Source organism: Bacillus sp. SRB_8, assembly GCF_003264205.1.
GTDB classification, from domain to species: Bacteria; Bacillota; Bacilli; order Bacillales; family Bacillaceae_G; genus Bacillus_A; species Bacillus_A mycoides.
In genome coordinates, this window is the sequence record NZ_NADT01000063.1 from 1 (window position 1) to 57,671 (window position 57,671).

Here is a 57,671-nt window from a genome sequence, read left to right on the forward strand (position 1 = left end):
TTAAAATCCATAAATTTAATAATCCTAAAGACGAAAAAAGAATGAAATAGAGGCAGTTTAAAATAATGGTAATGATTTTTTGTGCTCCGGATTTTTCGAATGCTCCTAAAATAATCCCTAAGAATAGAAAAGATTATTTCTATCATAATAATGAGAGTAGAAAAAATGGGATGATAGAAATAAGCATTCAATAATTACAGCAATTACTGCGATAGAGAAAAAAATAGGATAATAGCACAGTTATTTTTTTTCACGGTTATTCCTCCTTTGAAATTAAATCGTTATAATATAGGTTCTATCGATGTATAGAACACAAGAGAGTATACATATTGATTAAAACATACTGAAGTATTATATAAATAGTTATACGTAAAATAGATCTCTAGAAATATATATTCTAATTCCCTTTCCTTCTTGCATATAGTTGCAATTCTTCTTTTGAATATAACTAAAACACGAACGTTATCGATGACTAATAAAAAAACATTCGATTATTTATTGACATTGTTTATGAAATATTGTTAATATAGCCATAGAAACAATAATATATAAGACCTCATATAATCGCGGGGATATGGCCTGCAAGTCTCTACCTAACGACCGTTATTCGTTAGACTATGAGGGAAAGTCACTCGGTATTTTTCTATTCACAAGGGATACGTATGCCTGAGTAGAGCACTTTCTCTCATAGTAAAAGAGAAACTGTTCTATTTCAGGCTTTTTTTATTTGAATCGGGGGGATTCTAATATGAAATCACTAGTTGGAGTCATAATGGGAAGCACGTCAGACTGGGAAACAATGAAATATGCTTGTGACATTTTAGATGAATTAAATATACCGTATGAGAAAAAAGTTGTATCCGCTCATCGGACTCCGGATTATATGTTTGAATATGCAGAAACAGCTCGTGAACGTGGATTAAAAGTTATTATTGCTGGAGCCGGTGGAGCAGCGCATTTACCAGGAATGGTTGCAGCGAAGACAAATCTTCCTGTAATTGGTGTTCCAGTTCAATCAAAGGCGTTAAACGGCCTAGATTCGTTATTATCCATTGTCCAAATGCCAGGAGGGGTTCCAGTTGCAACTGTTGCAATTGGTAAGGCTGGTTCAACGAATGCTGGATTACTTGCTGCACAAATACTTGGATCATTTCATGATGATATACATGATGCATTAGAGTTGAGACGAGAAGCTATTGAGAAAACTGTGCGTGAAGGTAGTGAGCTAGTATGAGGAGAATCATTTTACCTGGAAAAACAATTGGCATTATTGGAGGCGGCCAGCTTGGAAGAATGATGGCGTTGGCAGCTAAGGAAATGGGTTATAAAATTGCTGTTTTAGATCCTACAAAGCATTCACCATGTGCACAAGTTGCTGATGTTGAAGTCGTTGCACCATATGACGATTTAAAAGCAATTCAGCATTTAGCAGAGATAAGCGACGTTGTCACATATGAATTTGAGAATATTGATTATAGATGTTTACAATGGCTTGAAAAACATGCTTACTTACCACAAGGTAGTCAGTTGTTAAATAAAACGCAAAATCGTTTTACAGAAAAGAATGCAATTGAAAAAGCTGGGTTACCAGTAGCATCGTATAGATTGGTTCAAAATCAAGATCAACTTACAGAAGCAATTAAAGAGTTATCTTTCCCTTCTGTCTTAAAAACAACGACAGGTGGATACGATGGTAAAGGGCAAGTGGTTTTAAAGAGTGAAGCTGATGTTGTGAGAGCAAAAGAACTTACTAATAAAGCAGAGTGCATTCTAGAAAAATGGGTGCCTTTTGAAAAAGAAGTATCAGTTATTGTAATTCGTAGTGTAAGTGGTGAAACTAAAGTATTTCCGGTAGCGGAAAATATTCATGTAAATAATATTTTGCATGAATCTATCGTTCCAGCCCGCATTACAGAAGAACTTTCTCAAAAAGCAATTGATTACGCAAAGGTACTTGCGGATGAACTAGAACTTGTGGGAACACTAGCGGTAGAGATGTTTGCTACAGCTGACGGTGAGATTTACATTAATGAATTAGCACCAAGACCTCACAATTCAGGACACTATACACAGGATGCATGTGAAACGAGTCAATTTGGTCAACATATTCGAGCAATCTGTAATTTACCTCTTGGAGAAACAAATTTGTTAAAACCAGTTGTCATGGTAAACATTTTAGGCGAACATATAGAAGGGGTCCTAGGACAAGTGAATAGACTAACCGGGTGCTATTTACACTTGTATGGAAAAGAAGAAGCAAAAGCGCAGCGAAAAATGGGGCATGTTAATATTTTAAATGATAATATTGAAGTCGCTCTAGAAAAAGCTAAGAGTTTGCATATTTGGGACCATCAAGAACAACTGTTGGAGGGAAAAAGATGATTAATCGTTATACACGCCCTGAAATGGGTGCGATTTGGACGGAAGAGAACAAATTTAAAGCGTGGTTAGAAGTTGAGATTTTAGCGTGTGAAGCATGGGCTGAGCTTGGCGATATTCCAAAAGAAGATGTGAAAAAAATTCGTGAACATGCAACATTTGATATTGATCGTATTTATGAAATTGAAAAAGAAACACGTCATGACGTAGTTGCTTTCACTCGTGCTGTATCAGAAACACCAACATTAGGCGAGGAACGTAAATGGGTTCATTACGGTTTAACATCTACAGACGTAGTAGATACAGCGTTATCTTATATCTTAAAACAAGCAAATGAAATCTTGTTAAAAGACTTAGAAAATTTTGTTAGCATTTTAGCTAATAAAGCGAAAGAGCATAAATACACGATTATGATGGGAAGAACACATGGTGTACATGCAGAGCCAACAACATTTGGTTTAAAACTTGGTCTTTGGTATGAAGAAATGAAACGTAACGTAGAGCGTTTCAAACAAGCTGCTGATACAGTTCGCGTTGGTAAATTATCTGGTGCGGTTGGTACATATGCAAATATTGATCCATTCGTAGAAAAGTATGTTTGTGAAAACTTAGGATTAGAAGCAGCACCAATTTCAACACAAACATTGCAACGTGATCGTCATGCACATTACATGTCAACACTTGCACTAATCGCAACATCTGTTGAAAAGATGGCAGTTGAGATTCGTGGTTTACAAAAGAGTGAAACACGTGAAGTTGAAGAGGCTTTCGCAAAAGGTCAAAAAGGTTCTTCTGCAATGCCGCATAAACGTAATCCAATTGGATCTGAAAATATGACTGGTTTAGCTCGTGTTATCCGCGGTTATATGATGACAGCTTACGAGAATGTTCCGTTATGGCATGAGCGTGATATCTCTCACTCTTCTGCAGAACGCGTAATTTTACCAGATGCTACAATCGCGTTAAATTACATGTTAAATCGCTTTGGTAATATCGTTAAAAACTTAACTGTATTCCCAGAGAATATGAAACGCAATATGACAAGAACATACGGCTTAATTTACTCTCAACGCGTAATGCTTACACTAATTGACAAAGGTCTGGTACGTGAAGAAGCTTATGATATCGTACAGCCTAAAGCAATGGAAGCTTGGGAAACACAAGTACAATTTAAAGAGCTTGTAGAATCTGACGAGCGTATTACAAGTAAGTTAACGCAAGAAGAAATTAACGAATGTTTCAATTATGAACATCATATGCAACACGTTGATACAATCTTTGAACGCCTTGGATTAAACGAAGCGTAAAATTTCATATGGCACAGAATAGAGTCATTCTGTGCCATTCTTTATAAAAATATTATTCACATTTTTCAAACTACAGGGGGCTTGCGAAATGCAAAAGCTAGAATTGCTGTATGAAGGTAAGGCAAAAAGAATTTATCGTACAGAAGCAGCAGATATGGTTTGGGTAGAGTACAAAGATAGTGCGACTGCTTTCAATGGGGAGAAAAAAGCGACAATTACAGGAAAAGGTCGTTTGAACAATGAGATTACAACTTTATTGTTCAGAAAGTTACAAGAAGTTGGAATTAAAACACACTTTGTGGAGAAGTTATCTGATACAGAACAACTTGTCAAAAAGGTGAGTATTATTCCATTAGAAGTTGTCACAAGAAACGTAATTGCAGGTAGTCTTTCAAAAAGACTAGGAATGGAAGAAGGAACTGCTCTTACAACACCAATCGTAGAATTTTACTACAAAGATGATGATTTAGGAGATCCACTTGTAACGGAAGATCATATTCGTTTGTTAAATGTTGCAACACCAGAGCAAGTAAGCGTATTACGAGATGCAGCTCTACAAATCAATCAAGTGATGATTGAGCATTTCGCAAGCTGTCGTGTAAGATTAGTAGATTTTAAATTAGAGTTTGGCGTAACAGAAGAAGGGGAAATCATATTAGCAGATGAAATTTCACCAGATACTTGCCGTTTATGGGATGAAACGAGCAATGAAAAATTTGATAAAGATGTATTCCGTCGTGATCTTGGGAATTTAACAGAAGCATATGAAGAAATTTTAAAACGTTTAGGGGGAGCTTCACATGTATAAAGTTAAGGTATATGTAACGTTAAGAGAAAGTGTATTAGATCCACAAGGAACTGCGGTAAAGGGAGCGCTTCATAGTCTTTCATTTACAGAAGTACAAGACGTTCGAATCGGAAAATATATGGAATTAACAATTGATAAATCAGTATCTGATCTGGATAGCAAGGTAAAAGAAATGTGTGAAAAATTATTAGCAAACGTTGTAATGGAAGACTTCCGTTATGAAGTTGAGGAGGTTGTCGCACAGTGAAATTTGCAGTCATAGTATTCCCAGGTTCGAACTGTGATGTCGATATGTTCCATGCAATTAAAGATGAGCTTGGTGAAGAAGTAGATTACGTTTGGCACGATAGAGAGAATTTAGATGAATATGATGCAATTTTACTACCAGGTGGATTCTCTTACGGTGACTATTTACGTTGTGGTGCTATTTCTCGCTTTGCTAACGCAATGAAAGCAGTGCAAAAAGCTGCTGAGCAAGGAAAGCCAATTTTAGGAGTGTGTAATGGATTCCAGATTCTTGTTGAATCAGGATTACTACCAGGAGCATTAATGAGAAACGAAAACTTAAAGTTTATGTGCCGTACGGTTCAGTTACGTGTTGAAAATAATGAAACTATGTTTACATCACAATATGAAAAAAATGAAGTAATCAATATTCCAATTGCACATGGTGAGGGGAATTACTATTGTGATGAAGCAACTCTTAAACAATTAGAAGAGAATAATCAAATCGCATTCCGTTACGTAGAAAATCCGAATGGAAGCGTTTCAGATATTGCAGGTATTGTAAATGAAAAAGGAAATGTTCTTGGTATGATGCCACACCCAGAGCGTGCTGTAGATGAATTACTTGGCGGTGCTGAAGGGTTAAAAGTCTTTCAATCTATCTTAAAACAGTGGAGGGAAACATATGTCGTTAATGCTTGAGCCAAATCCAACACAAATTAAAGAAGAACGTATATATGCGGAAATGGGGCTAACAGACGAAGAGTTTGCCATGGTTGAAAAGATTTTAGGCCGTTTGCCGAATTATACAGAAACGGGACTATTCTCTGTTATGTGGTCTGAACATTGTAGTTATAAAAATTCAAAGCCAGTTCTTCGTAAGTTTCCAACGACAGGTGAGCGTGTCTTACAAGGACCTGGAGAAGGCGCTGGAATTGTAGATATCGGTGATAATCAAGCGGTTGTATTTAAAATGGAAAGTCATAACCATCCTTCTGCAATTGAGCCATATCAAGGGGCAGCGACAGGTGTCGGTGGTATTATTCGCGATGTATTCTCTATGGGAGCACGTCCGGTAGCTCTATTAAACTCACTTCGCTTCGGTGAATTACAATCACCACGCGTGAAATATTTATTTGAAGAAGTAGTAGCAGGAATCGCAGGATACGGTAACTGCATTGGTATTCCTACTGTTGGTGGAGAAGTACAGTTTGATCCATGTTATGAAGGAAATCCACTTGTAAATGCAATGTGTGTAGGCCTAATTAATCATGAAGATATAAAAAAAGGGCAAGCACATGGTGCTGGTAATACAGTAATGTACGTAGGAGCATCAACTGGTCGTGATGGTATTCACGGTGCAACATTCGCATCTGAAGAGTTATCTGAAAGCTCAGAAGCGAAGCGTCCGGCAGTTCAAGTAGGGGATCCATTTATGGAGAAACTTCTTATTGAAGCATGTTTAGAACTTATTCAGTCTGATGCACTTGTTGGAATTCAAGATATGGGAGCTGCTGGTTTAACATCATCTTCTGCAGAAATGGCAAGTAAAGCAGGTATGGGTATTGAAATGTACTTAGATGATGTACCGCAGCGTGAAACTGGAATGACTCCATATGAAATGATGTTATCTGAATCACAAGAGCGTATGTTAATCGTTGTGAAAAAAGGTAGAGAGCAAGAAATAGTAGATTTATTTGAAAAGTATGGTCTTGCAGCAGTTACGATGGGGAAAGTAACTGAAGATAAAATGCTTCGCCTATTCCATAAAGACGAAATGGTAGCTGAAGTACCAGCGGATGCTCTTGCAGAAGAAGCACCAATTTATCATAAACCGTCAAAAGAAGCAGCATACTTTGCTGAGTTCCAGCAGATGAAAATGGAAACACCAAAAGTAGAAGATTATAAAGAAACGTTATTATCTTTATTACAACAACCAACGATTGCAAGTAAAGAGTGGGTATATGATCAATATGATTATCAAGTGCGCACTAGCACAATCGTTACACCAGGTTCAGATGCAGCGGTTATACGTGTACGCGGTACAGAAAAAGGATTAGCAATGACGACAGATTGTAACTCTCGCTACATTTATTTAGATCCAGAAGTGGGCGGTAAAATTGCAGTAGCAGAGGCAGCACGTAATATCGTATGTTCTGGCGGGGAGCCACTTGCAATTACAGATTGCTTAAACTTCGGTAACCCAGAAAAACCAGAGATCTTCTGGCAAATTGAGAAATCAGTAGACGGTATGAGTGAAGCTTGCCGCAAGTTACAAACGCCAGTTATCGGCGGGAATGTATCAATGTATAACGAGCGTAGTGGTGAAGCTGTATATCCAACACCAACTGTTGGGATGGTTGGACTTGTACACGATTTAAAACACGTAACAACACAAGAATTTAAACAAGCTGGCGATTTAGTTTATGTAATTGGAGAGACGAAAGCTGAGTTTGGTGGAAGTGAATTACAGAAAATGATCTACGGAAAAATTTTCGGTCAATCACCAAGCATCGATCTAGATGTAGAATTAAAACGCCAAAAGCAAGTACTAGCAGCAATTCAAGCTGGCCTTGTTCAATCTGCACATGATGTTGCAGAAGGTGGTTTAGCAGTTGCAATTACTGAAAGTGCAATTGGTGCTAACGGTTTAGGTGCTACTGTGAAATTAGACGGAGAAGCAACAGCAGTATTATTTGCAGAATCACAATCGCGTTTCGTTATAACTGTAAAACGTGAAAATAAAGAAGCATTTGAGAAAGTGGTTGAAGCAATTCAAGTTGGAGAAGTGACAAATACAAATGAAGTAACAATTCATAATGAAGAAAATGAAGTATTACTTACAGCAAATGTAGATGAAATGAGAAAGGCTTGGAAAGGGGCAATCCCATGCTTGCTGAAATAAAGGGGTTAAATGAAGAATGTGGCGTTTTTGGAATTTGGGGGCATGAAAATGCAGCACAAGTTTCGTACTACGGATTGCACAGTTTGCAGCACCGTGGGCAAGAGGGCGCAGGCATTGTAGTAAATAATGGGGAAAAAATCATCGGTCACAAGGGGTTAGGTTTAATATCAGAAGTGTTTTCAAGAGGTGAGCTAGAGGGATTAAACGGGAAATCAGCAATTGGACACGTACGATATGCAACAGCTGGTGGAAGTGAAGTTGCTAACGTTCAACCATTATTATTCCGTTTTTCCGATCATAGCATGGCTTTAGCTCATAACGGAAATTTAATTAATGCAAAAATGCTTCGTCGTGAATTAGAGGCAGAGGGAAGTATTTTTCAAACAAGTTCAGATACAGAAGTACTTTTACACCTCATTAAGCGTAGTACAAAAGATTCTTTAATTGATAGTGTAAAAGAGGCTCTAAATAAAGTGAAAGGTGCGTTTGCATATCTTTTACTAACTGGAAATGAAATGATCGTTGCGCTAGATCCAAATGGATTCCGTCCTCTTTCAATTGGAAAGATGGGGGATGCTTACGTTGTAGCATCGGAAACATGTGCTTTCGATGTAGTTGGTGCAACATACATTCGTGATGTAGAACCTGGTGAATTGCTTATTATCAATGATGAAGGAATTCACGTAGATCGTTTTACAAATGAAGTAGACCACGCGATTTGCAGTATGGAATACATTTACTTTGCACGTCCAGATTCTAATATAGCTGGTATTAATGTTCATGCAGCACGTAAAAACATGGGGAAACGTTTAGCGGCGGAAGCTCCTATTGAAGCTGATGTTGTTACTGGTGTACCAGACTCTAGTATTTCAGCAGCAATTGGTTATGCGGAGGCGACAGGAATTCCGTATGAGTTAGGGTTAATTAAAAATCGTTACGTTGGACGTACGTTTATTCAACCTTCTCAAGAACTGCGTGAGCAAGGGGTTAAGATGAAGCTTTCAGCAGTAAGAGGCGTAGTTGAAGGAAAACGAGTTGTTATGATTGACGATTCTATCGTAAGAGGAACGACAAGTAAACGAATTGTTCGTATGCTTCGCGAGGCTGGAGCGACAGAAGTCCATGTAAGAATTGCTTCACCACCTCTTAAGTATCCATGTTTCTATGGCATTGATATTCAAACGAGAAAAGAATTAATCGCAGCAAATAATTCAATAGAAGAAATCCGTCAAATCATCGGAGCAGATTCACTAACATTTTTAAGTGAAGATGGATTAGTAGATGCAATTGGACGCCCATATGAAGGGAAATACGGTGGTCTATGTATGGCTTACTTCAATGGAGACTATCCAACAGCTCTTTATGATTATGAGCAAGAGCTTTTAGAAAGTATGAAATAAGAAGAAAAAAGCTTCTACTTCTTTTGATGTAGAAGCTAGCTTCTTTCTTAAAACGGCCGCCCTGGATGGGGAGAAATTAAAAGACGAGGTGTAAATAACGATGGCGAATGCATATAAGCAAGCAGGAGTAGATATTGAAGCTGGATATGAAGCGGTATCTCGCATGAAAAAACACGTACAAACAACAATGAGAAAAGAAGTGCTAGGCGGTTTAGGCGGTTTTGGAGGTATGTTTGATCTATCAAAATTTGCATTAGAAGAACCTGTATTAGTATCTGGAACAGATGGCGTGGGAACGAAATTGATGCTCGCTTTTATGGCAGATAAACATGACACAATTGGTATTGATGCAGTAGCAATGTGTGTAAATGATATTGTTGTCCAAGGAGCAGAGCCGCTTTTCTTCCTTGATTATATTGCTTGTGGTAAAGCTGAACCTAGTAAAATTGAAAACATCGTCAAAGGTATATCAGAGGGCTGTCGCCAAGCTGGTTGTGCATTAATTGGTGGAGAAACAGCTGAAATGCCAGGAATGTATTCTACGGAAGAATACGATTTAGCTGGTTTTACAGTTGGAATTGTTGATAAAAAGAAAATTGTAACAGGTGAAAAAATTGAAGCTGGTCACGTATTAATTGGCTTAGCATCTAGCGGTATTCATAGTAACGGTTATTCTTTAGTACGAAAAGTATTACTAGAAGATGGAGAACTATCTTTAGACCGTATTTACGGCCGCCTAGAACTACCTCTTGGTGAAGAATTATTAAAACCAACGAAAATTTATGTCAAACCTATTTTAGAACTATTGAAGAAACATGAAGTATACGGTATGGCGCATATTACAGGTGGCGGGTTCATTGAAAATATTCCACGTATGTTGCCAGAAGGAATCGGTGCGGAAATTGAATTAGGATCTTGGCAAGTTCAACCGATCTTCAGTTTACTTCAAGAAGTTGGAAAACTAGAAGAGAAAGAAATGTTCAATATTTTTAACATGGGTATTGGTATGGTAGTAGCAGTAAAGGAAGAAGAGGCAAAAGATATTGTTCGTCTTCTTGAGGAACAAGGCGAGAAAGCTCATATTATTGGACACACTGTACAAGGGTCTGGTGTTACCTTTATTGAGGGAACAGAAGTATGAGTAGATTAGCAGTTTTTGCTTCTGGGAGCGGCTCTAACTTTCAATCTCTCATTAATGCGGTAGAAGACAAAATATTGGATGCAGATATTAGTTTATTAGTATGTGATAAACCAGAGGCACGCGCTATTGGACGGGCACATTATCACCATATTCCGTGTTTTTCCTTTTCAGCGAAAGCATATGAGTCAAAAGAAGCATTTGAAAAAGAGATATTAAAAAAGCTAGAAGAGTATGAAATTGATTATGTTATTTTAGCTGGATATATGCGTTTAATTGGAACGACTTTACTAGAAGCGTACGGCGGGAAAATTATTAATATTCATCCATCACTACTACCGAGTTTTCCAGGGAAAGATGCTGTTGGTCAAGCGTTAGAAGCGGGTGTGAAAGTAACCGGAGTAACGATTCACTATGTAGATGCAGGTATGGATACAGGTCCAATTATTGCGCAAGAAGCAGTAGTTGTTTCTGAAGGGGATACGAGAGAAAGCTTACAAAAGAAAATTCAACAAGTTGAACATAAATTATACGTAAATACAGTGAATCAAATTGTTCAGTCTGTGAAAAAACCAACTGTTAACTAACATACAACCAGGGGTGAAGGATAAATGAAAAAGCGTGCATTAGTAAGTGTTTCAGATAAAACAGGAGTAGTAGAATTTGTTAAAGGTTTACTTGAACAAGGGATTGAAGTTATTTCAACAGGTGGTACGAAAAAATTATTAGAAGAAAACGGCTTGCAAGTAATTGGTATTTCTGAAGTAACTGGTTTCCCAGAAATTATGGATGGTCGTGTAAAAACATTACATCCAAATATTCATGGTGGTCTATTAGCAGTTCGTGATAATGAAATGCATGTAGCGCAAATGAATGAATTAGGTATTCAACCAATTGACTTTGTTGTTGTTAACTTATACCCATTTAAAGAAACAATCGCTAAGCCTGATGTAACATTTGCTGATGCAATTGAAAATATTGATATCGGTGGCCCAACAATGATTCGCTCTGCTGCGAAAAATCATAAATTTGTATCGGTAATTGTAGATCCAGTAGATTATGATGTTGTATTAGCAGAACTGAAAGAGAACGGTGAAGTAACAGAGGAAACGAAACGTAAATTAGCAGCGAAAGTATTCCGTCATACAGCGGCATATGATGCATTAATTTCTAACTACTTAACAGAGCAAATGGGCGAAGAAAGCCCTGAAACAGTAACGGTGACATTTGAGAAAAAACAAGATTTACGCTATGGCGAAAATCCACATCAAAAAGCGACATTCTATAAAGCGCCATTCGCAGCAACGTCTTCTGTTGCATACGCAGAACAATTACATGGTAAAGAATTATCTTATAACAATATCAACGATGCGGATGCAGCACTTAGCATCGTGAAAGAATTTACAGAACCAGCAGTAGTAGCGGTAAAACATATGAATCCATGTGGTGTTGGAGTAGGAACTGATATTCACGAAGCATATACTCGTGCTTATGAAGCGGATCCAGTATCAATCTTCGGCGGTATTATTGCAGCAAATCGTGAAATTGATAAAGCTACAGCAGAAAAGTTACACGAAATTTTCTTAGAAATTGTTATCGCTCCTTCGTTCTCGCAAGAAGCTTTAGAAGTGTTGCAAAGTAAGAAGAACTTACGCTTACTAACTGTAAATATTGAAAAAGCGACAAGTGCAAGCAAAAAACTAACTTCTGTACAAGGTGGTCTTCTTGTTCAAGAAGAAGATACGTTATCATTAGATGAGGACGCAATTTCAATTCCAACGAAACGTGAACCATCAGAGCAAGAATGGAAAGATTTAAAACTAGCTTGGAAAGTTGTAAAACATGTGAAATCAAATGCAATTGTTTTAGCGAATGATAACATGACAGTTGGTGTAGGCGCGGGACAGATGAACCGTGTAGGTTCTGCAAAAATCGCAATTACACAAGCTGGCGAAAAAGCACAAGGTAGCGCACTTGCATCTGATGCTTTCTTCCCAATGCCAGATACAGTAGAAGAAGCAGCAAAAGCTGGAATTACAGCAATCATCCAACCAGGCGGATCGATTCGTGATGAAGATTCTATTAAAATGGCAGATGCGTATGGGATTACTATGGTGTTCACTGGCGTACGTCATTTCAAACACTAATAGAGGATGTTAAAAAAGTCCGGTCAAGATAACTGTCGCATGTCGTCGTTGCAATGCCAGTGCGGTACTCATGTAGGAAAGCTACACTCCGTATCCTCCTGGCAAATGCGCCTTGACCTGCTCGGTTCTCTTGATCCTCCTTTTTAAACTTTTATTGATATGAAAACAAACTAGGAGCATAGCTTCTAGTTTGTACTTATTTAATTATTGGGGGATGAAATATGAATGTTTTAGTAATCGGCCGTGGTGGACGTGAGCATGCTTTAGTTTGGAAATTTGCACAATCTGAAAAGGTAGAAAAAGTATATGTAGCGCCAGGTAATGAAGGTATGCGAGATGTTGCAACACCAGTTGATATTGATGAGAATGATTTTGATGCATTAGTCTTATTCGCAAAAGAAAACAATGTAGGCTTAACTTTCGTTGGACCAGAAATTCCACTTATGAATGGAATCGTTGATCGCTTTAAGGAAGAGGGACTTCGTGTATTTGGACCTAATAAAGCGGCTGCTGTTATTGAAGGTAGTAAAGCTTTTACAAAAGAATTGATGAAAAAGTATGATATTCCAACTGCGGCATATGAAACTTTTACAGACTATGAAGAGGCAGTAAAGTACATTCAGAAAGTTGGTGCACCGATCGTAATTAAGGCAGATGGGTTAGCTGCTGGTAAAGGTGTAACCGTAGCAATGACGCTTGAAGAGGCATTGCAAGCTGTGAAAGAAATGCTGCAAGATGTGAAATTCGGTGAAGCAAGCAAGAAGGTCGTTATTGAGGAGTTTCTAGATGGACAAGAATTTTCATTAATGGCATTCGTAAATGGAACAACCGTACATCCAATGGTAATTGCTCAAGATCATAAACGAGCTTTTGATGCTGATAAAGGTCCTAATACAGGCGGAATGGGTGCATATTCCCCAGTACCACAAATTCCGGAATCAGCGGTTCAAGAAGCGATTCAAACAGTATTACATCCAACTGCTAAAGCGATGATCCAAGAAAATCGTTCGTTTACAGGAATTTTATATGCGGGGCTTATTTTAACGAATGATGGTCCAAAGGTAATTGAGTTCAATGCACGCTTTGGCGATCCTGAAACGGAAGTTGTATTACCACGCTTAGAAAATGATTTAGTTGATGTATGTAACGCTGTATTAGATGAAAGTGAATTAACGTTACAATGGTCAAAGGAAGCAGTTATTGGTGTCGTACTTGCTTCGAAAGGATATCCAGAAGCATATAAAAAAGGTGAAATTATTAACGGATTAGATGCACTGCAAGATGTAATAGTTTTCCATGCGGGTACAGCGATGAAACATGGTGACTTTGTAACAAACGGTGGCCGTGTATTATTTGTTGCTTGTAAGGCGAATAATTTACAAGAAGCGAAAGATAAGGTCTATAAAGAAATCGGTAAAATTGAGAGTGATGGTTTATTTTACCGAAGTGATATAGGATATCGTGCAATTGGGCATGAGATGACGAGAAGCTAATATATAAAAAATCCCGCTGATTTCTCAGCGGGATTTTTTATGCATCTTTATCTTTTTTTAATTTCCCTTTTTGCTTTGCCATTTCTCGAAGTAAATACTCGATGTGTGCATTGACGCTACGAAACTCATCATTCGCCCATTTTTCGATGACTGCGTGTAATTCAGGATCAATACGTAATGGAAAGCTTTTCTTTTTGGCCATAATCACTTACAACCTTTAGTATAGGCTTCCTGTATTAATAACTGGTTGCGCACCTTTATCTGAAACGATGGCAACTAATAAATTGTTCACCATATTTGCTTTACGCTCGTCATCGAGTTCCAGTACGCCTTCTTCATCTAACATATGGATTGAATCTTTCGCCATCTTCACAGCACCTTCAACAATCTCTTTTCTAGCAGCTAATACTGCTTTTGCTTGTTGACGCTGGAGCATTGCATGGGCAATTTCTGTTGCGTAAGCTAAATGTGTTAAACGAGTTTCTAATACTTCTACGCCAGCGATTTCAAGTCGTGCTTCTAACTCACGCTTTAATTCTTCAGAGATCTCTTCAGTATTTCCTCGTAACGTGATGCAAGTTTCATCTTGGAAATTATCATAAGGATATTTTGTAGCAACGTGGCGGATTGCTGTTTCACTTTGAATTTCTACGAATCGATCGTAATGCTCAACACCAAACATTGCTTTTGCGGAATCAACAACTTTATATACGATAACGGCTGCAATTTCAATTGGATTGCCCTCAACATCGTTTACTTTTAATTTCTTACTGTTAAAGTTTTCAACACGTAAAGATACAGTTTGACGAAAAGCGAATGGAATTGTTAAAAATAAACCATTTTGACGAATTGTTCCTAAATAACTACCGAAGAACGTAATAACTTTCGCTTGATTCGGTTGAACGATACCGATACCTGTAGCTAAAACAGATGCTAATATGAGAGCTAAAATAGCTATTACAAACATTTCTTGTACAAGGCAAAATACACCGATAGCGGCTAAAACTAAAATTCCAATAACGCCGAGAAATCCATTAACATAAAATACTTGTTTTTCTTTCATATGATCGCCTCCTTGATATAAAAATGATATCACTTTTATATCATTACATGCAAGAGGGTTACACCTAATTTTCTGAATTTTATTGTTTGATATCTTTTATGTACGTTTTAAGGGCAAAAACAAGAATGTACGTTCTGTTTCGTGGTAAAATAAAGAAGACTTAGCTGCCCACTGCAGCAGCTAAGTCCCTTTGAGAGCATCTTGCATCGTGACAAATGATTCAAAGCGGTTTTGCCAGGATTAATTCTTCAATCGCTGACTCAATCTCTTTGTCAGAAGTGTCATAACTTCCATCTGACTTTGCCTTTGGCTTGTCATGACTGGAAGCTGAATTAACTTCTTCTTTATTATGTCCTTTTTCAGTGAAATTCATGCTAGGCATTTTAAATGCGCTCATATTCATATATTTTCCAAACTTACAGGCTTCAACAATAGGGCAGAAACGAACGATCCCCTCCGCAATTTTCATGGCACCAATCCATAGCAAAACTTTAGACCAAGTGCACCAAGGTTTACGTACGAGTTTAGCTGTACTACAACCGAAGAGGATGAGTCCGAGTGTAATTCGAATTAGAGCACTAATTGTGCCGATGTTTTGCTTCATTAGAAAAACACTCCTTTTTAATTAACTTCGAAATAGAAAATACTATTTCATTTGTTAGTATTCCGTATAAGTTTTTTGATATGTAATCCAACATTTGACGTTGAAAAAGATGTTGGATTGGGCGTGTGTGTAGGTAGCTTTTTTTGTTATAATGAAAGAATGCGTAAAAGGAAGTTCAAAAAGTCCGGTAAAGATAGCTGTCGCATTTCATCGTTGCATACGCCAGTCTGGTAAAGATATAGCAAGGAATGTAAAAAATCTTGATAAAAATTAACTGTTATTTTGAACAGAAATTATATAACTAGAGAAAAGAAAGGGTGTTTTCATGTACGATATTCCCAAATGGAAACATGTATTTAAGCTTGATCCAAATAAGGAGTTAAGTGACGAACATTTAGAAATGATTTGTGAATCTGGAACGGATGCTGTTATTGTAGGCGGAAGTGATGGAGTGACAATTGATAACGTATTACACATGCTAGTTAGCATTCGTAGATATGCAGTGCCTTGTGTGTTAGAGGTTTCTGATGTGGAGGCAATTACACCAGGATTTGATTTTTATTACATCCCAAGTGTTTTAAATAGCCGAAAAGTAGAATGGGTAACAGGTGTTCATCATGAGGCATTGAAAGAATTTGGGGATATTATGGACTGGGACGAAATTTACATGGAAGGGTATTGTGTTTTAAACCCAGAAGCGAAAGTAGCCCAGCTTACAGATGCAAAATGTGATTTAACAGAAGATGATGTTATTGCATATGCGCGTTTAGCAGACAAGCTATTACATTTACCGATATTCTATTTAGAATATAGCGGGACGTATGGAGACATTGAGCTTGTTAAAAATGTAAAAGCAGAATTGAAACAAGCTAAGCTATATTATGGCGGTGGTATTTCTAATGCAGAACAAGCGAAAGAAATGGCACAGTATGCTGATACAGTAGTTGTTGGAAATATTATTTATGATGATATAAAATCGGCATTAAAAACAGTTAAAGCAGTAAAAGGAGAGTAGGTGCAGGCACATATGAGTACGACAGATAAGTTATTAAATGGTTTAAATCCGCAGCAACAAAAAGCAGTACAAACAACAAATGGAGCACTTCTATTAATGGCAGGCGCAGGTAGTGGGAAAACACGTGTGTTAACACACCGTATTGCATATTTACTTGGTGAAAAAGGTGTGGCGCCATGGAATGTACTAGCAATTACCTTTACAAATAAAGCTGCTCGTGAAATGCGTGAGCGTATTGATAAACTTGTTGGACCAGAAGCAGAAGATATTTGGATTTCTACGTTCCACTCTATGTGCGTACGTATTTTACGACGTGATATTGACCGCATTGGTATTAATCGTAACTTTACAATCTTAGATTCAGGTGATCAGTTAACTGTAGTAAAAAAAATTATGAAGGAGCGCAATATTGACCCGAAGAAGTTTGAGCCGCGCTCTATTTTAGCGGGTATTAGCAATGCGAAAAATGAACTGTTATCTGCAGATAAATATGCAAAAAAAATTACAACCGCTGATCCATATGAAAAATTAACGAGCGATGTATATACAGAATATCAAAAACGTCTTTTGAAAAATAACTCATTAGACTTTGATGATTTAATTATGACGACGATTCAGCTATTTGAACGTGTTCCAGAAGTACTAGAGTTTTATCAGCGTAAATTCCAATATATTCACGTTGATGAGTATCAAGATACGAACAAAGCTCAGTACCTTCTTGTTAAACATTTGGCATCACGTTTTAAAAACCTTTGTGTTGTTGGTGATTCGGATCAGTCTATTTACCGCTGGCGCGGGGCTGACATTTCTAACATTTTGTCATTCGAAAAAGACTATGAGAATGCACAAGTTATTCTGTTAGAACAAAACTATCGTTCATCACAAAATATTTTAAATGCAGCTAATGCTGTAATTGAAAAAAATTCAAACCGTAAACCGAAGAAATTATGGACAGAAAATCAAATTGGAAGCAAAATCTCGTATTATCGTGCTGCAACCGAAAAGGACGAAGCGTATTTTGTTGCGAAAAAAATTCGTGATGATATTCAAATGGGGAACCGAAAATATACTGATTTTGCAGTGTTATATCGTACAAATGCCCAGTCTCGTATGATTGAGGAGATTTTCCTAAAATCTAATATCCCTTACAAAATTGTCGGAGGTACTAAGTTCTACGACCGTAAAGAGATTAAAGACATTTTGGCGTACTTACGTTTAATTGGGAATCCAGATGATGAGATTAGTTTTGGACGTATTATAAACATGCCAAAGCGCGGGATTGGTGCGACTTCTATCGATAAAATTATTAATTATGGTGTGCAAAACGGAATCTCATTAACTGCTGTATTTGATGAGATTGAGCATGTTGGTGTAAGTGCAAAAATAACAAAAGCAGTAAAAGAATTCGCAAGTTTATTACACAACTGGGTAAATATGCAAGAGTATTTATCTGTTACAGAATTAGTAGAAGAAGTTATTGAGAAGACAGGCTATCGTGATATGTTGAAAAATGAGCGTTCTTTAGAAGCAGAAGGTCGTTTAGAAAACTTAGACGAGTTTTTATCTGTTACACAAACATTTGAATCCCAAAGCGAAGATAAGAGCCTTGTTGCATTCTTAACAGACTTAGCTCTTGTTGCGGATATTGATCGTGTAGATGAAGATCCAACTGCTGGTGAAGAAGTTATTTTAATGACGATGCACTCAGCAAAAGGATTAGAGTTCCCAGTTGTCTTTATTGTTGGCTTAGAGGAAGGGATATTCCCGCATACTCGTTCTCTTATGGAAGAGGATGAAATGCAAGAAGAGCGTCGTCTTGCCTATGTAGGTATTACTCGTGCAGAAGAAGAGCTATACTTATCCAATGCTCAAATGCGTACTTTATTTGGTAGAACAAGTATGAATGCAGCATCTCGATTTATTACAGAAATTCCGGCAGAATTAGTAGAACCATTAAACGAAACAGCACCGAAGCGTGAAACTTCGTTTGGTGCAAAAGGAAGAACGACAAGCGCAACTACAACACGTTCTCGTTCAGCTTTCGCGCGTCCGGCTGTTAAGACGACAGGTGGCGAGCAAATTGGCTGGGGAATAGGCGATAAAGCTGCTCACCAGAAGTGGGGAGTCGGTACAGTTGTAAGTGTAAAGGGTGAAGGAGATTCAAAAGAATTAGATATTGCGTTCCCAAGCCCAATTGGTATTAAACGTTTATTAGCAAAATTTGCACCTGTGACGAAACAATAGGAAAGGACTGAGGATATGTCAAAAGAGATAGCCAAAAAACGTATAGAAGAACTGCGTGATTTGTTAAATACATTTAACTATCAATATCACGTATTAGACAATCCTTCTGTTTCTGATGCGGAATATGACCGTGATATGCAGGAGCTTATAAAATTAGAAGCAGAGAACCCAGAGTTTATGAGTGAAGACTCTCCCTCCATTCGCGTTGGGGGGACTGTTCTTGATATATTTGAAAAGGTAACGCATAAATCACCAATGTTAAGTTTAGGAAACGCGTTTAATGAAGGAGATTTGCGTGATTTTGATCGAAGAGTACATCAGGGAATTGATGATGCGAATGTAAGATATATATGCGAATTAAAAATTGACGGACTTGCTGTTTCACTTCATTATGAAAAAGGACGCTTCATTCAAGGAGCAACACGTGGTGATGGTATAACGGGTGAAGATATTACCCAAAACTTAAAAACGATTAAAGCTATCCCGCTGCGTTTAAATGAAGAAGTAACGTTAGAAGCACGAGGCGAGGCTTATATGCCGAAGCGTTCATTCGTTAAATTAAATGAAGAAAAAGAGCAAAATGGTGAAGATGTATTTGCGAATCCACGTAATGCGGCAGCAGGATCGATACGCCAACTTGATCCGAAAATTGCAGCGAAGCGTAACTTATCTATGTTTGTGTATGGTCTTGCTAATGTAGAAGAAAAAACAATTCCATCCCACAGTGAATCACTGGATTTCTTAGGTGAGCTTGGATTTAAGACGAATCCAAATCGTCGTACATGTGAAACAATTGAAGACGTAATAGCCTATGTAGAAGAGTGGCAAGAAAAACGCCCGCATCTTGATTATGAGATTGACGGAATCGTTATAAAAGTAGACGATGTTGCTATTCAAGAAAGCTTAGGAACTACAGCAAAGAGTCCAAGATGGGCAATAGCTTATAAATTCCCAGCTGAAGAAGTTGTGACGAGATTAACAGGGATTGAATTAAGTGTCGGCCGCACAGGAGTTGTAACACCAACTGCAGAGCTCGAGCCAGTTAGAGTGGCTGGTACTATCGTTCGTCGTGCTTCTTTACATAACGAAGATTTAATTCGTGAAAAGGATATTCGAATTGGTGACTACGTTGTTGTGAAAAAGGCTGGAGATATCATTCCTGAAGTTGTGAACGTTATTTTTGATAAGCGTACTGGTGAGGAAGAAGAATATCATATGCCAACGCATTGTCCAGCATGTGAGAGTGAACTTGTTCGTTTAGAAGAAGAAGTAGCACTTCGATGTATAAATCCGACTTGCCCAGCTCAAATTCGTGAAGGATTAATCCATTTCGTTTCAAGAAATGCAATGAATATTGATGGACTTGGAGAACGTGTAATTACACAACTCTTTGATGCGGATTATATTCGTACGTTTGCTGATTTATATTCATTGACGAAAGAGCAATTATTAGAACTAGAACGTTTCGGTGAAAAATCAGCAACAAATTTAGTCCAAGCAATTGAGAATTCTAAGGAAAACTCATTAGAGCGATTATTATTCGGTCTTGGTATTCGTCATGTCGGTGCGAAAGCGGCACGTACATTTGCTGAGCATTTCGAAACGATGGATGAGCTTGTGAAAGCGACGGAAGAAGAATTAAAAACAATTAATGAGATTGGTGAAAAAATGGCTCAATCCGTTGTAACGTATTTCGATAATGAAGACGTATTAGAGCTATTACAACAATTTAAAGAGTATGGCGTGAACATGGCATACAAAGGTATAAAAATTGCTGATTTACAAAATGTTGAATCGTACTTCGCAGGAAAAACTGTCGTCTTAACAGGGAAATTAGAAGTTATGGGCCGCAGTGAAGCGAAGAAGAAAATTGAGGCATTAGGTGGAAAAGTAACAGGAAGTGTTAGTAAAAGTACGGATTTACTTGTTGCTGGTGAAGCTGCTGGTTCGAAATTAGCGCAAGCAGAGAAGCACAATGTTGAAGTTTGGAATGAAGAGAGGTTCTTACAAGAGCTGAATAAGTAAGAGGTGCAAACTTACGATGAAAAAAATAGCGTTAGCGGTATTAAGTCTTAGCCTACTTGTAAGTGGGTGTAGTATGGGTTCTAATAAAGATGAAAAAGCAGTTGAGAAATCGGGGAAAGCGAAAGAACAAGCAGTTATCCCGAAATACTCCATTTCGGATGAATATTATAAGACAACGGTTCAATTTGATCCAGGTAAGGCACGTGGTTTAGTTGTACAAGGTTTAAATAGTCGTCTAGATGTAGATGAATTTGAAACAGGATTAATGCGCATTGCCAAAGAATCATTTAGTACGAAAGATTATTTCTTTAAAGGCGGAAAGGTTCTAGAGGCTCAAAATATACAAATGCTTGTAAAAAGGAAGCGTACAGATGCTGAACAAAAAGAGCTAGAGGATAAGTTGAAAAAAGATGCAGTTAAATTTCCGAATATCGGACTGAATCCAGCCTTAAGTGAAGGTTCGGAGTCACTAGAAGTGAAAAATAAAAAACATCCAATGTATATCTCAAATATTTTAGAGCATGATTACTACGTACAAAAAGGTGGGAACGATGCTGAACCTGATGGCATTGTAATTGGATTAGCGATGAATTCTGTTCAATATTATGAGGAAGAGCATGGGTATCCACGTGAGGCTGCAATCCCAAATGAAAAAATGTTAGCTGAAGGGAAAAAAATGGCCCAAGAAATCTTGAAATTCATGCATCAAAAAGACGCTGCGACAAAAAATATTCCGATAACATTTGCAATTTATCGTCAAAGTCCAAAGTCTTCACTTGTGCCAGGGAATTTTGTTTCTTATGCTAAGGTAGAAAAAGGTAGTGAAACGGTTGAGGATTGGAAACCAATCAATGAGAAATATTATTTGTTCCCGTCTGAACAAGCAAAAGCGGATAATAAACGTGAAGACCTTGCAAGGGTGTCAAACTTTAAAGCGAAGTTAAGTGAGTATTTCCAAGGCGATTATACAGCTGTTATCGGTACTGGAATGTATAGAGATGATGAATTAAAAGAAATGAAGCTCGATATTCCTGTCCAATTCAATGGGAAAGCTGAAGTAATTGGTTTTACACAATATGTAGCTGGACTTGTTATGGAATACTTCCCGAATTATATGAAAGTACAAGTAACAATTAAATCTGTAGAACGTCCAGAAGCAATTATTATACGTGAAGCGAAGCAAGATGAACCATTTGTGAAAATTTTAGATTAAAGATGAGAGCTGTTCCATAAAGGAACAGCTTTTTTTCTTGAAAAATTTTGTTATAATTTTAAATGTTACAAATAAAGGGGTAAGGGGCAAAGTCATGGAAGAACTAAGCTTTCAAGTCATTATTTTATTAATTGCATTCGGGTTTTTAGCTGCTTTTATTGATTCGGTTGTTGGAGGGGGAGGATTAATTTCGCTTCCTGCACTTATGTTTGTTGGTTTATCACCAGCTTCGGCAATCGCAACGAATAAATTAGCTGCAACGATGGGGACGCTTACGAGCACAATTTATTTTATTCGATCAGGTAAGGTGAATTTTCGGATTGTAGGAAAGTTAATCCCGTTAACTATTATTGGAGCAGTCGCAGGGGCTTTAGTAGTAAAGTTTATTCCGCCTGATATTTTGCGTCCACTAGTGCTCGTGATGTTGGTTTTTATTGCCATTTATATTATTGCGAAAAAAGATTGGGGAAGTGCATCTACCTATAAAAAGATGACAAAAGGGAAAACATTAATATTTTTCTTTGTTATTTTAATGATAGGGTTTTATGATGGATTTTTTGGACCAGGGACAGGATCCTTTTTAATTTTTGCATTTTTATTAATTGGTTTGGATTTTATTCAAGCGGCAGCATCTGGAAAACTTTTGAACTTCGTTAGTAATATCGTATCTTTAATTACTTTTTTATTTTTAGATGTGATTCATTTTGAATACGGTATAATTATGGGCTTATCAATGATTTTAGGTGCTTATTTTGGATCGAAGTTTGCGGTTCAAAAAGGTGTTGGATATGTAAGGACTTTATTTTTATTAGTTACTATTTTATTAATCGGGAAAAATGTTTTGGAATATACTCATATTTTGTAGATTCATACGTATGTATGAATCTCTTTTTTTTATTATATTTTAAAAATTTATTAATTTTTAAAATATAAGTCTAGGAATATTTGAATAAATCTAAATTATCGTGTAGAATAATGTTGTAAAATGTAAACGTTTTTCTAAGGGGAGGCTAAAAAGATGGTAGTAGCATACAAACATGAGCCATTTACAGATTTTTCAGTAGAGGCTAACAAATTAGCGTTTGAAGAGGGTTTAAAGAAAGTAGAATCTTATCTTGGACAAGACTATCCATTAATTATCGGGGGAGAAAAAATCACTACAGAAGACAAAATTGTTTCTGTAAACCCTGCAAATAAAGAGGAACTTGTTGGTCGTGTTTCAAAAGCAAGCCGTGAATTAGCTGAAAAAGCAATGCAAGTAGCGGATGCAACATTCCAAACTTGGAGAAAGTCAAAACCAGAAATGCGTGCAGATATTTTATTCCGTGCTGCAGCAATCGTTCGTCGTAGAAAACATGAGTTCTCTGCTATTCTTGTAAAAGAAGCAGGTAAACCATGGAATGAGGCAGATGCTGATACAGCAGAAGCAATCGACTTTATGGAATATTATGCTCGTCAAATGTTGAAATTAAAAGACGGTATTCCAGTAGAAAGTCGTCCAATTGAATATAATCGTTTCTCTTACATTCCATTAGGAGTAGGTGTTATCATTTCTCCTTGGAACTTCCCATTCGCAATTATGGCAGGTATGACAACAGCTGCTGTAGTTTCTGGTAACACAGTATTACTAAAACCAGCTAGTACAACTCCTGTAGTAGCAGCGAAATTTATGGAAGTATTAGAAGAAGCTGGTTTACCAGCTGGCGTAGTAAACTTCGTTCCAGGTAATGGCTCTGAAGTTGGTGACTACTTAGTAGATCACCCTCGTACACGTTTCGTTAGCTTTACTGGATCTCGCGATGTAGGTATTCGTATTTACGAACGTGCAGCAAAAGTAAACCCGGGACAAATTTGGTTAAAACGTGTTATCGCTGAAATGGGCGGTAAAGATACAATCGTTGTTGATAAAGAGGCAGATCTTGAATTAGCAGCTAAATCTATCGTTGCATCAGCATTCGGATTCTCAGGACAAAAATGTTCTGCATGTTCTCGTGCAGTAATCCATGAAGATGTATACGATCATGTATTAAATCGTGCTGTTGAATTAACAAAAGAATTAACAGTAGGTAACCCAGATGCAAAAGATATTAACATGGGACCTGTTAATGACCAAGCTGCATTCGATAAAGTAATGAGCTATGTTGCAATTGGTAAAGAAGAAGGTAAAATCGTATCAGGTGGCGAAGGAGACGATTCTAAAGGCTGGTTCATCCAACCAACAATCGTTGCTGACGTTGCAGAAGATGCTCGTTTAATGAAAGAAGAAATCTTTGGACCAGTAGTAGCATTCTGTAAAGCAAAAGACTTTGATCATGCACTTGCAATTGCAAATAATACAGAATACGGTTTAACAGGAGCAGTTCTTTCTAACAACCGTGACCATATTGAAAAAGCACGTGAAGACTTCCACGTTGGTAACTTATACTTCAACCGTGGATGTACTGGTGCAATCGTAGGTTACCAACCATTCGGTGGCTTTAACATGTCTGGTACAGACTCTAAAGCTGGTGGCCCTGACTACTTAGCACTTCACATGCAAGCAAAAACTACTTCTGAAACTTTATAAGAAATAGTAGAAAAGATCTTCACAGACTGTGAAGATCTTTTCTTTTTGAGAAACTCTCTATAATAGAAGCTAGTTAATTTCAATCAAGAAAAGGTTGCCAAATATTACTATTTGTTCTTTTGAATTAGTTAAACCCTATTAATATCGGGATAAACATGAAAATAGAAACAAAACAGCGAGAAAAATTGACTTATTAGTCATATTTTTTAGTATTCATTTTGAGGATTTCCTGTATAATACAATTTGAAAGAAAATCTATGGTTAGACAAGAGAACACTCCTTTCGGCTTTGCTAACTGAAAGGAGTGTTTTTTTAGGTCGCTAAAAACTCTTCTGTACTCATTATATTTGCGTATACTCCATTTAAACTCGCCAAAATTGTATTATGAATATAAACAGCTGGTATAGTAGCATTCTTAAATGAAAGATCTTTTGTAGCACAAGCATCGTGTATTACGGTACAGTGAAGGCCAAAATCAAAAGCAGCTCTTACTGTAGCATCAATACACATATGGGTCATCATCCCGCATATTACGACGTGCTCAACTCCTGAACGTTGTAATTGTTCTAGAAGATCAGTTTCTCGGAAGCTATTTGGATAATGTTTAAGGATCACGGTTTCCTCTCTAAGTGGACGGACATTTTCGTGAATATGGACACCTTCTGTATTGGGTAGGAAAAAAGTAGCGCTATCTTTTATAGCTACATGTTGGATATGAAAAATAGGTTCGTTTCTTATTCTAAAATGTTGTAGTAGCTGACTAGCATATTCACTTGCTTCTACTGGATTACGTAATTCCATCATTCCGCTTGGAAAATAATCATTTTGAATGTCGACGAGCAAAAGAGCTGTTTTCATATATCTATCTTCCTCCGATTTCATATTCAAATAATGTTATTCAATGAGTAGGGAAGATTCTCCTTTTTAAAAGTATGAGTGAGAAGGATTTTACATAACTTTAAAAATCACTATTGTATTGTTACTTCTTATTTTAAAATTCAAATAGAGAAATAATTAATATTTTTCCGAAAAATGTATTGACTCTCATTATTCTGAGTTCTATAATAAGACTTAATTAAACGACAATTAAATCGATACACTCTTATCCAGAGAGGTGGAGGGACTGGCCCTACGATACCTCAGCAACGGGTTTTTTAATACCGTGCTAACTCCAGCAAGCCTATAAAGGCTTGGAAGATGAGAAGATGTGAATGAGTACATATAAAAGTGCTCTCCTTCTTATCTTTTATTACTGATAAGAAGGAGAGCACTTTTTATTTTACCTCGAAAGCTCTACTTCAAGTTTTTACAGCATATAGGAGGGAAGAAAATGATTTCTTTTAACAATGTAAGTAAAGTATATGAATCAGGTGGGCAATCTGTTCATGCGGTTGAGGATGTAACGCTGTCAGTTGAAAAGGGCGAAATTTTTGGCATTATCGGATTTAGTGGTGCTGGAAAGAGTACGTTATTACGTTTAGTAAATATGTTAGAAAGACCAACTGCAGGAACAATTTCAATAGATGATAAAGATATTACATCATTATCGGCGAAAGAATTACGGAAACTAAGACAAAGAATTGGGATGATTTTCCAAAGTTTTAATCTATTTAATTCAAGAACGGTGTTTGGGAACATTGCTTATCCATTAAGGTTAGCGAAATTGCCGAAGAATGAGATAAAAGAAAGAGTGAATGAACTACTAAAATTTGTTGGTTTAGAAGATAAAGCGAACTATTATCCAGAACAGTTATCAGGTGGACAAAAGCAGCGTGTTGGGATTGCAAGAGCACTTGCGACATCACCGGATATTCTCATATGTGATGAGGCAACATCAGCTTTAGATCCGGAAACAACAACAGAAATCTTAAATTTATTAAAGAAAGTAAATAGAGAGTACAATTTAACGATCCTACTTATTACACATGAAATGCACGTTGTGAAAGAAATTTGTCACCGTGTAGCCGTTATGGAAAAAGGAAAAGTAATTGAGGAAGGAAAACTGTTTGACGTTTTCACACAACCAAAAACAAAGACCACTCAAAATTTTGTACGCTCTGTTATTAATGATCACTTACCAGAAAGTGTTCTAGCGAAAATTCAAAACGGAGGTCAGATTTATCGCCTGACTTTTACTGGGGAAGAGACAGGACAGCCTGTACTATCATATATTGCGAAAAACTATAACGTCGATGTAAATGTTCTTTATGGAAATATTATTGAACTCCAAAATGTGCTATTTGGAAATCTTCTTGTAGAACTACAAGGTGAACAGAAAGAAATTCAAAAAGCATTACAACATCTAAGACTGCAAGTGCAGCTGAAGGAGGTAGAAGCTCATGCGAGTTGATTGGAGTGTATTTTGGCCTCGCATATTAGATGCGACGGGGGATACCCTCTTAATGGTAATTGTAACCCTTATATTCGCTACAATTCTTGGTATACCTCTAGGTTTACTATTGTATGTAACGAGAAAAGGGAATTTTTTAGAAAATAAATGGGTCTTTTCTATTCTTAATATCATAATTAATACAATTCGTCCGGTTCCATTCATTATCTTTTTAGTAGCTTTAAGCCCACTAACAAGAAGTGTTATTGGAACGACGATTGGAACGGCTGCAGCAATCTTCCCAATGACGTTAGTTGCATCAATTGGTATTGCTAGAATGGTTGAAACCAATCTTGTTTCTGTTCCGAAAGGAGTAATTGAAGCAGCACAAGCAATGGGCGCTTCACCACTTAGAATTGTTTTTGAAATCCTCGTACCAGAAGCTTTAGCACCATTGATCCTAGGTGTCACGTTTATGACGGTCGGTTTAATTGAATTTTCTGCAGTCGCAGGACTTGTCGGTGGTGGCGGTCTTGGTGACTTAGCAATGACATATGGTTATCAACGCTTTGATACGTCAGTTATGTTTGTAACGGTCGTTTTACTTATTATTCTTGTACAGGTGGCTCAAAATTTAGGGAACTACTTTGCGAAAGTCTTTTTACGCAGATCATAAAAAGGAAGAGGGGAAAAGAAAATGAAGAAAATTTTAGCATTTGCATTATCAGCGATCGTAGGAATTACAGCATTAAGCGGCTGCTCAGGTGGAGACACAGGTGCAGGAGCGAAAGAGAAAGTAGTTCGCGTCGGTGTAACTGGAACAGATGGAGACGTTTGGGAAATTTTAAAGAAAAAAGCTGAAAAAGAAGGGATTAAAATTAAACTGGTTGAGTTCTCTGATTACACAACACCCAACAAAGCGTTAGCTGATGGAGATATTGAACTAAACTCATTCCAGCACATTGCTTTCTTAGAGCAATTTAAAAAGGAGCATAAGTTAGATATTACAGCTGTTGGTACAACGCAAATTGCACCGATGGGCTTATACTCTGAAAAATATAAGAAAGCAAATGAAATCCCAGATGGTTCGGAAATTGCTATTCCGAATGATCCAACGAACCAAGCACGTGCATTAAAACTTCTTGATGCAGCTGGCTTATTAAAGCTTAAGAAAGATTTTGGTCTATTTGGGGATCCAAGCGGTATCGCTGAAAATCCGAAGAAGCTAAAAGTTACACCGGTTATCGCACAGCAAACACCTCGTGTGTTAAAAGATGTAGCGGCTTCAGTTATTAATAACGGTGTTGCTGGTCAAGCTGGATTAGACCCAGCGAAGGATCCAATTTTCTTAGAAGATCCAAATAATGAAAATGCAAAGGCTTATATTAATATTTTCGCAGCTCGTACGAAAGATAAAAATGATCCAACACTGAAAAAAGTAATTGAGTTATACCATTCAAAAGAAGTAACAGATGCAATTAAGAAAGAAACAAATGATGGTTCAATTTCAGTAGATCTTTCACTTGATGAGCTTGAAAAAATCGTAAAATAATTATTGAGTTTAACGACTAACAGTAGGAATCCCTCCGCTGTTAGCTCGTTCAACATATAATCTACTTAACAAACAAAACCCTAATTCTGTACCTTCTAATTTTGTATAACATAGAATCCAATGTTTGTTAAGTAGAGTGATGGACCAGGAGTTTTCCTGGTCTTTTTTTAATTAAAGCAGCTGGCTAATAATAAGGAAATCCAAATTATGATTGGGTAAGAGATTAAACTAAAAATGAGTGTACTTGCTAATTTCTTTTTAGGGATTAATAGTTTCTTTGATGAAAATAAGAAAAGAGAAAATAAGAAAATAGAAAATAGAAAATAGGATAATGATAGATGCTGAGATTACTCCTGGATTATAAGAACGATAAATGAAATACAAGATAATATGCTGAACGGCGTTAAAGAAGATACAGCCCTGTATAAAAATGATCAAATAAATAGAAGATATGATGCTTAATTGATATAGAATGACTATGAGTAAGACGAAGGTTGTTAATATGGAAATTGCAATGAAAAATTGTTTGTTAGTTATAAAATGGATCGAAAATCGATTAGCGATATATTGTGGCATTTGGAAAGCTTCTTCAAGGTTATGAAAAAAGAATAGAAGGGGGATTAGCCAGATTGTATTAGTGGTGAAATGTCTTGTTGAAGATGTTTTTATCAACTTATATCAGCTCCAATAAAGGGATAGAAAGCCTATAAGAAAAGGCTTTCTACAAGGGTATAGTTATTCAATTATGATGCTTTTTAAATTACTCTCAGGTTGCGGTTGTTCTTCAGCATAGGAGGAGAGCTCCTCTTGCAAAATATTTAGTGCGTGCTTAGCTGATTGCTGAATCGGATTCGGTAGCTCTTCTAATATACGCATACCGATTTTTATTTTTGTACGAATTACCTTTCTTAGTAATTCATCATGCATGTACTACACCTCCAAACCGAATGTTTAGTACATCATCTTCAAACTTAGCTCCTTGAATAGAAAGGTGTGTTAATGTTTTTGGTAAGGTGATATTTCGCTTCATAGAGCCGGCTCGAATAATAAGTTCATCACCTTTTTGATTTAATGAAAGTTCACTTTTGTTTGAGAAGGGAATGGACAGAACGAAAATATACTCATCGCCATCTTTTTTTACATATTGTGTGCGGCCATTAAATTTCACTTCAGTAGGAGAAGGGTCTGATTTAAATAAAGCATTTCCTACACGCTCTAACATAGCTAAACCAACAACTTCTTGTTCAAACATGGGAGCTTCGTAAATAGGAAGTGGCTGAAAACTATCTTTAATTAACGCCTTATATTTCTTTTGTGTATCTTTCCATGCCTGAAAGTAAGGGTCGGTAACAGTGTTAGGGATGACGCGGTTAATCATAATGGCATCTACGTTATAATCGTATAAGTTTAAATAAGTAAAACTACGCTGAGCTTCTTTAATGACCATTTTTTCAGGATTTACAACAACGCGAATACTCGTTACTTTTCGGTTTGATAAAATATCTCTCATTTCTCCGAGCTGTTCAAGCGTATTCGTTAATTCGTCCATAATATCATCAGTTGGAAGGGGGACACCAAGAAGTGGTTGAGCTACAGGACGAACAACTTTTAAAATCTTCTTTTTAATAGGAAAGAGTTTTTCCATCCACCAGCCGAGCATGTCTGGAAAGCTAAGCATTGCTAAAGTTTCTCCAGTCGGTGCGCAATCAATAATGATGACGTCGTAAGTGTTGTGTTTATAGTAATCGAGTACTCGAAGTAAGCTAATTAAATCTTCCATACCAGGGAACATCGTTAATTCTTCTGTTGTAATATCATCAGCTGCTTTTGAAGTGAAGAGTAGTGTAATATATTTCTGCAATTTCCCCCAGCCTTTTTCCATTTCATAAATAGTGTTAATTTCTTGTGCCCACAAGTTTTCGCGAATTTCTAGTGGCTCAGAAGATAGTTTTATGCCAAATGAATCCCCTAAACTATGAGCAGGATCTGTACTCATTACTAATGTTTTTAATCCTTGTTTTGCACTTTGGATTGCTGTTGCTGCTGAAATGCTAGTTTTTCCTACGCCGCCTTTACCTGTATACAGAATAATTCTCATCATTAATATCCCCTTTGTTTCGAATGTCGAATATTACGAGTGTCGAAATATTTAATTGAATAAAAACCCAACTAGGGTCTTATTCAATCGGAATGTTTTTCATTTTAGGTGTAGAAACCTTTTCTTCTGTTTTTTGCTGTGACGTAGCAATGTGATTCATGATCTTTTGGAATATTTGTAGTAAGAATGCTTTTTCTTCTTCTGACAATGCATCTGTCACTAGGCTAAAGTAATGGGCCGCATTTTGTTTTACTTCTTGAACGAGCATTACGCCGTTTTCTGTTAAACGAATTAATACAATGCGTCGATCGCTTTCATTCCGGTAGCGTTCAATATATCCCTTTTTTACAAGGCGATTTACAACGCCCGTTGTTGTACTCATCGGTATATCAAGAAGATCAGCAATTTTTGTCATTGTAATATCCGTATTTCGCTCCATCCAAAGTAAACAAAATACTTCTGTCTTGGAAAGTGTTAAATCAAGGCTTACCCATTCTTCTGGATAGAAAAGTTTCTTGGCGTTATCTAGCAGTAAGTCTAAAAAATGTTCATATTGTAACAATTATTTCCACTCCCGTATATTTCGAGGTTCGTAATATTTGTTTTTATTTTATGTGGAATTGAAATAAATGTCAATATTTTTAACTGTTTTTTCAGATTAGAAAGAAAATTATCTTCAAAATAGAAATTTTTTGTGATAGATTAATAAATAGAAAAATGATTTTACATAAAAACACATTGTGATAAATATATTTATCTATAATAGGTGTACAGCTAACGAGGGGGAGAACGATGAGAAGACGAAATACGCAAGCGTTCACGTTTTTAGCATGGACTTCATTTGTTTGTGCGCTTTCAGGAATGCTAATTGGGATTTATACGCTAGATGAAACGCTTAGTGTAAAAGGATACTATTTAATCGGAACATTATTTCTAACGATGTCTTGTTTTGTATTACAAAAAACAATTCGTGATAATGAAGAAGATAACGAGAGATTTCCGAAAAATAAATCGTTAGATAAAGAGTAAATTGTAAAGAAAGGCATTTGCCTTTCTTTTTTTATGTAAAAATACCGTAAGTGCCGTGTGTTGACTTGCTTGAAGTACTGAAAATTTGGTATCATCAATAGTATTGTAGATTGAACGATATATTATGGAGGTGGCCTAGCCGTGTCAAGAATTTCCGTTGAGAATGTAAAGCACGTAGCACATTTAGCACGTCTTGCAATTACTGATCAAGAAGCAGAAAAATTTCAAAAACAACTAGATGCAATTGTTACATTTGCAGAACAGTTAAATGAATTAGATACAACTGATGTAAAACCAACAACTCATGTATTAACTATGAAAAATGTTATGCGTGAAGATGTGCCAGAAAAAGGTTTACCAGTAGAAGAAGTATTAAAAAATGCACCGGATCACAAAGATAATCAAATCCGTGTTCCAGCAGTATTAGAATAGAGGAGGGAATTTCGATGTCATTATTTGATCATTCTGTATCAGAGTTACATAAGAAGTTAAACAACAAAGAAATTTCCGTTACGGATTTAGTAGAAGAATCTTACAAACGTATTTCGGATGTTGAAGATAACGTAAAAGCTTTTCTTACATTAGATGAAGAAAATGCACGCGCGAAAGCGAAAGAATTAGATGCAAAGATTGGTGCTGAGGATAATGGTTTATTATTCGGTATGCCAATTGGTGTAAAAGATAACATTGTAACTAACGGTCTTCGTACAACTTGTGCGAGCAAAATATTAGCAAACTTCGATCCAATTTACGATGCGACAGTTGTACAAAAGCTAAAAGCTGCTGACACAGTTACAATCGGTAAATTAAATATGGACGAGTTCGCAATGGGTTCTTCAAATGAAAACTCAGGCTTCTACGCTACAAAAAATCCATGGAACTTAGATTACGTTCCAGGCGGATCTAGTGGTGGTTCTGCAGCAGCAGTAGCAGCAGGAGAAGTATTATTCTCTCTAGGTTCTGATACGGGTGGTTCTATCCGTCAGCCAGCTGCATATTGCGGCGTTGTAGGTTTAAAACCAACTTACGGACGCGTATCTCGTTACGGATTAGTAGCATTCGCATCTTCACTTGACCAAATCGGACCGATTACACGTACAGTAGAAGACAATGCATACTTATTACAAGCTATTTCAGGTATTGACCGTATGGATGCAACTTCTGCAAACGTTGAAGTAGGAAACTACTTAGCTGGTTTAACAGGCGATGTTAAAGGTTTACGTATTGCTGTACCGAAAGAATACTTAGGCGAAGGTGTTGGCGAAGAAGCTCGTGAGTCAGTACTAGCTGCTTTAAAAGTGTTAGAAGGTATGGGCGCAACTTGGGAGGAAGTATCTCTTCCGCACTCTAAATACGCTCTAGCAACGTATTACTTATTATCTTCTTCTGAAGCATCTGCGAACCTTTCACGCTTTGATGGCGTACGTTACGGTGTTCGTTCTGATAATGTAAATAACTTATTAGATCTTTACAAAAATACACGTAGCGAAGGTTTCGGTGATGAAGTAAAACGTCGTATTATGCTTGGTACATTTGCTCTTAGCTCTGGTTACTATGATGCATATTACAAAAAAGCACAACAAGTACGTACATTAATTAAAAATGACTTTGAAAATGTATTTGCTAACTACGATGTTATTATTGGACCAACAACGCCAACTCCAGCATTTAAAGTGGGCGAAAAAGTGGACGATCCAATGACAATGTATGCAAATGACATTTTAACAATTCCAGTAAACTTAGCGGGTGTTCCAGCGATTTCTGTTCCATGTGGATTCGGTGCTAACAACATGCCACTTGGTCTACAAATCATTGGTAAACACTTCGATGAAACGACGATTTACCGCGTTGCACATGCGTTTGAGCAAGCAACAGACTATCATACAAAAAAAGCAAGTCTGTAAGGAGGCGAGCATAGATGAATTTAGAAACAATTATTGGTTTAGAGGTTCACGTTGAGTTAAAAACAAATTCGAAAATTTTCTCTGCGAGTCCAACAGAATTCGGAGCGGAGCCAAATACACAAACAAGTGTAATTGACTTAGGATACCCAGGGGTACTTCCTACTTTAAATAAGGAAGCAGTTAACTTTGCAATGAAAGCTGCAATGGCATTAAACTGTGAAATCGCAACGGAAACGAAGTTCGACCGTAAAAACTATTTCTACCCAGATAATCCGAAAGCTTACCAAATCTCTCAATTTGATAAGCCAATTGGTGAAAATGGTTGGATTGAAATCGAAGTAGACGGTAAAAAGAAACGTATCGGTATTACACGTCTTCATTTAGAAGAAGATGCTGGTAAATCAACGCATGCAGCTGACGGTTCATTAGTAGACTACAACCGTCAAGGTATGCCTTTAATCGAGATCGTATCTGAGCCAGATATGCGTACTCCAGAAGAAGCATATGCGTACTTAGAGAAGTTAAAATCAATCATTCAATATACAGGTGTATCTGATTGTAAGATGGAAGAAGGTTCTCTTCGTTGTGATGCGAATATTTCACTTCGTCCAGTTGGACAAGAGAAGTTCGGTACAAAAGCAGAACTGAAAAACTTAAACTCTTTCACTTACGTGCAAAAAGGTCTTGAGCATGAGCAAGTGCGCCAAGAAAAAGAATTATTATCTGGTGGTATCATCCAACAAGAAACACGTCGTTATGACGAAGCAACGAAGAAAACAATCTTAATGCGTATAAAAGAAGGATCTGACGATTACCGTTACTTCCCAGAGCCAGACTTAGTTGAACTTTACATCGACGATGAGTGGAAAGAAGAAATTCGTGCTTCTATTCCAGAACTTCCAGATGCACGTAAAGCTCGCTATGTTGAAGAAGTTGGCTTACCAGCTTATGATGCGCATGTATTGACATTAACGAAAGAGATGTCTGATTTCTTTGAAGCAACAGTTGCAGACGGTGCTGATGCGAAATTAACATCAAACTGGTTAATGGGTGAAGTACTTGCATACTTAAACAAACAACAAAAAGAATTAAAAGACGTTGCATTAACGCCAGCTGGCTTAGCTAAAATGGTTCAATTAATTGAAAAAGGTACAATTTCTTCTAAAATCGCGAAGAAAGTATTTAGTGAATTAATTGAAAAAGGTGGAGACCCAGAAGAAATCGTTAAAGCGAAAGGTCTGGTTCAAATTTCTGACGAAGGAACACTTCGTAAGGTTGTAACAGAAATTCTTGATAATAATGAGCAATCTATTGAAGACTTTAAAAACGGTAAAGACCGTGCAATTGGCTTCTTAGTTGGTCAAATTATGAAAGCTACAAAAGGACAAGCAAATCCACCGCTTGTTAATAAAATCTTACTTGAAGAGATTAATAAGCGCTAAAAAAAGAGAAGAATTCTTATTTTTGAACGCTAAAATAGTATAGATTCTTAAAGATTAAACAGAAAAAACACCCGTATTTGGGTGTTTTTTCTGAGTTAATCAAACGTTTGTTTAAATGGTGAAAAATAATTTAAACAAACGTTTGATTAACTGTCAAAAGTGAAAAAATGTTTGTATAGCAACTATGGTATGATAGTTGCAAAAAGGTGGGAATAATGATAAATCTAGACATAGAGAGTTTTTCATCTCATGAAATAATAGATAATTATTATTCATTATATGTAAATTGATGTGAGAGAATGGATAGACATAAAGTGAAACTTTAATCAGTGGGAGTTTTACTGCCTGCAAATAGCGGGATAAATTTCTTGGTTAAATAAAGCAAAACTATCAGGAGTGAATAGTTACTTTTGATGAGCTACACGAATCGGGTTCTTACTGCCTGTTTGAGCGGAATTAAAGAAGGATAGGAAGATGAGAGGAGGTAAGCATAGGGATACTGAATAAGGGTTCGGTGTATTCGTTTTTCAATGAATAAGGAATTTCCTGTGCTAATAAATGATGAAGCGAGCAAGAATTATTTATAATCCTACTTCTGGGCGCGAGCTATTTAAGAAGAGCTTACCAGAAGTATTACAAAAATTAGAACAAGCTGGATATGAAGCGTCTTGTCATGCGACAACTGGTCCTGGAGATGCGACTGTGGCAGCGAGGCAAGCTGCGGATCGTAAGTTTGATGTTGTTATCGCAGCTGGTGGTGATGGTACGTTAAATGAAGTAGTGAACGGTTTAGTAGGACATGAGCATCGTCCAAAGTTTGGAATTATTCCAGTTGGAACGACAAATGATTTTGCGCGTGCGATCGGTGTACCTCGTGTTATTGAAGAGGCTGCGGATATTATTTGTGAAGGAACAACGGTACCGTTAGATCTTGGTAGAGCAAATGATACATATTTCATTAATATCGCTGGTGGCGGCCGTATTACAGAATTAACATATGAAGTACCAAGCAAGCTAAAAACGGTATTAGGCCAACTTGCTTACTATTTAAAAGGAATCGAAATGTTACCATCATTACATCCAACATATGTTGAAATTGAGTATGATGGGAAGTTGCTACAAGAAGAAATTACGATGTTTTTAATTACGAATACTCGTTCAGTTGGTGGATTCGAAAAAGTAGCACCATATGCATCTATTAACGATGGATTATTTGATTTATTAGTACTGAAAAAAGGTTCTATCGCTGATTTAATTAAAGCAGCAACACAAGCGCAGCGTGGGGAACATATTAACAATCCGAAAGTACTATATACACAAGCGAATCGTATTAAAGTGCATTCACCTGATAAATTAATGATCAACTTAGATGGTGAATATGGCGGAGATGCACCAATGGAATTTGAAAATATATATCATTGTCTGGAACTATTTGTTCCTGAACATCAAGAGGATGCCCTGTAAAGGCATCTTTTTTTTGCTTTCACCTCACTATTTGCGAGCAATAAGATTCCCCCACTGATTAAAGTTTCTCTATGTGCAGATGAATTGTAAATTGTAAGTTAGTTTGATTTTTATGGTATTTTTACAATCCGTTTATTTTATATCCATATTTTATTGATACACTGGAAGAGATAAGAAATGAGAGGTAGGGTGCTATGGAGAAGGTAAAAGCAATATTATTTGATAAAGATGGGACATTAATGGATTTTCATTCAATTTGGATAAAAGTAGCTGAAGAGCTTGTTGCAGAATGTATAAATTTATATCAATTACCAGAATCAATGCAGCAGGCTTTATTAAAAGAGATTGGCGTAGATGGAGCATTTGTTCATCCGCGTAGTGCGCTCGCTGCTGGAACGAGTCTTGATGTGGCCAAGGGGCTTTGTAAGTATATTGCATCATCTAGAGAAGAAGAGATGCATCAATGGGTGAGTGAAAAGTTGTTTGCTCTTATGTACGAGCATCGTTCCTATATGAAAATGACTGCGGATTTACCGAGAATTTTACAAGGTTTAAAGGATAAAGGATTTATTTTAGGTGTTGTTACAGCTGATGATTTCGCACCGACAGAATTATTTTTAAAACAGTATCAATTAGAGTCTTTTTTTGATTATGTTGTAGCTTCAGATACGTTTCCAGCACAGAAGCCAGATAAAAAAATTGTAGAATCGTTTTGTGAGAGATTTAATTTAGAGACATGTGAAGTAGCAGTCATCGGGGATACACCGACGGATTTATATTTAGCGAAAAATGGTGGCGACTGTTATGCGATTGGCGTACTATCTGGTACGGGTGATCGTCAAACGCTAGAACCACTTGCAGATTTAGTATTACAATCTGTTGAAGATTTAATTTCTCATTCAGGTGAGTTTATTTGGGAACAAGGAAAGTCTAATGTATAAATGAATAAGTCTATAAGGACTCTATATGAGTCTTTATAGACTTATTTTTTATGCCGAGATAGTAAGAGAATGGGATGAATACTAGAAAGAGGAAGTTGGCATACATCTTGCAATATAAAGAGAAAACATTGTATAGAAAAGGATGGGGTACACAGTGAACACAAAAAAATTTGCTAAAGTAAATGAACAAATTCCAGGACCGAAAGCAGCGTCTTTATTAGAACGCCGCCAAAATATAGTACCAAAAGGAGTAAGTAATGGTATTCCAACATTTGTACAGTCTGCAAATGGTGCACTCGTAACAGATGTGGATGGAAATCAGTACATTGATTTCGCAGGAGCAATTGGGACAATTAATGTAGGACACTGTCATCCAGCTGTTAAAGAAGCGCTTCATAAACAAGTAGATCAATATATTCATACTGGATTTAATGTGATGATGTATGAGCCGTATATTAAATTGGCAGAAAAGCTGGCCGCATTAGCGCCAGGTAATTTCGATAAACAAGTGCTGTTTTTAAATAGTGGGGCAGAAGCGGTTGAAAATGCAGTGAAGATTGCTCGTAAATATACGAAGAGACCTGGAATTATCGCATTTTCTAAAGGATTTCATGGGCGTACATTAATGACAATGACGATGACAAGTAAAGTAAAACCATATAAATTTGGATTTGGCCCATTTGCTCCAGAAGTATATAAAGCGCCATTCCCATATGAATACCGTCGCCCAGAAGGTTTAACAGAAGAGCAGTATGATGACTTTATCATTGAAGAGTTCAAGAACTTCTTCATATCAGAAGTAGCACCAGAAACAATTGCAGCAGTTGTAATGGAACCTGTTCAAGGGGAAGGCGGATTTATCGTTCCAAGTAAGAAATTCGTTCAAGAAGTACGCAGCATTTGTTCAGAGCACGGTATTTTATTTGTAGCTGATGAAATTCAAACAGGCTTTAGTCGTACCGGAAAATACTTTGCAATTGATCATTATGATGTCGTTCCAGACTTAATTACGGTATCTAAATCATTAGGTGCTGGTGTACCGATAAGTGGTGTCATTGGGCGTAAAGAAATTATGAATGAGTCTGCACCGGGAGAACTGGGCGGAACATATGCAGGAAGCCCACTAGGATGTGCGGCTGCATTAGCTGTGCTTGATGTAATAGAAAAAGAGAAATTAAATGATAGAGCGATAGAAGTAGGGAAAGTCGTAATGAACCGATTCCAAGAGATGAAAAACAAATATAATTGCATCGGTGATGTGCGCGGCTTAGGGGCAATGTGTGCATTCGAGCTCGTTCAAGATCGCAAGAAGAAAGCGCCTGATAAAACACTAGCGTCTAATTTATGTGCAGAAGCAAATAAGCATGGATTACTTCTACTATCAGCAGGAACATATGGAAATGTTATTCGTGTTTTAATGCCATTAGTGATTACAGATGAGCAACTTGAGGAAGGTTTAACAATAATTGAAGAATCATTGCAAGCTTGTTATGAGCAAGCAAATATCGCTCGTGTTTAAAGAATTGGGATAACTTAAAAAAGGGCATAAAGCTTTTCTTTTTAGGCGGAAGAGAGCATCTGGTCATATATAGAATCGATCAGCCCCTTTTCCTGCCCCATGCCAAGCTAAAACAAAGTGAGGGTGTGGTTGCGATGGCATTCTGTATTTTTCAAGGCAGCGAATTATGTGTTGAAAAATATAAATAGATTTGTATAAATAACAAATTGAAAACATTCTAGCTTACTCTATATAAAATGCAGAAAATTCACTTTATAATAAAGGTAGTGAAGTGAATCGATGGATTTAAAGTAAGGGGTGGCTAGGATGGTTGCAGAAAAGGAACGAGTGTTGATGGATTTACAAGATGTATTTGAATATGCATTTGACGAAATTTTTGTTACGGATGATAAAGGAATCGTTGTACGTGTAAATAGCATGTGTGAAAGACATTACCAGCTCTCTGCTAAGGAATTAGTAGGAAAGCATGTAAAAGAACTACAAAAAGAAGGGATTTTTTATCCGTCTGCAACGTTAGAAGTAATTGAAAAGAAAAGGCCAGTTGAACTTGTTCAAACAACGAAATCAGGAGAGTATTTGCATGTTCGTACAAGGCCTGTTTTTGATGATGAGGGAAATTTAAGAAGAGTGATTAGTTATTCTCGTGATCTTACAGAACTCTATCAATTACGTCAAAAGGTAGAGGAAATGGATAATCAGTTAAAAACATATAAAAAAGAATTAAGAGAAACATATGAACACGAAGGACTTATTTTTAAAAGTATCGCTATGCAAAAAATAATCGAAACAATAAAAAAAGTATCAGTAGTAGATAGTACTGTTCTCGTATTAGGTGAGACTGGAGTGGGGAAAAGCCGATTAGTACGCCATTTGCATGAAGTGAGTCACCGGAAGAATGAAAGTTTCTATGAAATTAATTGTGCGGCATTGCCGACGAATTTAATCGAATCTGAGCTTTTTGGATATTCAGGTGGGTCTTTTACAGGTGCAAATCGTGAAGGGAAAAAGGGGCTATTAGAATCAGCGCATAAAGGAACCCTTTTCTTAGATGAAATTGGTGAAATGCCGCTTGAAATTCAAGCGAAGCTTTTGCAAGTATTGCAAGAAAAAACGTTTCGTCCTATAGGCGGAAGAGAATTAAAAAAGGTGGACGTTAGAATTGTAGCGGCAACAAATAGAGATTTAAGTACGATGGTGAAACAAGGAACATTCCGGAAAGATTTATACTATCGTCTGAATGTCATTCCAATTTCAATTCCACCACTTCGGGAGAGAACAGAAGACATTTTGCCGCTCATCTATCATTATTTACAGCATTTTAATAAAAAGTACGGACGGGATGTAAAGTTAGCTCCTAGTACGTTACAAATGTTTGTAGGGTACCCTTGGGAAGGAAATAATAGAGAGATTGAAAATGTAATTGAACGAATTGTTATCACTGCAGATGATTTTGTAATGGTAGAAGATTTGCCACTATCTATGCAAGAGGCCACAGTTGAACAATCCGGACAAAGTCTTTATAGAATGCTGGAAGAGGTAGAGAGAAATATTATTCTTAAAGCGTATAAAACGTATGGATCAAGTTATAAAGTGGCTGAGTTTTTACAAATAAGTCAATCTGCTGCTACTAGGAAGATTAAGAAGTTCATAGAGGAGGAAGAAAACATTGGATAAAAAAGCGACGTTCGTAAACTTAGAGAAAAAAGCGATGTATATAAATGGTGAGTGGATTACACTGCAAGAACAAATCGAAGTGAATAATCCAGCGACAAAGGAAGTATTTGCAACTGTACCAAAGGGCGGGATTACAGAGGCAAAGCAAGCAGTTGATGCTGCACATGAGGCTTTTAAATTATGGTCAAAATTAACGGCAGCGGATCGCGCAGTAAAGTTAAAAAAATGGTTCACGCTCATTGATGAAAATAAAGAAGAAATTGCAGCAATCATGACGAGAGAGCAAGGGAAGCCGTTTGCAGAAGCACTTGGTGAAGTGAATTATGCAAATAGTTTTGTTGAATGGTACGCAGAAGAAGGAAAGCGAATATACGGTGAAATGATTCCTGCTTCTCATCCGAATAAGCGTATTTTAGTTATGAAGCAACCAGTTGGGGTTATGGCAGCTATTACGCCTTGGAATTTCCCGGCTGCTATGATTACGAGAAAGGTAGCTCCAGCACTTGCAGCAGGCTGTACGGCAGTTGTGAAACCAGCGAGTCAAACGCCATTAACTGCATTGAAGTTAGTTGAATTAGCACATGAAGCAGATATTCCAAAAGGTGTAATAAATATTGTAACAGGTAGTGCAAAAGCAATTGCTGATACGTGGATGGAAGATGAGCGCGTTCGAAAAGTTTCCTTTACAGGATCAACTGAAATTGGAAAAGAATTAATGGCTAGCGCTGCGCAAACGATGAAAAAGGTTTCGCTTGAATTAGGTGGTCACGCTCCATTTATTGTTATGAATGATGCTGATTTAGATAAGGCGGTAGAAGCGGTAATTGGTTCGAAATTCCGTAACGCAGGACAAACGTGTATATGTACAAACCGCATCTTTGTTCAAGAAGAAGTGTATGAAGAATTTGCAGGGAAGTTCACAACAGCTGTAGAGCAGCTTAAAGTCGGAGATGGATTCGGCGAAGGAACAACTGTAGGTCCACTTATTGATGCGAATGCAGTTTCGAAAGTACAAGAACATATTGAAGATGCAATTCAAAAGGGCGGAGAAGTTTTATACGGTGGCCATAAATTTGCAGAGTTAGATGGTTATTTCATTCAGCCAACAGTAATTGGCTTGGCAAATGACACGATGCTTTGTATGAATGAAGAAACATTTGGACCGGTTGCACCAGTTGCGAAATTTAAAACAGTTGAAGAAGTAATCGAACGAGCAAATAATACACCATATGGCTTGGCTGCTTATATTTTCACAAAAGATATTAGCCAAGCATTCCAAATTAGTGAAGCGTTAGAGTACGGAATTATCGGCTTAAACGATGGCCTTCCATCAGTTGCACAAGCACCATTTGGAGGCTTTAAAGAAAGTGGTATCGGCCGTGAAGGAGGCCATTTCGGTATCGAGGAATATTTAGAAATTAAATATATTTCGTTAGGACTATAAGTAGTATACTAGAATCTCTATAAGGTAACAGAGAAGGAGATTCTAGTATGGTATATTGGCTATTATTACTCGTAACAATTATTTTTGAAGTAGCTGGAACGATTGCGATGAAGTTATCGAACGGTTTAACAAAGCTTGTTCCAAGTGTACTTATTTTCGTATTCTATGGAATTTGTTTCAGCGTGTTTGCTATCGTTGTTAAAAAGATTCATTTAAGCATTGCTTATGCAATTTGGTCTGGTGTGGGAACGCTACTTATTACAATCATTAGTGTGTACTTTTTTAAAGAGCATATTAATTTATTCCAAGCATTTTGTATTCTCTTTATTGTTTTAGGAGTAATTGGACTGAAAGTGTCATCGGCATCATAAAAGGCTATCTTCCGGCGTGGAAGATAGCCTTTTATTTTTATTAAAACGCCCAGTTACCTTTACGGAAGATCGGCTCATGTCTTCCATCAGCTGTAATGCCGTCGATATCAAGCTCAGCTGATCCAATCATGAAATCTTCGTGTGTAATACTAGCATTTGCGCCATTTTCAGCAAGTTCTTCTTTAGACATTGTTTTTCCGCCAATTAAGTTAAATGCATAAGCATTTCCGATTGCAAGGTGGCAAGATGCATTTTCATCAAATAGCGTATTGTAGAATAAAATATTTGTGTTTGAAATTGGTGAATCATGAGGTACTAAAGCTACTTCGCCTAAGAAGTGAGAACCTTCATCTGTTTCTACTAAATGTTTTAAAGCCTCTTCACCAGATTCAGCTTTATAGTCTACGATACGTCCGTTTTCGAATGTTAATGTAAAGTTATCAATAATATTACCTGCAAATGCTAACGGTTTTGTGCTAGATACTTGGCCGTTCACACCTGTTTTAAGAGGCATTGTAAATACCTCTTCAGTTGGAATGTTAGCCATAAATGCTACGTTCTTTTCATTTAAGCTACCAGCACCAGCCCATACATGCTTCTCTGGAAGTTCGATTGTTAAGTCTGTTCCAGGACCTGTATAGTGAAGAGCTTTATAATGTTTTTCGTTTAAGTAATCTACTTTTGTATGTAGTGTTTCATCATGTTCTTTCCATGCTTCCACAGGATTTTCTAAATCAGCACGAGTAGCTTTGAAGATAGCATCCCATAGTTTTGTTTCTTGTTCTTCTGGCGCTACGTCAGGGAATACTTTTGCAGCCCATTCTTTCGTAGGAACAGAAATTACGCACCAGCTTACTTTATCTGCTTGTACATAATCACGGTATACTTTCATCGCTTCTCCAGCTACTTTATGAGCTGTTGCAATTTTCTTTGGTTCTACACCTTTTAATAGATCAGGATTCTCTGCATAGATGGACATAAATGCAGCGCCTTCTTTTGCTAATTCTTCACGAGCATGTGCTTTCCAAGAAGGGAATTCAGAGAAAGCTTCTTCAGGAGCTAGATCGAACTTTAAGCGTGTTAACGTCTCATCATTCCAATCAACATATACGTGTTTTGCACCAGATTTATATGCTTTTTCTGTAACTAGGCGTACAAACTGTACAGCCTCAAGAGGTGCACTGATTGATAAAGTTTGTCCGGGTTGAATATTAACACCAACATTGACTGCAAGGGCAGCATATTTCTCTAACGTTTGTTCAAATGACATATGTATAATCTCCTTTAGTTTGAAAGATTTCTTACTATATATAATACAAGAAAATTCTAAAAATATATATAAATATAACGTAAAAAGAGAGCTCAAAATGTATTGAGCTCTAATAGTTATTTAATCGAAGAAGCAAATTGTTCTACAGTCGTTGTATGGTGTATGCGAACACGCTTCATTTTTAACAACTCATCAGGTTCACCCTTCGTAATGAATTGTCCAGGCTTCGTTGTTGTTGCAAATTGATAGTGTTTCTTTGTTTCTGCGACAACTTTATCATCTACATGACCGAAAGGATAAGCAATTGCGATAACAGGCTTACCTGTTATTTTCTCTAGCTTTTCTTTTGATCCTTTTAACTCTTCATCATAGTTTGTAATTTTCGGCAAGTCTGCGTGTGTTGCTGTGTGAGATTGTACAGAAAAAATACCTGAATCAACCATTTCTTTTATTTCAGATGTAGAAAGAGCTCCTTCTACATCAACGTTATCAACAATCATATATTCTGTTGCCGCTGGTTTAAATGTATCGTCTTTTAGTTTTTGTAAAACATGAAATGCATTCATATTATTTTTCATACCGTCATCAAATGTAACGAAAATCGGCTTGTTTACTTTATTTATATCGCCCCAGCGTTCAAACGTTAACAAAGTATAACCATTTTCTTTTAAATACTTCATTTGTGCTTCAAAGTTAGCAGGCGATACGAATAAATCTTTAATACCTTGTCCATGATAATCATCAATTGCGTGGTACATAAGAACAGGAACTTTTTGCTCGAAAGTAATAGTAGATTTCGTAAGTGGAATAGTTTTTCCGCCCTCTGTTGTTCCTGTAGCTTCAATTTGATATTCACCGCGTTTTCCTTCAAATTCTTTTATATCAAAGGGAAGTGTAAATTGTTGATTTTTCTCTTTAGAAGAAAAGGATTTAGCACTTTCCTTTCCATCAGCAGTGCGCCAAATTTTATATTGTACTTCGGTTAAAGAATCTTTTATGTCTGTAATATGAATATTTGCGTTTGTAGATTCGTGCGTAATTGGATTATAAGAAATTTTACCTTGTTCCCGCACCGTCTCTTCTTGTTTTTTGACCTCTTGTACCTTTTTCTCTTTTTTAGGTTCTTGGCTTACATTGCTAGTATTACAGCCTACTAGAATAGCAGATGTACATAAAGCAATCGCTGCGTATTTTCTCATAAAATCACCTTCTATTGTGTATTATGTTGCATGCTTACATTAAAATCCCCACCGCTATAAGAGAGGTGGGGATATACCCTTGTTCATCATATCATTTTTAGGTGAATGGTAGGTTAGTGACTTTGAATAGAGGTATTCTTGCGTTTCTTATTTGATTTGATAATGATATAACCTACTACAAAAATAAGAGGGATAATGAATACATAGATTGGCATTCCCCATACATAATAGCTTTTCATGCTTAAAACTAGTAAGTGTAAGAAGTCGAAAAGGGCGTGAGCTTTCATAATATCCTCCAATATATTTTTTACAAATTATAACATTGTTCATTTGTAATTTGTATATTTTGGTAAAAAATTTAAGTTAATTTTAAAGTAAGAGAAAGGTTTATTAATATGCAATTTTGCATATGTAGAGTAGTTTCTATTAAAATATCAGGATCTTGGACTATAATAAGAACCGCTATAAATGTAAGTAAGAATGATGTACGGAGTGGAGAACAGAAATGAAATATAAAAAACTAGTATATATCCTTTTCATATCGCTATTCATAGTCGGTTGTCAAAGTGAAGTGAGTAAAGCGAATAGTGTGGAGGAGTATATTCCATCACGCCTTATGAATGCGGAAGTTACGGCGGATATTATGACGCTAGAATTTCCTTATGGGATAAAAGAGAAATTGGAGAAAATCGGAAATAAGATGAGCGCTAGCATTACAAATAATTTAGATTGGTATTTGAAGTATGCAGAAGAAGAAATTATCCCGAAAAAAACTTTTCCTTATCATCAAAACTTGGGTATTACAAAAGAAGAATATGATTTTATGATAGATGAAATGAATAATGCATAATATATAAATACAAAAGACGGAAAACTCTTTTTTAAAAAGAAAGACCATGAAATTCAAATTCTCTCTGATGAGAATTTGAAACTAATTAAAAATATTCGAATTGATACAGAGAAGAATACAATTAAAACTCCTTTTGGAGAGTGTGAATATGAAGGTGAAATAAAGGCATCGGATGAACAAAAAGCTACTGGGCCATGGAGTGGGAAGATGTGGACCTTAAAAAGCGATGGATTACTTTATCATTTTTCATTAGGAAAGTTAAAAAACATAAACAAATCTATCATTTATATTTCAATAAAAGGTATATATAAAGATAGGATTATCAATACAGAAGAAGCGGTCGAATTTCACTCGGTTTCATAAAGAATCAAAAAATCACCTTACTTAAACAAGTAAGGTGATTTTTTATTAAATAAACAATCCAGCGATTGTTGCAGATAAAATAGAAGCAAGTGTCGATGCAAATAGCATTTTCCAACCGAATTTTGATACGATGCTTCCTTGCTTTTCAGAAAGGGCACGGATTGTACCAACGATCGCACCAATTTGGCTAATACTTGCAAAGCTAATTAAGAATACAGTAACGATTCCAACTGTACGTGGATCTAATGTTGCAGCAGCGCCTTTTAAATCAAGGATTGCTACAAACTCGTTTAATACAATCTTCGTACCCATAATACCACCAGCTGGGATAATATCATGAGTTGGGATACCCATTAAGAATGCGAATGGAGCAAGTATATAACCAAAGATTTGTTGTAAAGTAACAGCATATCCCATTGCACCTGAAGCAGCGCTAATTACGTAGTTTACAACTTCCATAACACCGATAAAGGCGATCATTAATGCGGCAACGATACCAGCTACTTTTAAACCATCAAGCGCACCGTTAATCATTGCGCCGATAAAGCTGTCTCCGAATAGAGTTCTATCAAATTTTTGAATCACTTCATCTTCCTTTTTCGTATCAACTGGTGTTAATAACGAACAAACGATTAAGCTTGAGAATAAGTTTAGTGGAAGAGCTGCTAGTACATATTTCGCATCTAACATCATTACGTATGATGCTGTAACAGAAGCAGAAACTGAGCTCATCGCAGAACAACAAATGATAAACATACGGTTTTTATTAAAATGCTGTAAATCGTTTTTAATAACGATTAACGCTTCACTTGAACCGAAGAATACAGAGTTTACTGCGTGGAATGATTCAACGCGTGGTAAACCAGTAATTTTTGAAATTGCACCGCCGACAACGCGAACGATGAATGGTAAAACACCTAAATAACTAAAGATAGAAAGTAGTGCTGAGAAAAATACGATAATTAATAATACATTTAAGAAAAAGACAAAATCTCTTTGAATTCCATTAAAGAGAAAATCGACACCTGTCGTACCAAGTTTAATTAGTTTGTTGAAAACTTTACTAATGAAGATGATAATTTGTTGACCAATTTTTGTGCCAAACATAAACCAACCGATTAAAATTTGGAAACCAATCATAATAGCAATTGCACGGAAGTTGATTTTACTTTTGTTGTTTGACAAAGCAAAGCATAAACCTAAAACGACAAGAATACCGATAATGCTCATTACATATTGCATGTAGTTGCCCCTTTCAGAAGTTCGTATAAAGTTTTTACATAAAACGCTCGTTATATTACTAAAAATAAAGTAATGGAAGTTTCATGTCATACGTAAGATGTCTGACCTTTTTGAAAAATAAAAAAAAGACCCCTATGGATTCACTTTCATCTATGAGAGAAAGCTAATCAATAGGAGTCTTTTTTATACATAGGCTAATATTCATTAGTTTTCCCCATAGTCCAGCAATTTAAGGTTGCCGGGTAGAAACTCTCGATCCATATTATCGACTATATATGAGGTAACATCGTCCGTATTAAATTAGTAGTAGCGTAACATTACTAGAGAACTATCGTCAATAGCTTTTTTTCTTCCAATAGAAATAGACCATATAAGTATGATAAAATGTAACGCAGTGTTATGAAAAAGAGAGGTCGGAAAATGAGTATAAAAATGACGCCACCAGTTGAAAAAAACGAGTTTATAGATGTAGTGTTTGAAGATTTAACACATGATGGTGCCGGTGTTGCGAAAGTGAAGGGATATCCTATTTTCGTAAAAAACGGATTACCAGGTGAGGAAGCGCAAATTAAAATTATTAAAGTGAAGAAAAATTTCGCGTTTGGTCGTTTAATGAAGCTTCATCAAGAAAGTCCATATCGTAAAGATGCAGAATGCCCCGTGTACAACGAGTGCGGAGGTTGTCAACTTCAGCACTTAACATATGAAGGACAATTAAAAGCGAAAGAAAAACAAGTACGTGACGTTATGCAGCGCATCGGTGGATTAAGTGATGTTCCTGTTCATCCTGTACTTGGAATGAAAAACCCGTGGGTATACCGCAATAAAGCACAAGTGCCAATTGGAGAACGTGAAGGTGGACTTGTAGCTGGTTTCTATCGTCAAGGAACGCATGACATCATTAATATGGAATCATGCTTAATTCAGGCGGAAGAAAACGATACATTAATTCAAGAAGTAAAACGTATTTGTGAAAAGCACGGTATTTCGGCTTACAATGAAGAGCGTAACAAAGGAACACTTCGCCACGTAATGGCTCGCTACGGACAAGTAACAGGGGAAATTATGCTTGTCTTTATTACACGTACAGCTGAATTGCCAAATAAAGAAGCAATCATTGAAGAAATCGCAGCGAAATTCCCAGAAGTAAAATCAATCGTTCAAAACGTAAACACGAAACGTACAAACGTTATTTTCGGAGACAAAACGACAGTACTGTACGGATCAGAATATATTTATGACTTTATCGGTGACATTAAATTCGCGATTTCAGCACGTTCATTCTATCAAGTAAACCCAGAACAAACGAAAGTGCTATACGATAAAACGTTAGAATACGCAAAATTAAATGGTAACGAAACAGTAATTGATGCCTATTGCGGAATTGGATCAATCTCCTTATTCCTAGCACAAAAAGCGAAAAAAGTGTACGGCGTTGAAATCGTCCCAGAAGCAATCGAAGACGCAAACCGAAACGCAGCACTAAACAACATGACAAACGCTGAATTTGGCGTAGGAGAAGCAGAAGTAGTCATTCCAAAATGGTACAAAGAAGGCGTAATCGCCGACACAATGGTCGTAGACCCACCGCGTAAAGGCTGTGATGAAGCATTACTAAACACAATCATCGACATGAAGCCAAAGCGCGTCGTATATGTATCGTGTAACCCAGCAACATTAGCACGCGACTTAAAAGTGCTAGAAGAAGGCGGATATAAGACACAGGAAGTACAGCCTGTTGATATGTTCCCGCATACGACTCATGTAGAGTGTGTGACTTGGCTTAAGTTGGTATAATAAAAAAGCAGTTGATATAGAAAAATCTATACCATCTGCTTTTTGGTTTATAAAAATACCATTCAGCAACGATTTTAGTTAAAATGAATATTGCTGATTTTCACAAAATATAAATGTCCAAATGTACTTTTGCTATTTGGCTTTATATTTTTAAATTGAGAGTTTGAAATTGTATTCATATTGAGAGGATTTGAATTTGAAATGATAGATAATTTTTGGAATGATTTACCACGACCATTTTTCGTACTTGCACCCATGGAAGATGTGACAGACGTTGTTTTCCGTCACGTAGTAAGTGAAGCTGGTAGCCCAGATGTATTCTTCACAGAGTTTACAAACTCGGATAGCTATTGTCATCCAGAAGGTATGAAAAGTGTACGTGGCCGTTTAATTTTTACAGAAGATGAGCAACCGATAGTGGCGCATATTTGGGGAGATAATCCTGAATATTTCCGTCAAATGAGTATTGGTATGGCAGAGTTAGGATTTAAAGGTATTGATATTAATATGGGCTGCCCTGTACCGAACGTAGCATCAAGAGGAAAAGGTAGTGGTCTTATTCTACGTCCAGACGTTGCGGCAGAACTTATTCAAGCAGCAAAAGCGGGCGGACTACCTGTCAGCGTAAAAACACGACTTGGCTTTAAAGAGTTAAGCGAGTGGGAGGATTGGTTAACGCACATTTTTAAACAAGATATTGCAAACCTTTCTATTCATTTACGTACAAGAGAAGAAATGAGCCAAGTAGATGCGCACTGGGAACTAATTCCGGAAATTAAAAAATTACGTGACCGTATCGCACCAAATACGCTAATAACAATCAATGGAGACATTCCTGACCGTCAAACTGGAATGGAACTTGCTGAAAAATACGGTATTGATGGCGTTATGATTGGACGAGGAATCTTTAAAAATCCGTTTGCCTTTGAAAAAGAACCGAGAGAGCATAGCAGTCAAGAACACCTTGACCTTTTAAGACTGCAGCTTGACCTTCAAGATCAATATGCAGAAGTACTACCACGTTCAATCACAGGGCTTCATCGCTTCTTCAAAATTTATGTAAAAGGATTCCCTGGAGCTGCTGAACTAAGAAATCAATTGATGAACACGAAATCAACTGATGAAGTGCGTGCGTTGCTTGATAAGTTTGAGGCGAGTGTTGATAAGGATGGAGATAGTGAAACAGTGTAACTTTTGAAAGTTAGAGGGGATAGGGTGTAGCGATTTTATGAGTGTTTGTTCCATTTTAATTAAGGTGAACCGTATCATAAGTAAGTGAGGTATTCTATGTAAAACAAGAGTAAGAAAAGAATACAGGAGAAAATTGAAAATGGCAGGTTGGTCTTGATTTTCACTGATATTATCATGTTTATTTTAATATGCCTATAACTTGGAGGCTATGTGAATGTTAAGTGATCAGACGAGATATTCTAGGCTCGCGAATATAACAAAAATAATAAATACAAAATTAGAACTACGTGAAGTATTGCAGCGTGTAACAATGGCGATATCAGAGGAGATTGTTAGGTGCAACGCTGTTGGAATTTATTTACCCCAGGAAGATGGAACATTTAGAGGGTTTGCAGGGAAACCAGAGACCATAAATGGCGTAACGCTCGATACTCAGGTAATTGATCCTGAAATAGACTTACTGGCAAAAGAAGTTATTGAAACAAAAAAAACCATCTATATCCCTGATACCTCAAAGGATCATCGGCCGGATCCAAGACCAGTTGATGCGTTCAAAATTAAGTCCTTATTAGCCCTGCCTATCTCATTTGGACAAGAGTTATTTGGTCTGGTTTTTTTATTTGATTATGGAGTTCCAATGAACTTAACAGATTCAGAGATTCAAAGTGTTGAAGCTTATGTAAATATGGCTGCGGTCGCAATTCAAAACGCAAATAATTTAACACAAAAGGAAAACCTTATTGCCGAGAAGCAGCTGTTACTAGATGTTACCCGTGATTTATCAATGTGTTCCTCGATACAGGAGAGTTTTGATAAATGTTTTTTTTACTTAGGACAGATTTTAGAGAGTAAAAACATGGCTGCCCACCTTTTAGACCCGCTAGACAAAACAACGATTAAAACAACGAAGTTAAGCAAGGACTGTGATTGGACAGAAGCGGATTGGATGGAGAAAAGCTATGAAGCCAAGATCCAAGAGGTTATTCAAACAAAAAATATAGATAGTAAGGGTCTACTGATGATTCCATTGGTTTCAATGGGAGAAGTATTAGGGGTAATCGTCGTGGGCAAAGAGGGAAAAGCTCACAATTACGATAATTCCCAAATTCAACTGGCAAAATCTATCGTTGATGCCACAGCTCCTACGTTTTCAAACTTGTTATATATGGATCAACTTGAAAGCATGGTGGAAGAGCGAACGAGAGAACTAACTGCTGCTAATGAAAAAGTTACAAGTGTGATTGAAATTATTACGGATGGATTCTTTACTTTGAATAATAAATGGGAATTCACGTACGTAAATAAGCATCAATATTTTCCACAAAGAAAAACAGCAAAAGATGTATTAGGTAAGAATATATGGGAGGTCTTCCCGAGTAGCGTCGACGCAGTTATGTATAAGGAATTTCATCGTGCAATGTCAGAGCGAATTACAGTTCATTTCGAATTTTTTTCTATCTCTGATGAATATTGGCACGAAGTTATTGCATACCCGTATGATGATGGTATTTGTTGTATTTTTAAAAACATAACGGAAAAAAAGCAATATGAGCAGGAATTGAAAAGGTTATCCAACATAGATTTAATAGGACAAATGGCAGCAGGTATCAGCCATGAGATTAGAAATCCAATGACAACAGTACGAGGGTTTTTGCAGTTATTAAAAGAAGAGCACACCTATGAGAAACATAATAAGTACTTTAAATTAATGATTGAAGAACTTGACCGTGCCAATTCTATTATTACTGAATTTCTCTCAATGGGTAATACAAAGAAATCGGATTTGCAGATGTTAGATTTAAATTCAATTATCCACGATATTATTCCTTTAATAAAGATTGATACGTATAATCAAAATAAATATATTCAAGTCGATACAAATGACATTCCAGAATTACTTTTAAATCGTAATGAGATACGGCAATTATTAATAAACCTATACCGTAATGGCTTAGAAGCGATGAGCACAGGGAAAATTCTAACCATTAGCACCTACAAGGAATGTCAAAATTGTGTGGTGCTTGCAGTGCGGGATCAAGGAAAAGGTATCAGGCCTGAAGTATTAGAGAAACTGGGTACTCCATTTTACACGACCAAAGATAATGGAACTGGATTGGGATTAGGCGTATGTTATGCTATTGCTACCCGGCATAATGCGAAAATAGAAATTCAAACAGGCTCGGAAGGCACTACCTTTTTTGTTAAATTTAATTATGAAAATAATGAACAATAACCTCATTTAGATTAGTTACGGTGAACCGTACCACAAATAAAAAGGAAAACCTAAGTAAACACAATCAATATATTTCACCTGAATTTTGCGTAACATTCATGTTTGAGTTGCCCACTAAATTAGAGTTGCATAAAAAGAAATGGACTAACCTATATCAGGTTAGTCCATTTTTAAGTGTGTTAATTAATAGTAAATCCCCATCCGTAATTTTGCGCGATTATCCCATCCTTTTTTGCTGTTTTAAAATCATCCCCAAAAGCATTAATCCACCTAAGACTACAAAACCTACCTCTAAAATGTTAAAGTAGTAACTTAACGATATTAATTTATACATGCTAAAAGCATTACTATAATCAACATTTCAGGAGGAAATACAATGGCAATGAGCAACAACGATATATTAAAAAGAGTAAGGTACGCTTTAGATATAAGAGATATAGATATGGTAGAAATCTTTGAACTTGGCGGGATGGAAGTAACGAAAGAGGACGTACTTGATATGCTTACAAAAGTAAAGAGAAGTCCACAACATGAAGCTGAAAATGATGATGTAATCGAAGATGAGTACGTATTAACATGCGACATGATGATGCTAGAGGCATTTTTAAATGGATTTATTACTTTAAAAAGAGGGAAGCAAGATCCGAAACCAGGGCAACCGGCACCTGTACAGAGCAAGGAGAGTGCCAATAACCTTCTTTTAAAGAAAATGAAAATAGCACTATCTTTAACGAGTGAAGATGTGCTTGATATATTAGACAGCGTAGGCGTCATCGTAACAAAAGGAGAGTTAGGCGCTTTATTAAGAAAGAAAGGCCATAAGCATTACAAAGAGTGCGGCGATAGATACGCAAGGAATTTCATTAAGGGATTAGGTGTAAAGTACAGAGGATAATAAGTTCGGTGAAACAGTAAATGATATAATAGATAGAGTAGGGCGTTTGTGTCCTATTCTTTTTTATTTGTAAAATAATACACTAGGTGATGAAATGGTACATACATATTTAGATGAGACAATTAATTTTCATATAACTTATAAGAAGAAAAAGTCGGTGCGTCTTTTTGTAGATTCGTACGGAAATGTGGAAGTGCAGGCTCCAAAGGGAACACCTGTTGAATACTTAGTCCAGCTGCTAGAGGAGAAATGGGATTGGATTCAGAAAACACGTAAGGAAATGCAGGAGCGAGCGCTTGGACCACAGGAAAAGGATTATGATCAAGGCGAGGGCTTTCTGTATTTAGGGAATACGTATCCGATACAGATTTCTCAAGATGCAAGTATTACGCAAGACAATGCAGTTTTTGAAGGGGATAAGCTACACATTTACGTGAATGAGCTTAAGAATGAGAAAATCCAGCAGGCTTTAAAACGATTTTACTATAAGCAGTGCAAGGCATTAGTAGAGAAGAGTATTAAAGCGCATCAAAGTAACTTTAAAACAAAACCGCGTTCTATTCGTATTACAGATAGTAGTCGTACGTGGGGAACTTGTGATTCAAATCTACAGCTAACGTTTAATTGGAAGCTAGCAATGGCACCTCAAAGGGTAATTGATTATGTAGTTGTTCATGAAATGTGTCATATGGTTCATTTAAATCATGATCGCTCTTTTTGGCGTCTTGTTGGCAAGATAATGCCTGATTATAAGGAAATGGAAAACTGGTTAGCGTTATCTAGTTGGAAGATGACGGTTTAGTTATTACTTTAGATTGTGGAATGAAATAAAGTAGAACCCTAATGAATTAGGGTTCTCTTTGTACATAGATTATCGTCCAAACTTCACAGTGAAAGTATCGTCTATTCTCTCCATCGCATACCCACGATACCCCTCTGAAAGTAACGCTTGCTTTTCACTAACATCACTCATCGGAACACTTTTAACATTCGTCCAATCTCTTTCTGTGTCCTTACGCAATTCCTTCACAAAAACATACCGCATACTACCGCCATACTTCTCCTTCAGTGCAGCAATTTCCATCCCTTGCGCAAACTTATCTTTTAAACTAGGGATGTTGAAAGGTGCAACGGTGCAGCAAACATAGTCGTACTGGCTGTCTTCTTTTTGTAATTCATCCATGATGACTGTGGCTAATATTTTTTGCATGCCATTTCCTCGGCAGTTTGGATGAACGTTTGAGATTTCTTGATAGATGACGCGGTGTAGCTGACTTTCTGGTAGACCAATATCAAGCCCTAAATGTTCATCGTCGATAGGAGGGACTAGTAGGGCACGAAATGCGATGAGCTCGTTTTGTATAAACGCCCCGATCATCATGCCGTTTCCTTCTAGAATGTATTGAAATTCTTCTAGCGAGAGTGGTTGTAAACGACCTTTATCTTCTAGCGCTTCAACTATAACGTTTTGTAATGATAAAATTTGTTCCATATGTTCTAAAGATAGTAATGTAACGTGAAATGAATCGTTGTTTTGTTTTAATTTTCCTTCGTAAAGAATCGTCATGCGTTAGTCCTCCTTTAGCGTACAACGTCTTGAAAGACGGTTAATTCTTGTAATATATTTTCGTTTATTTCAATGCCAAGTCCCGGCTTTTCGTTTAAGCGAATAAATGGTACGTCGTAATGTAAGTTTCCGATGTCTTTCGTGAATTTTAATGGTCCTGTTAGCTCGACGCTAGTAATGATTTTTTTTGAGAAAGCGACATGGAATCCTGCGGAAGAGGCAACAGATGATTCGACCATGGATCCAACTTGGCATTCAATGCCTGCCATTTCAGCCTGATGAGCGAGTTTTACAGCTGGATATATGCCGCCGCATTTCATTAGTTTTATATTCACTTTATCAGCTGCGTCTAATTTAATAATTTGGCGCATTTCACGAGAGCCTTTTAGTCCTTCATCAATCATAAGCGGAAGATCTGTTTTCGAACGAATATGAGCCATTGCGTCAATATCATCCGCTACAACAGGTTGTTCAATCCAGTCGATGTTTAAATGACCTAATGAACGAAGTGCTGTTAATGTGTTTGCGCTATTTTTCCAGCCTTGGTTTACATCAACACGAATCGCGATATCATTTCCTACACGTTCACGTACAGCTTCAATTCGTTTTACATCTTCTTTTACATTCGTGCCGACTTTCATTTTGAAAGATTGGTAACCTTTCTTAATCATAGAGGCAGCTTCCTCAGCCATATTTTCTGGATCGGCGATACTTAAGACGTGAGTGACAGGAAACTCTTCATGATAGCGTCCGCCAATTAATTGATATACAGGTTGATTTAATTTTTTGCCCATTATATCAAAACAAGCGATATCAATCGCAGCTTTCGCAGTAGGAATACCATAAATTGTATTGTCCATCATATCGTGTATTTTTTCGATATTCATTGGATTTTTCCCAATTAGAGCAGGAGCTAGTGTATGTTTTAAAACATGGAAAGTACTTTCCCATGATTCACCTGTAACGTGATCATCAGCAACGCCTTCACCGTAACCGATAATGCCTTCATCTGTTTCCATTTTGACGATAATAGAAGGTATATCAGAATAAGAACCATAACTAATAACAAACGGATCGCGAAGTGGTAAACGAATTGCGTAAAGATGAATAGCTGTAATTTTCATTGAATAAAGACCCCTTCCTGTTTACAATGGTTTTGTACATTTGATATAGTTGACGTTAAATAGTCGTTAATTAATGATAAGGAGTTAGAGAAAATGATGATAAAAATTGCAGTTGTCGGTTCAAAAGAGTTTATGGAGAATCTTTTACCTATTGCTCATAAACTAGAAGAAATAGAGATTGATCCATATATTTACCTTCATCCGGCAGAATCTTCTGAACTATTAAAGCGTTTAAAACCTTGTGATGCTATCTTTTTCTCGGGTGCCCTACCTTATTATATGGCAAAAGAAATAAGAGAACAATTACCAATTCCAAGTGTATATTTGCAGCAAGACGAGACAACTGTCGCATCTTCACTCCTTTCTATAATATACCATCAAAGTATTCAACCTCATAAAATTTCAATTGATTTAGTAGATCGTTCGTTTATTACAAATGTGTTCCATGACATCGGTCTACAAGAAACGCCGCAAGTGATGGATTATGAAAATATGTTATGGAGTAATGATGAAATTAAGAGAATCATTGATTTTCATTTAGCTAAATATCAATCTGGAGAGGCTGATTTAGCTTTAACTAGTATTCACGCTGTCTACGATGAACTTCAAAAAATAGGGATTCCTTCAGAGCGTATGATAGATCCAACGCAATCAATTATACATGGGTTAAAAGATGCAAAAATAAAAGCTGAGTTAGCAAAAAGCCATTCAGCTACTGTTGGTGCTTGTATTATATCCTTTATAGAGTTACAAGAAAGCTCGCTTGAACAATTAAATGTAATTTCAAAAGAATTACGTGGTTCATTTAAACAAGTTGATAAAATGACTTTTATTTTGTATACAACTCGTGGTGATATTGAATTGAGTATAAAAACAAATACGATAGATCGTTTATTTATGAATATAGAAGACGCAGTATCTATTGGATTTGGTTACGGAAAAACAGTAAATGAAGCGGAACAAAATGCAAAAATCGCTCGAGGTTTCGCAAAGAATAATCCGATAGAAAGCTGCTTTTATATACTAACAAGTGATAAAGAATTATTTGGTCCGTTCCCGAAAGAACAGAGAGTACAAAGTTTAAAAAACGATAATCCTGAATTAATGAAAATAGCGAAGGAAACGAAGCTTAGTCCTGCAAACTTGTCAAAAATCATTCAGTTTAGTCAATCGCATCCATCATTGAAATTTACAGCGGCGGATCTTTCTGAGTACTTACAAGTGACTCGGCGATCGACGGAAAGGCTGTTAAAGAAATTAGTTGATTACAGATATGCCAATATTTGCGGCGAGGAAATGCCCTATCAACAAGGGCGCCCTCGTGCAATATATGAGCTAAATTTACCGTTGTATTCGTTTCAAAAATTTTAAGCTTCTAGTTGTGCTTTTTGCTTTTTCAGTAGGTCTGCTTTTTCAATATCAGATAGCTTCGTAATTGTGAAGCCAGTTATACCATAAATGATTGAGATAATAGGTACGATGAAATTCAATATAGCATAAGGAGCATATTCGAATGCACCGACTCCAAGTGTTGCGAGTATAAATACACCACATGTATTCCAAGGTACGAAAACAGAAGTTAATGTTCCACCATCTTCTAATGCTCTGGATAAATTTTTAGAATGTAGTCCTTTTTCTGTG

The 57,671-nt window shown here is 36.7% G+C and carries 50 protein-coding genes, 2 pseudogenes and 3 riboswitches (1 of these 55 running past the window's edge); of the genes and pseudogenes, 38 read left to right on the forward strand and 14 right to left on the reverse strand.

Features of this window, described 5'->3' with window-relative positions; all coding sequences use genetic code 11:
* Positions 1-536 precede the first annotated feature (536 nt).
* Positions 537-638, forward strand: a riboswitch (purine riboswitch).
* Positions 639-748: 110 nt separating this feature from the next.
* The 12 genes from purE to purD all read left to right on the forward strand — a co-directional run bounded on the left by purE (position 749) and on the right by purD (position 13,802).
* Positions 749-1,234: a 5-(carboxyamino)imidazole ribonucleotide mutase gene (purE, locus tag B5P40_RS29450; protein WP_002010008.1), complete on the forward strand. Its 486-nt coding sequence runs from the start codon at positions 749-751 to the stop codon at positions 1,232-1,234.
* Positions 1,231-2,382 carry a 5-(carboxyamino)imidazole ribonucleotide synthase gene (purK, locus tag B5P40_RS29455; RefSeq protein ID WP_113710376.1) on the forward strand — a complete coding sequence of 384 codons (1,152 nt, stop codon included), beginning with the start codon at positions 1,231-1,233 and terminating at the stop codon, positions 2,380-2,382. Before purE ends, purK begins: the two co-directional genes overlap by 4 nt.
* Positions 2,379-3,686 (forward strand): adenylosuccinate lyase, encoded by a 1,308-nt coding sequence (gene purB, locus B5P40_RS29460; protein ID WP_002124866.1) that lies wholly within the window; start codon positions 2,379-2,381, stop codon positions 3,684-3,686. Before purK ends, purB begins: the two co-directional genes overlap by 4 nt.
* An 88-nt stretch (positions 3,687-3,774) precedes the next feature.
* Complete coding sequence (purC, locus tag B5P40_RS29465) at positions 3,775-4,494, forward strand: phosphoribosylaminoimidazolesuccinocarboxamide synthase (protein ID WP_002029482.1); 720 nt, start codon at positions 3,775-3,777, stop codon at positions 4,492-4,494.
* Positions 4,487-4,741, forward strand: coding sequence for a phosphoribosylformylglycinamidine synthase subunit PurS (gene purS / locus B5P40_RS29470; RefSeq protein ID WP_000278823.1), 255 nt, complete (start codon positions 4,487-4,489; stop codon positions 4,739-4,741). Before purC ends, purS begins: the two co-directional genes overlap by 8 nt.
* Entirely contained in the window at positions 4,738-5,421 is a 684-nt protein-coding gene (purQ, locus tag B5P40_RS29475; RefSeq protein WP_002140189.1) for a phosphoribosylformylglycinamidine synthase subunit PurQ, read from the forward strand. Before purS ends, purQ begins: the two co-directional genes overlap by 4 nt.
* Positions 5,405-7,624: a phosphoribosylformylglycinamidine synthase II gene (gene purL, locus B5P40_RS29480; RefSeq protein WP_002124868.1), complete on the forward strand. Its 2,220-nt coding sequence runs from the start codon at positions 5,405-5,407 to the stop codon at positions 7,622-7,624. Before purQ ends, purL begins: the two co-directional genes overlap by 17 nt.
* Complete coding sequence (purF, locus tag B5P40_RS29485) at positions 7,609-9,024, forward strand: amidophosphoribosyltransferase (RefSeq protein ID WP_002124870.1); 1,416 nt, start codon at positions 7,609-7,611, stop codon at positions 9,022-9,024. Before purL ends, purF begins: the two co-directional genes overlap by 16 nt.
* A gap of 100 nt (positions 9,025-9,124) precedes the next feature.
* Entirely contained in the window at positions 9,125-10,165 is a 1,041-nt protein-coding gene (gene purM, locus B5P40_RS29490; RefSeq protein ID WP_002010019.1) for a phosphoribosylformylglycinamidine cyclo-ligase, read from the forward strand.
* Positions 10,162-10,749, forward strand: a complete 588-nt coding sequence (purN, locus tag B5P40_RS29495; RefSeq protein ID WP_002124872.1) for a phosphoribosylglycinamide formyltransferase — start codon at positions 10,162-10,164, stop codon at positions 10,747-10,749. Before purM ends, purN begins: the two co-directional genes overlap by 4 nt.
* Before the next feature lie 24 nt (positions 10,750-10,773).
* Positions 10,774-12,309 carry a bifunctional phosphoribosylaminoimidazolecarboxamide formyltransferase/IMP cyclohydrolase gene (gene purH / locus B5P40_RS29500; protein WP_002167054.1) on the forward strand — a complete coding sequence of 512 codons (1,536 nt, stop codon included), beginning with the start codon at positions 10,774-10,776 and terminating at the stop codon, positions 12,307-12,309.
* 221 nt (positions 12,310-12,530) lie between these two features.
* Entirely contained in the window at positions 12,531-13,802 is a 1,272-nt protein-coding gene (gene purD, locus B5P40_RS29505; protein WP_078175978.1) for a phosphoribosylamine--glycine ligase, read from the forward strand.
* 37 nt (positions 13,803-13,839) lie between these two features.
* Here purD and B5P40_RS29510 read toward each other — a convergent pair whose 3' ends face one another.
* The 3 genes from B5P40_RS29510 to B5P40_RS29520 form a co-directional block, all read right to left on the reverse strand.
* Positions 13,840-14,004: a type II toxin-antitoxin system antitoxin gene (locus B5P40_RS29510; protein WP_001085171.1), complete on the reverse strand. Its 165-nt coding sequence runs from the start codon at positions 14,002-14,004 to the stop codon at positions 13,840-13,842.
* Between the two features lie 15 nt (positions 14,005-14,019).
* Positions 14,020-14,865 carry an SPFH domain-containing protein gene (locus B5P40_RS29515; RefSeq protein ID WP_002063557.1) on the reverse strand — a complete coding sequence of 282 codons (846 nt, stop codon included), beginning with the start codon at positions 14,863-14,865 and terminating at the stop codon, positions 14,020-14,022.
* Between the two features lie 220 nt (positions 14,866-15,085).
* Positions 15,086-15,469, reverse strand: a complete 384-nt coding sequence (locus B5P40_RS29520; RefSeq protein WP_002167052.1) for a YgaP family membrane protein — start codon at positions 15,467-15,469, stop codon at positions 15,086-15,088.
* Positions 15,470-15,794: 325 nt separating this feature from the next.
* On the opposite strand from B5P40_RS29520, the gene pcrB reads away from it, so the two are divergent.
* From pcrB to pruA, 6 genes are all read left to right on the forward strand, one after another.
* Positions 15,795-16,484 carry a heptaprenylglyceryl phosphate synthase gene (gene pcrB / locus B5P40_RS29530; RefSeq protein ID WP_113710377.1) on the forward strand — a complete coding sequence of 230 codons (690 nt, stop codon included), beginning with the start codon at positions 15,795-15,797 and terminating at the stop codon, positions 16,482-16,484.
* Positions 16,485-16,496: 12 nt separating this feature from the next.
* Positions 16,497-18,728, forward strand: a complete 2,232-nt coding sequence (gene pcrA / locus B5P40_RS29535; RefSeq protein ID WP_002010031.1) for a DNA helicase PcrA — start codon at positions 16,497-16,499, stop codon at positions 18,726-18,728.
* Between the two features lie 15 nt (positions 18,729-18,743).
* Entirely contained in the window at positions 18,744-20,753 is a 2,010-nt protein-coding gene (ligA, locus tag B5P40_RS29540; RefSeq protein ID WP_002010032.1) for an NAD-dependent DNA ligase LigA, read from the forward strand.
* Positions 20,754-20,769: 16 nt separating this feature from the next.
* The gene (locus B5P40_RS29545; protein ID WP_113710378.1) at positions 20,770-21,966 is read left to right on the forward strand and encodes a CamS family sex pheromone protein; all 1,197 of its coding nucleotides are present in this window, start codon (positions 20,770-20,772) and stop codon (positions 21,964-21,966) included.
* Between the two features lie 94 nt (positions 21,967-22,060).
* The gene (locus tag B5P40_RS29550; RefSeq protein WP_002191771.1) at positions 22,061-22,831 is read left to right on the forward strand and encodes a TSUP family transporter; all 771 of its coding nucleotides are present in this window, start codon (positions 22,061-22,063) and stop codon (positions 22,829-22,831) included.
* Between the two features lie 153 nt (positions 22,832-22,984).
* Complete coding sequence (pruA, locus tag B5P40_RS29555; protein ID WP_002029484.1) at positions 22,985-24,532, forward strand: L-glutamate gamma-semialdehyde dehydrogenase; 1,548 nt, start codon at positions 22,985-22,987, stop codon at positions 24,530-24,532.
* A 312-nt stretch (positions 24,533-24,844) separates the two neighbouring features.
* Here pruA and B5P40_RS29560 read toward each other — a convergent pair whose 3' ends face one another.
* Positions 24,845-25,390, reverse strand: coding sequence for a cysteine hydrolase family protein (locus tag B5P40_RS29560; RefSeq protein WP_061676182.1), 546 nt, complete (start codon positions 25,388-25,390; stop codon positions 24,845-24,847).
* A gap of 241 nt (positions 25,391-25,631) precedes the next feature.
* A riboswitch (SAM riboswitch) is annotated at positions 25,632-25,736 on the forward strand.
* 126 nt (positions 25,737-25,862) lie between these two features.
* Here B5P40_RS29560 and B5P40_RS29565 point away from each other — a divergent pair.
* Genes B5P40_RS29565 through B5P40_RS29575 form a run of 3 tightly spaced genes read left to right on the forward strand, consistent with a single transcriptional unit; the run spans position 25,863 to position 28,413 of the window.
* Positions 25,863-26,882 (forward strand): methionine ABC transporter ATP-binding protein, encoded by a 1,020-nt coding sequence (locus B5P40_RS29565; RefSeq protein ID WP_002029486.1) that lies wholly within the window; start codon positions 25,863-25,865, stop codon positions 26,880-26,882.
* Entirely contained in the window at positions 26,872-27,537 is a 666-nt protein-coding gene (locus B5P40_RS29570; RefSeq protein ID WP_113710379.1) for a methionine ABC transporter permease, read from the forward strand. Before B5P40_RS29565 ends, B5P40_RS29570 begins: the two co-directional genes overlap by 11 nt.
* Before the next feature lie 21 nt (positions 27,538-27,558).
* Complete coding sequence (locus B5P40_RS29575) at positions 27,559-28,413, forward strand: MetQ/NlpA family ABC transporter substrate-binding protein (protein WP_002029488.1); 855 nt, start codon at positions 27,559-27,561, stop codon at positions 28,411-28,413.
* 167 nt (positions 28,414-28,580) lie between these two features.
* On the opposite strand, the pseudogene B5P40_RS29580 reads toward B5P40_RS29575, so the two are convergent.
* The 4 genes and pseudogenes from B5P40_RS29580 to B5P40_RS29595 all read right to left on the reverse strand — a co-directional run bounded on the left by B5P40_RS29580 (position 28,581) and on the right by B5P40_RS29595 (position 31,073).
* Positions 28,581-29,085 (reverse strand): annotated as a pseudogene (locus tag B5P40_RS29580) (HXXEE domain-containing protein).
* Positions 29,086-29,148: 63 nt separating this feature from the next.
* The gene (locus tag B5P40_RS29585) at positions 29,149-29,340 is read right to left on the reverse strand and encodes a DUF3926 domain-containing protein (protein ID WP_002091335.1); all 192 of its coding nucleotides are present in this window, start codon (positions 29,338-29,340) and stop codon (positions 29,149-29,151) included.
* Entirely contained in the window at positions 29,333-30,514 is a 1,182-nt protein-coding gene (locus tag B5P40_RS29590; protein ID WP_181462971.1) for an ArsA family ATPase, read from the reverse strand. The genes B5P40_RS29585 and B5P40_RS29590 overlap by 8 nt, the downstream gene beginning before the upstream one ends.
* A gap of 76 nt (positions 30,515-30,590) precedes the next feature.
* The gene (locus B5P40_RS29595; protein ID WP_000942491.1) at positions 30,591-31,073 is read right to left on the reverse strand and encodes a MarR family winged helix-turn-helix transcriptional regulator; all 483 of its coding nucleotides are present in this window, start codon (positions 31,071-31,073) and stop codon (positions 30,591-30,593) included.
* A gap of 230 nt (positions 31,074-31,303) precedes the next feature.
* Here B5P40_RS29595 and B5P40_RS29600 point away from each other — a divergent pair, with 230 nt between their 5' ends.
* The 10 genes from B5P40_RS29600 (at position 31,304) to B5P40_RS29645 (ending at position 42,299) form a co-directional block, all read left to right on the forward strand.
* Positions 31,304-31,540, forward strand: a complete 237-nt coding sequence (locus B5P40_RS29600; protein ID WP_002029490.1) for a YiaA/YiaB family inner membrane protein — start codon at positions 31,304-31,306, stop codon at positions 31,538-31,540.
* A gap of 141 nt (positions 31,541-31,681) precedes the next feature.
* Positions 31,682-31,972: an Asp-tRNA(Asn)/Glu-tRNA(Gln) amidotransferase subunit GatC gene (gatC, locus tag B5P40_RS29605; RefSeq protein ID WP_000086999.1), complete on the forward strand. Its 291-nt coding sequence runs from the start codon at positions 31,682-31,684 to the stop codon at positions 31,970-31,972.
* A gap of 14 nt (positions 31,973-31,986) precedes the next feature.
* Positions 31,987-33,444 carry an Asp-tRNA(Asn)/Glu-tRNA(Gln) amidotransferase subunit GatA gene (gatA, locus tag B5P40_RS29610; protein WP_002010048.1) on the forward strand — a complete coding sequence of 486 codons (1,458 nt, stop codon included), beginning with the start codon at positions 31,987-31,989 and terminating at the stop codon, positions 33,442-33,444.
* Positions 33,445-33,458: 14 nt separating this feature from the next.
* Positions 33,459-34,886, forward strand: coding sequence for an Asp-tRNA(Asn)/Glu-tRNA(Gln) amidotransferase subunit GatB (gene gatB / locus B5P40_RS29615; protein ID WP_113710381.1), 1,428 nt, complete (start codon positions 33,459-33,461; stop codon positions 34,884-34,886).
* 558 nt (positions 34,887-35,444) lie between these two features.
* Positions 35,445-36,350: a diacylglycerol kinase gene (locus B5P40_RS29620; RefSeq protein WP_002010051.1), complete on the forward strand. Its 906-nt coding sequence runs from the start codon at positions 35,445-35,447 to the stop codon at positions 36,348-36,350.
* Between the two features lie 194 nt (positions 36,351-36,544).
* The gene (locus B5P40_RS29625; protein WP_078178030.1) at positions 36,545-37,291 is read left to right on the forward strand and encodes an HAD family hydrolase; all 747 of its coding nucleotides are present in this window, start codon (positions 36,545-36,547) and stop codon (positions 37,289-37,291) included.
* A 154-nt stretch (positions 37,292-37,445) separates the two neighbouring features.
* Complete coding sequence (gene gabT, locus B5P40_RS29630; protein ID WP_181462972.1) at positions 37,446-38,810, forward strand: 4-aminobutyrate--2-oxoglutarate transaminase; 1,365 nt, start codon at positions 37,446-37,448, stop codon at positions 38,808-38,810.
* Positions 38,811-39,116: 306 nt separating this feature from the next.
* Positions 39,117-40,484, forward strand: coding sequence for a sigma-54 interaction domain-containing protein (locus B5P40_RS29635; protein WP_002167042.1), 1,368 nt, complete (start codon positions 39,117-39,119; stop codon positions 40,482-40,484).
* A complete protein-coding gene (gene gabD / locus B5P40_RS29640; protein ID WP_002091321.1) occupies positions 40,477-41,928 on the forward strand; it encodes an NADP-dependent succinate-semialdehyde dehydrogenase in 1,452 nt (483 codons plus the stop codon). The genes B5P40_RS29635 and gabD overlap by 8 nt, the downstream gene beginning before the upstream one ends.
* 47 nt (positions 41,929-41,975) lie before the next feature.
* A complete protein-coding gene (locus B5P40_RS29645) occupies positions 41,976-42,299 on the forward strand; it encodes a DMT family transporter (protein WP_000263259.1) in 324 nt (107 codons plus the stop codon).
* Positions 42,300-42,339: 40 nt separating this feature from the next.
* Here the strand turns inward: B5P40_RS29645 and B5P40_RS29650 are convergent, their stop codons facing one another.
* On the reverse strand, positions 42,340-43,569 hold the full coding sequence (locus B5P40_RS29650; RefSeq protein ID WP_002169285.1) for an aminopeptidase: 1,230 nt from the start codon (positions 43,567-43,569) through the stop codon (positions 42,340-42,342).
* A gap of 116 nt (positions 43,570-43,685) precedes the next feature.
* The gene (locus tag B5P40_RS29655; protein ID WP_002167040.1) at positions 43,686-44,768 is read right to left on the reverse strand and encodes a polysaccharide deacetylase family protein; all 1,083 of its coding nucleotides are present in this window, start codon (positions 44,766-44,768) and stop codon (positions 43,686-43,688) included.
* A gap of 505 nt (positions 44,769-45,273) precedes the next feature.
* On the opposite strand from B5P40_RS29655, the pseudogene B5P40_RS29660 reads away from it, so the two are divergent.
* Positions 45,274-45,981 (forward strand): annotated as a pseudogene (locus B5P40_RS29660) (hypothetical protein).
* Between the two features lie 45 nt (positions 45,982-46,026).
* Here the strand turns inward: B5P40_RS29660 and B5P40_RS29665 are convergent.
* Positions 46,027-47,223, reverse strand: coding sequence for a NupC/NupG family nucleoside CNT transporter (locus B5P40_RS29665; protein ID WP_002063580.1), 1,197 nt, complete (start codon positions 47,221-47,223; stop codon positions 46,027-46,029).
* 197 nt (positions 47,224-47,420) lie between these two features.
* Positions 47,421-47,522: riboswitch (purine riboswitch) on the reverse strand.
* A 121-nt stretch (positions 47,523-47,643) separates the two neighbouring features.
* Here B5P40_RS29665 and rlmD point away from each other — a divergent pair.
* The 5 genes from rlmD (at position 47,644) to B5P40_RS29690 (ending at position 54,141) form a co-directional block, all read left to right on the forward strand.
* On the forward strand, positions 47,644-49,020 hold the full coding sequence (gene rlmD, locus B5P40_RS29670; RefSeq protein ID WP_002124913.1) for a 23S rRNA (uracil(1939)-C(5))-methyltransferase RlmD: 1,377 nt from the start codon (positions 47,644-47,646) through the stop codon (positions 49,018-49,020).
* Positions 49,021-49,221: 201 nt separating this feature from the next.
* Entirely contained in the window at positions 49,222-50,211 is a 990-nt protein-coding gene (locus tag B5P40_RS29675; protein WP_016121383.1) for a tRNA dihydrouridine synthase, read from the forward strand.
* A 214-nt stretch (positions 50,212-50,425) separates the two neighbouring features.
* Entirely contained in the window at positions 50,426-52,444 is a 2,019-nt protein-coding gene (locus B5P40_RS29680) for a GAF domain-containing sensor histidine kinase (protein WP_113710383.1), read from the forward strand.
* Positions 52,445-52,820: 376 nt separating this feature from the next.
* Entirely contained in the window at positions 52,821-53,339 is a 519-nt protein-coding gene (locus B5P40_RS29685) for a YehS family protein (protein ID WP_002124916.1), read from the forward strand.
* Positions 53,340-53,433: 94 nt separating this feature from the next.
* Positions 53,434-54,141, forward strand: coding sequence for a M48 family metallopeptidase (locus B5P40_RS29690; protein ID WP_016121385.1), 708 nt, complete (start codon positions 53,434-53,436; stop codon positions 54,139-54,141).
* 69 nt (positions 54,142-54,210) lie between these two features.
* Here B5P40_RS29690 and B5P40_RS29695 read toward each other — a convergent pair whose 3' ends face one another.
* Complete coding sequence (locus B5P40_RS29695) at positions 54,211-54,906, reverse strand: hypothetical protein (RefSeq protein WP_002124919.1); 696 nt, start codon at positions 54,904-54,906, stop codon at positions 54,211-54,213.
* 14 nt (positions 54,907-54,920) lie between these two features.
* Complete coding sequence (locus tag B5P40_RS29700; protein ID WP_113710384.1) at positions 54,921-56,030, reverse strand: mandelate racemase/muconate lactonizing enzyme family protein; 1,110 nt, start codon at positions 56,028-56,030, stop codon at positions 54,921-54,923.
* A 93-nt stretch (positions 56,031-56,123) separates the two neighbouring features.
* On the opposite strand from B5P40_RS29700, the gene B5P40_RS29705 reads away from it, so the two are divergent.
* Positions 56,124-57,401, forward strand: a complete 1,278-nt coding sequence (locus B5P40_RS29705; RefSeq protein ID WP_113710385.1) for a transcriptional regulator — start codon at positions 56,124-56,126, stop codon at positions 57,399-57,401.
* Here the strand turns inward: B5P40_RS29705 and nhaC are convergent.
* Positions 57,398-57,671 carry the end of a Na+/H+ antiporter NhaC gene (gene nhaC, locus B5P40_RS29710; RefSeq protein WP_002010164.1) on the reverse strand. It continues 1,148 nt past the right edge of the window, so 274 of the gene's 1,422 nt are visible here — the last part of the coding sequence; the start codon falls outside the window, past its right edge — the gene reads right to left on this strand; it ends in the stop codon at positions 57,398-57,400. The two genes, B5P40_RS29705 and nhaC, sit on opposite strands and share 4 nt — an antisense overlap.

What these genes read in the sequence shown, in the direction of transcription:
- B5P40_RS29625 (WP_078178030.1), top strand. Translation starts at nt 36,545, where the DNA reads ATGGAGAAGGTAAAAGCAATATTATTTGATAAAGATGGGACATTAATG.
- B5P40_RS29570 (WP_113710379.1), top strand. Translation starts at nt 26,872, where the DNA reads ATGCGAGTTGATTGGAGTGTATTTTGGCCTCGCATATTAGATGCGACG.
- B5P40_RS29650 (WP_002169285.1), bottom strand. Translation starts at nt 43,569, where the DNA reads ATGTCATTTGAACAAACGTTAGAGAAATATGCTGCCCTTGCAGTCAAT.
- purC (WP_002029482.1), top strand. Translation starts at nt 3,775, where the DNA reads ATGCAAAAGCTAGAATTGCTGTATGAAGGTAAGGCAAAAAGAATTTAT.
- purD (WP_078175978.1), top strand. Translation starts at nt 12,531, where the DNA reads ATGAATGTTTTAGTAATCGGCCGTGGTGGACGTGAGCATGCTTTAGTT.
- purN (WP_002124872.1), top strand. Translation starts at nt 10,162, where the DNA reads ATGAGTAGATTAGCAGTTTTTGCTTCTGGGAGCGGCTCTAACTTTCAA.
- B5P40_RS29690 (WP_016121385.1), top strand. Translation starts at nt 53,434, where the DNA reads ATGGTACATACATATTTAGATGAGACAATTAATTTTCATATAACTTAT.
- B5P40_RS29680 (WP_113710383.1), top strand. Translation starts at nt 50,426, where the DNA reads ATGTTAAGTGATCAGACGAGATATTCTAGGCTCGCGAATATAACAAAA.
- B5P40_RS29645 (WP_000263259.1), top strand. Translation starts at nt 41,976, where the DNA reads ATGGTATATTGGCTATTATTACTCGTAACAATTATTTTTGAAGTAGCT.
- B5P40_RS29700 (WP_113710384.1), bottom strand. Translation starts at nt 56,030, where the DNA reads ATGAAAATTACAGCTATTCATCTTTACGCAATTCGTTTACCACTTCGC.
- purH (WP_002167054.1), top strand. Translation starts at nt 10,774, where the DNA reads ATGAAAAAGCGTGCATTAGTAAGTGTTTCAGATAAAACAGGAGTAGTA.
- B5P40_RS29550 (WP_002191771.1), top strand. Translation starts at nt 22,061, where the DNA reads ATGGAAGAACTAAGCTTTCAAGTCATTATTTTATTAATTGCATTCGGG.
- pcrA (WP_002010031.1), top strand. Translation starts at nt 16,497, where the DNA reads ATGAGTACGACAGATAAGTTATTAAATGGTTTAAATCCGCAGCAACAA.
- purK (WP_113710376.1), top strand. Translation starts at nt 1,231, where the DNA reads ATGAGGAGAATCATTTTACCTGGAAAAACAATTGGCATTATTGGAGGC.
- pruA (WP_002029484.1), top strand. Translation starts at nt 22,985, where the DNA reads ATGGTAGTAGCATACAAACATGAGCCATTTACAGATTTTTCAGTAGAG.
- B5P40_RS29655 (WP_002167040.1), bottom strand. Translation starts at nt 44,768, where the DNA reads ATGAGAAAATACGCAGCGATTGCTTTATGTACATCTGCTATTCTAGTA.
- rlmD (WP_002124913.1), top strand. Translation starts at nt 47,644, where the DNA reads ATGAGTATAAAAATGACGCCACCAGTTGAAAAAAACGAGTTTATAGAT.
- B5P40_RS29590 (WP_181462971.1), bottom strand. Translation starts at nt 30,514, where the DNA reads ATGATGAGAATTATTCTGTATACAGGTAAAGGCGGCGTAGGAAAAACT.
- B5P40_RS29520 (WP_002167052.1), bottom strand. Translation starts at nt 15,469, where the DNA reads ATGAAGCAAAACATCGGCACAATTAGTGCTCTAATTCGAATTACACTC.
- gatA (WP_002010048.1), top strand. Translation starts at nt 31,987, where the DNA reads ATGTCATTATTTGATCATTCTGTATCAGAGTTACATAAGAAGTTAAAC.
- B5P40_RS29675 (WP_016121383.1), top strand. Translation starts at nt 49,222, where the DNA reads ATGATAGATAATTTTTGGAATGATTTACCACGACCATTTTTCGTACTT.
- purF (WP_002124870.1), top strand. Translation starts at nt 7,609, where the DNA reads ATGCTTGCTGAAATAAAGGGGTTAAATGAAGAATGTGGCGTTTTTGGA.
- B5P40_RS29510 (WP_001085171.1), bottom strand. Translation starts at nt 14,004, where the DNA reads ATGGCCAAAAAGAAAAGCTTTCCATTACGTATTGATCCTGAATTACAC.
- gatB (WP_113710381.1), top strand. Translation starts at nt 33,459, where the DNA reads ATGAATTTAGAAACAATTATTGGTTTAGAGGTTCACGTTGAGTTAAAA.
- B5P40_RS29635 (WP_002167042.1), top strand. Translation starts at nt 39,117, where the DNA reads ATGGTTGCAGAAAAGGAACGAGTGTTGATGGATTTACAAGATGTATTT.
- B5P40_RS29600 (WP_002029490.1), top strand. Translation starts at nt 31,304, where the DNA reads ATGAGAAGACGAAATACGCAAGCGTTCACGTTTTTAGCATGGACTTCA.
- purM (WP_002010019.1), top strand. Translation starts at nt 9,125, where the DNA reads ATGGCGAATGCATATAAGCAAGCAGGAGTAGATATTGAAGCTGGATAT.
- purL (WP_002124868.1), top strand. Translation starts at nt 5,405, where the DNA reads ATGTCGTTAATGCTTGAGCCAAATCCAACACAAATTAAAGAAGAACGT.
- B5P40_RS29705 (WP_113710385.1), top strand. Translation starts at nt 56,124, where the DNA reads ATGATGATAAAAATTGCAGTTGTCGGTTCAAAAGAGTTTATGGAGAAT.
- B5P40_RS29515 (WP_002063557.1), bottom strand. Translation starts at nt 14,865, where the DNA reads ATGAAAGAAAAACAAGTATTTTATGTTAATGGATTTCTCGGCGTTATT.
- B5P40_RS29620 (WP_002010051.1), top strand. Translation starts at nt 35,445, where the DNA reads ATGATGAAGCGAGCAAGAATTATTTATAATCCTACTTCTGGGCGCGAG.
- B5P40_RS29685 (WP_002124916.1), top strand. Translation starts at nt 52,821, where the DNA reads ATGGCAATGAGCAACAACGATATATTAAAAAGAGTAAGGTACGCTTTA.
- purB (WP_002124866.1), top strand. Translation starts at nt 2,379, where the DNA reads ATGATTAATCGTTATACACGCCCTGAAATGGGTGCGATTTGGACGGAA.
- B5P40_RS29665 (WP_002063580.1), bottom strand. Translation starts at nt 47,223, where the DNA reads ATGCAATATGTAATGAGCATTATCGGTATTCTTGTCGTTTTAGGTTTA.
- pcrB (WP_113710377.1), top strand. Translation starts at nt 15,795, where the DNA reads ATGTACGATATTCCCAAATGGAAACATGTATTTAAGCTTGATCCAAAT.
- B5P40_RS29695 (WP_002124919.1), bottom strand. Translation starts at nt 54,906, where the DNA reads ATGACGATTCTTTACGAAGGAAAATTAAAACAAAACAACGATTCATTT.
- B5P40_RS29565 (WP_002029486.1), top strand. Translation starts at nt 25,863, where the DNA reads ATGATTTCTTTTAACAATGTAAGTAAAGTATATGAATCAGGTGGGCAA.
- B5P40_RS29585 (WP_002091335.1), bottom strand. Translation starts at nt 29,340, where the DNA reads ATGCATGATGAATTACTAAGAAAGGTAATTCGTACAAAAATAAAAATC.
- purE (WP_002010008.1), top strand. Translation starts at nt 749, where the DNA reads ATGAAATCACTAGTTGGAGTCATAATGGGAAGCACGTCAGACTGGGAA.
- purS (WP_000278823.1), top strand. Translation starts at nt 4,487, where the DNA reads ATGTATAAAGTTAAGGTATATGTAACGTTAAGAGAAAGTGTATTAGAT.
- B5P40_RS29545 (WP_113710378.1), top strand. Translation starts at nt 20,770, where the DNA reads ATGAAAAAAATAGCGTTAGCGGTATTAAGTCTTAGCCTACTTGTAAGT.
- ligA (WP_002010032.1), top strand. Translation starts at nt 18,744, where the DNA reads ATGTCAAAAGAGATAGCCAAAAAACGTATAGAAGAACTGCGTGATTTG.
- B5P40_RS29560 (WP_061676182.1), bottom strand. Translation starts at nt 25,390, where the DNA reads ATGAAAACAGCTCTTTTGCTCGTCGACATTCAAAATGATTATTTTCCA.
- B5P40_RS29575 (WP_002029488.1), top strand. Translation starts at nt 27,559, where the DNA reads ATGAAGAAAATTTTAGCATTTGCATTATCAGCGATCGTAGGAATTACA.